Origin of the sequence: Pseudomonas sp. R5(2019) (assembly GCF_009905435.1) — a bacterium.
Taxonomy (GTDB): domain Bacteria; phylum Pseudomonadota; class Gammaproteobacteria; order Pseudomonadales; family Pseudomonadaceae; genus Aquipseudomonas.
Genome location: NZ_JAAAMT010000023.1, coordinates 1 through 55,546 on the forward strand (window position 1 = coordinate 1; position 55,546 = coordinate 55,546).

At 60.4% G+C, this 55,546-nt stretch carries 54 protein-coding genes, 5 tRNA genes and 2 pseudogenes (1 of these 61 cut by a window edge); 23 read left to right on the plus strand and 38 right to left on the minus strand.

The features are described 5' to 3' along the window. The first annotated feature begins 494 nt into the window (after nt 1-494). From GUY40_RS15950 to GUY40_RS15960, 3 genes and pseudogenes are all read left to right on the plus strand, one after another. Entirely contained in the window at nt 495-1,793 is a 1,299-nt protein-coding gene (locus GUY40_RS15950; RefSeq protein WP_166569881.1) for an MFS transporter, read from the plus strand. 45 nt (nt 1,794-1,838) lie between these two features. Next, a pseudogene (locus GUY40_RS15955) lies at nt 1,839-1,979 on the plus strand (IS1595 family transposase); the annotation flags it as partial. Nucleotides 1,980-2,085: 106 nt separating this feature from the next. Further along, nucleotides 2,086-3,300 carry an OprD family porin gene (locus GUY40_RS15960; protein WP_371924831.1) on the plus strand — a complete coding sequence of 405 codons (1,215 nt, stop codon included), beginning with the start codon at nt 2,086-2,088 and terminating at the stop codon, nt 3,298-3,300. A gap of 201 nt (nt 3,301-3,501) precedes the next feature. On the opposite strand, the gene GUY40_RS15965 is transcribed toward GUY40_RS15960, so the two are convergent. The 3 genes from GUY40_RS15965 to GUY40_RS15975 form a co-directional block, all read right to left on the minus strand. Further along, nucleotides 3,502-3,577, minus strand: a tRNA-Thr gene (locus tag GUY40_RS15965). Between the two features lie 76 nt (nt 3,578-3,653). After that, nucleotides 3,654-4,067, minus strand: coding sequence for a pilin (locus GUY40_RS15970; RefSeq protein ID WP_166569947.1), 414 nt, complete (start codon nt 4,065-4,067; stop codon nt 3,654-3,656). Nucleotides 4,068-4,193: 126 nt separating this feature from the next. Beyond that, nucleotides 4,194-4,601, minus strand: a complete 408-nt coding sequence (locus tag GUY40_RS15975) for a pilin (protein ID WP_166569883.1) — start codon at nt 4,599-4,601, stop codon at nt 4,194-4,196. Nucleotides 4,602-4,824: 223 nt separating this feature from the next. Here GUY40_RS15975 and GUY40_RS15980 point away from each other — a divergent pair, with 223 nt between their 5' ends. Genes GUY40_RS15980 through yacG form a run of 5 tightly spaced genes read left to right on the plus strand, consistent with a single transcriptional unit; the run spans nt 4,825 to nt 9,249 of the window. Then, entirely contained in the window at nt 4,825-6,333 is a 1,509-nt protein-coding gene (locus GUY40_RS15980; protein ID WP_166569884.1) for an ATPase, T2SS/T4P/T4SS family, read from the plus strand. A gap of 3 nt (nt 6,334-6,336) precedes the next feature. Next, nucleotides 6,337-7,554, plus strand: a complete 1,218-nt coding sequence (locus tag GUY40_RS15985) for a type II secretion system F family protein (protein ID WP_166569885.1) — start codon at nt 6,337-6,339, stop codon at nt 7,552-7,554. A 2-nt stretch (nt 7,555-7,556) separates the two neighbouring features. Next, a complete protein-coding gene (locus GUY40_RS15990) occupies nt 7,557-8,429 on the plus strand; it encodes an A24 family peptidase (protein WP_166569886.1) in 873 nt (290 codons plus the stop codon). After that, nucleotides 8,426-9,049, plus strand: a complete 624-nt coding sequence (gene coaE, locus GUY40_RS15995; protein WP_166569887.1) for a dephospho-CoA kinase — start codon at nt 8,426-8,428, stop codon at nt 9,047-9,049. The genes GUY40_RS15990 and coaE overlap by 4 nt, the downstream gene beginning before the upstream one ends. Further along, nucleotides 9,046-9,249, plus strand: coding sequence for a DNA gyrase inhibitor YacG (gene yacG, locus GUY40_RS16000; RefSeq protein ID WP_166569888.1), 204 nt, complete (start codon nt 9,046-9,048; stop codon nt 9,247-9,249). Before coaE ends, yacG begins: the two co-directional genes overlap by 4 nt. Before the next feature lie 6 nt (nt 9,250-9,255). Here yacG and GUY40_RS16005 read toward each other — a convergent pair whose 3' ends face one another. From GUY40_RS16005 to GUY40_RS16015, 3 genes are all read right to left on the minus strand, one after another. Further along, nucleotides 9,256-9,954 carry an energy-coupling factor ABC transporter permease gene (locus GUY40_RS16005; protein WP_166569889.1) on the minus strand — a complete coding sequence of 233 codons (699 nt, stop codon included), beginning with the start codon at nt 9,952-9,954 and terminating at the stop codon, nt 9,256-9,258. A gap of 225 nt (nt 9,955-10,179) precedes the next feature. Then, the gene (proS, locus tag GUY40_RS16010; RefSeq protein ID WP_256675777.1) at nt 10,180-11,718 is read right to left on the minus strand and encodes a proline--tRNA ligase; all 1,539 of its coding nucleotides are present in this window, start codon (nt 11,716-11,718) and stop codon (nt 10,180-10,182) included. A 178-nt stretch (nt 11,719-11,896) separates the two neighbouring features. Next, nucleotides 11,897-12,193 (minus strand): hypothetical protein, encoded by a 297-nt coding sequence (locus tag GUY40_RS16015; protein ID WP_178117844.1) that lies wholly within the window; start codon nt 12,191-12,193, stop codon nt 11,897-11,899. A gap of 197 nt (nt 12,194-12,390) precedes the next feature. On the opposite strand from GUY40_RS16015, the gene GUY40_RS16020 reads away from it, so the two are divergent. From GUY40_RS16020 to GUY40_RS16030, 3 genes are all read left to right on the plus strand, one after another. Continuing rightward, nucleotides 12,391-13,020 (plus strand): DUF1780 domain-containing protein, encoded by a 630-nt coding sequence (locus GUY40_RS16020; RefSeq protein WP_166569890.1) that lies wholly within the window; start codon nt 12,391-12,393, stop codon nt 13,018-13,020. A 162-nt stretch (nt 13,021-13,182) separates the two neighbouring features. Continuing rightward, the gene (locus tag GUY40_RS16025; RefSeq protein WP_166569891.1) at nt 13,183-13,356 is read left to right on the plus strand and encodes a DUF3094 family protein; all 174 of its coding nucleotides are present in this window, start codon (nt 13,183-13,185) and stop codon (nt 13,354-13,356) included. Between the two features lie 84 nt (nt 13,357-13,440). Beyond that, a complete protein-coding gene (locus tag GUY40_RS16030) occupies nt 13,441-14,736 on the plus strand; it encodes an NAD(P)/FAD-dependent oxidoreductase (protein ID WP_166569892.1) in 1,296 nt (431 codons plus the stop codon). A 197-nt stretch (nt 14,737-14,933) separates the two neighbouring features. On the opposite strand, the gene GUY40_RS16035 is transcribed toward GUY40_RS16030, so the two are convergent. From GUY40_RS16035 to rluD, 7 genes are all read right to left on the minus strand, one after another. Continuing rightward, nucleotides 14,934-15,010: transfer RNA gene (locus tag GUY40_RS16035), tRNA-Pro, on the minus strand. Between the two features lie 96 nt (nt 15,011-15,106). After that, nucleotides 15,107-15,182: transfer RNA gene (locus GUY40_RS16040), tRNA-Lys, on the minus strand. A gap of 5 nt (nt 15,183-15,187) precedes the next feature. Beyond that, nucleotides 15,188-15,264 (minus strand) — tRNA-Pro (locus GUY40_RS16045). Nucleotides 15,265-15,274: 10 nt separating this feature from the next. After that, nucleotides 15,275-15,350, minus strand: a tRNA-Asn gene (locus tag GUY40_RS16050). Nucleotides 15,351-15,750: 400 nt separating this feature from the next. Beyond that, nucleotides 15,751-18,315 carry an ATP-dependent chaperone ClpB gene (clpB, locus tag GUY40_RS16055; RefSeq protein WP_166569893.1) on the minus strand — a complete coding sequence of 855 codons (2,565 nt, stop codon included), beginning with the start codon at nt 18,313-18,315 and terminating at the stop codon, nt 15,751-15,753. 130 nt (nt 18,316-18,445) lie between these two features. Then, nucleotides 18,446-19,186 (minus strand): peptidoglycan editing factor PgeF, encoded by a 741-nt coding sequence (gene pgeF / locus GUY40_RS16060; protein ID WP_166569894.1) that lies wholly within the window; start codon nt 19,184-19,186, stop codon nt 18,446-18,448. Beyond that, entirely contained in the window at nt 19,183-20,145 is a 963-nt protein-coding gene (gene rluD / locus GUY40_RS16065; RefSeq protein ID WP_166569895.1) for a 23S rRNA pseudouridine(1911/1915/1917) synthase RluD, read from the minus strand. Before rluD ends, pgeF begins: the two co-directional genes overlap by 4 nt. A 149-nt stretch (nt 20,146-20,294) precedes the next feature. Here rluD and GUY40_RS16070 point away from each other — a divergent pair, with 149 nt between their 5' ends. The 3 genes and pseudogenes from GUY40_RS16070 to GUY40_RS16085 form a co-directional block, all read left to right on the plus strand. Beyond that, on the plus strand, nt 20,295-21,320 hold the full coding sequence (locus tag GUY40_RS16070) for an outer membrane protein assembly factor BamD (RefSeq protein ID WP_166569896.1): 1,026 nt from the start codon (nt 20,295-20,297) through the stop codon (nt 21,318-21,320). Between the two features lie 293 nt (nt 21,321-21,613). Next, nucleotides 21,614-21,841, plus strand: coding sequence for a PP0621 family protein (locus tag GUY40_RS16075; protein ID WP_166569897.1), 228 nt, complete (start codon nt 21,614-21,616; stop codon nt 21,839-21,841). Nucleotides 21,842-22,343: 502 nt separating this feature from the next. Further along, nucleotides 22,344-22,676 (plus strand): annotated as a pseudogene (locus tag GUY40_RS16085) (helix-turn-helix domain-containing protein); the annotation flags it as partial. Here GUY40_RS16085 and thiO read toward each other — a convergent pair. The 7 genes from thiO to GUY40_RS16120 are packed head-to-tail and all read right to left on the minus strand — an operon-like array spanning nt 22,662 to nt 29,458. Further along, the gene (gene thiO / locus GUY40_RS16090) at nt 22,662-23,771 is read right to left on the minus strand and encodes a glycine oxidase ThiO (RefSeq protein WP_166569898.1); all 1,110 of its coding nucleotides are present in this window, start codon (nt 23,769-23,771) and stop codon (nt 22,662-22,664) included. The pseudogene GUY40_RS16085 and the gene thiO sit on opposite strands and share 15 nt — an antisense overlap. Before the next feature lie 24 nt (nt 23,772-23,795). Next, entirely contained in the window at nt 23,796-24,209 is a 414-nt protein-coding gene (locus GUY40_RS16095; RefSeq protein WP_166569899.1) for a type IV pilin protein, read from the minus strand. Nucleotides 24,210-24,220: 11 nt separating this feature from the next. Next, nucleotides 24,221-27,352, minus strand: coding sequence for a pilus assembly protein (locus GUY40_RS16100; protein ID WP_166569900.1), 3,132 nt, complete (start codon nt 27,350-27,352; stop codon nt 24,221-24,223). After that, nucleotides 27,339-27,824, minus strand: coding sequence for a PilX N-terminal domain-containing pilus assembly protein (locus GUY40_RS16105; RefSeq protein WP_166569901.1), 486 nt, complete (start codon nt 27,822-27,824; stop codon nt 27,339-27,341). Before GUY40_RS16105 ends, GUY40_RS16100 begins: the two co-directional genes overlap by 14 nt. Nucleotides 27,825-27,834: 10 nt before the next feature. Beyond that, entirely contained in the window at nt 27,835-28,551 is a 717-nt protein-coding gene (locus GUY40_RS16110; protein ID WP_166569902.1) for a PilW family protein, read from the minus strand. Further along, entirely contained in the window at nt 28,548-28,994 is a 447-nt protein-coding gene (gene pilV, locus GUY40_RS16115; RefSeq protein WP_178117845.1) for a type IV pilus modification protein PilV, read from the minus strand. Before pilV ends, GUY40_RS16110 begins: the two co-directional genes overlap by 4 nt. Then, on the minus strand, nt 28,994-29,458 hold the full coding sequence (locus GUY40_RS16120; protein WP_166569951.1) for a GspH/FimT family pseudopilin: 465 nt from the start codon (nt 29,456-29,458) through the stop codon (nt 28,994-28,996). Before GUY40_RS16120 ends, pilV begins: the two co-directional genes overlap by 1 nt. 79 nt (nt 29,459-29,537) lie before the next feature. Between GUY40_RS16120 and GUY40_RS16125 the strand changes: the two genes are divergently transcribed. Then, nucleotides 29,538-30,080 (plus strand): GspH/FimT family pseudopilin, encoded by a 543-nt coding sequence (locus tag GUY40_RS16125; RefSeq protein ID WP_166569903.1) that lies wholly within the window; start codon nt 29,538-29,540, stop codon nt 30,078-30,080. On the opposite strand, the gene ispH is transcribed toward GUY40_RS16125, so the two are convergent. The 6 genes from ispH to murJ all read right to left on the minus strand — a co-directional run bounded on the left by ispH (nt 30,057) and on the right by murJ (nt 37,394). Then, entirely contained in the window at nt 30,057-31,004 is a 948-nt protein-coding gene (gene ispH / locus GUY40_RS16130; RefSeq protein ID WP_166569904.1) for a 4-hydroxy-3-methylbut-2-enyl diphosphate reductase, read from the minus strand. The two genes, GUY40_RS16125 and ispH, sit on opposite strands and share 24 nt — an antisense overlap. A 14-nt stretch (nt 31,005-31,018) precedes the next feature. Next, nucleotides 31,019-31,456 (minus strand): peptidylprolyl isomerase, encoded by a 438-nt coding sequence (locus GUY40_RS16135; RefSeq protein WP_166569905.1) that lies wholly within the window; start codon nt 31,454-31,456, stop codon nt 31,019-31,021. Then, nucleotides 31,449-31,964 carry a signal peptidase II gene (gene lspA, locus GUY40_RS16140; RefSeq protein ID WP_166569906.1) on the minus strand — a complete coding sequence of 172 codons (516 nt, stop codon included), beginning with the start codon at nt 31,962-31,964 and terminating at the stop codon, nt 31,449-31,451. The genes GUY40_RS16135 and lspA overlap by 8 nt, the downstream gene beginning before the upstream one ends. After that, nucleotides 31,957-34,788: an isoleucine--tRNA ligase gene (gene ileS, locus GUY40_RS16145; protein ID WP_166569907.1), complete on the minus strand. Its 2,832-nt coding sequence runs from the start codon at nt 34,786-34,788 to the stop codon at nt 31,957-31,959. The genes lspA and ileS overlap by 8 nt, the downstream gene beginning before the upstream one ends. Beyond that, nucleotides 34,785-35,735, minus strand: a complete 951-nt coding sequence (gene ribF, locus GUY40_RS16150) for a bifunctional riboflavin kinase/FAD synthetase (RefSeq protein WP_166569952.1) — start codon at nt 35,733-35,735, stop codon at nt 34,785-34,787. Before ribF ends, ileS begins: the two co-directional genes overlap by 4 nt. Before the next feature lie 120 nt (nt 35,736-35,855). Then, the gene (murJ, locus tag GUY40_RS16155) at nt 35,856-37,394 is read right to left on the minus strand and encodes a murein biosynthesis integral membrane protein MurJ (protein ID WP_166569908.1); all 1,539 of its coding nucleotides are present in this window, start codon (nt 37,392-37,394) and stop codon (nt 35,856-35,858) included. A 249-nt stretch (nt 37,395-37,643) separates the two neighbouring features. Between murJ and rpsT the strand changes: the two genes are divergently transcribed. Beyond that, the gene (gene rpsT, locus GUY40_RS16160; protein ID WP_166569909.1) at nt 37,644-37,916 is read left to right on the plus strand and encodes a 30S ribosomal protein S20; all 273 of its coding nucleotides are present in this window, start codon (nt 37,644-37,646) and stop codon (nt 37,914-37,916) included. 332 nt (nt 37,917-38,248) lie between these two features. On the opposite strand, the gene GUY40_RS16165 is transcribed toward rpsT, so the two are convergent. The 5 genes from GUY40_RS16165 to rplU all read right to left on the minus strand — a co-directional run bounded on the left by GUY40_RS16165 (nt 38,249) and on the right by rplU (nt 41,971). Then, nucleotides 38,249-38,707, minus strand: a complete 459-nt coding sequence (locus GUY40_RS16165) for a CreA family protein (RefSeq protein ID WP_166569910.1) — start codon at nt 38,705-38,707, stop codon at nt 38,249-38,251. An 11-nt stretch (nt 38,708-38,718) separates the two neighbouring features. After that, nucleotides 38,719-39,837 (minus strand): glutamate 5-kinase, encoded by a 1,119-nt coding sequence (proB, locus tag GUY40_RS16170; protein WP_166569911.1) that lies wholly within the window; start codon nt 39,835-39,837, stop codon nt 38,719-38,721. A gap of 111 nt (nt 39,838-39,948) precedes the next feature. Then, complete coding sequence (gene cgtA / locus GUY40_RS16175) at nt 39,949-41,169, minus strand: Obg family GTPase CgtA (protein ID WP_166569912.1); 1,221 nt, start codon at nt 41,167-41,169, stop codon at nt 39,949-39,951. A gap of 194 nt (nt 41,170-41,363) precedes the next feature. After that, nucleotides 41,364-41,621 carry a 50S ribosomal protein L27 gene (gene rpmA, locus GUY40_RS16180; protein WP_003228360.1) on the minus strand — a complete coding sequence of 86 codons (258 nt, stop codon included), beginning with the start codon at nt 41,619-41,621 and terminating at the stop codon, nt 41,364-41,366. Between the two features lie 35 nt (nt 41,622-41,656). Then, a complete protein-coding gene (gene rplU / locus GUY40_RS16185; RefSeq protein WP_166569913.1) occupies nt 41,657-41,971 on the minus strand; it encodes a 50S ribosomal protein L21 in 315 nt (104 codons plus the stop codon). A 251-nt stretch (nt 41,972-42,222) separates the two neighbouring features. Here rplU and GUY40_RS16190 point away from each other — a divergent pair, with 251 nt between their 5' ends. The 3 genes from GUY40_RS16190 to GUY40_RS16200 all read left to right on the plus strand — a co-directional run bounded on the left by GUY40_RS16190 (nt 42,223) and on the right by GUY40_RS16200 (nt 43,989). Beyond that, nucleotides 42,223-43,191 carry a polyprenyl synthetase family protein gene (locus tag GUY40_RS16190; protein WP_166569914.1) on the plus strand — a complete coding sequence of 323 codons (969 nt, stop codon included), beginning with the start codon at nt 42,223-42,225 and terminating at the stop codon, nt 43,189-43,191. 93 nt (nt 43,192-43,284) lie between these two features. Beyond that, nucleotides 43,285-43,623 (plus strand): zinc ribbon domain-containing protein YjdM, encoded by a 339-nt coding sequence (locus GUY40_RS16195; protein ID WP_166569915.1) that lies wholly within the window; start codon nt 43,285-43,287, stop codon nt 43,621-43,623. A 120-nt stretch (nt 43,624-43,743) separates the two neighbouring features. Next, nucleotides 43,744-43,989 carry a hypothetical protein gene (locus tag GUY40_RS16200; RefSeq protein WP_166569916.1) on the plus strand — a complete coding sequence of 82 codons (246 nt, stop codon included), beginning with the start codon at nt 43,744-43,746 and terminating at the stop codon, nt 43,987-43,989. Nucleotides 43,990-44,080: 91 nt separating this feature from the next. On the opposite strand, the gene GUY40_RS16205 is transcribed toward GUY40_RS16200, so the two are convergent. The 5 genes from GUY40_RS16205 to GUY40_RS16225 form a co-directional block, all read right to left on the minus strand. Next, the gene (locus GUY40_RS16205; protein ID WP_166569917.1) at nt 44,081-44,698 is read right to left on the minus strand and encodes an FKBP-type peptidyl-prolyl cis-trans isomerase; all 618 of its coding nucleotides are present in this window, start codon (nt 44,696-44,698) and stop codon (nt 44,081-44,083) included. Nucleotides 44,699-44,793: 95 nt separating this feature from the next. Further along, on the minus strand, nt 44,794-45,090 hold the full coding sequence (locus GUY40_RS16210) for a DUF6482 family protein (RefSeq protein WP_166569918.1): 297 nt from the start codon (nt 45,088-45,090) through the stop codon (nt 44,794-44,796). 138 nt (nt 45,091-45,228) lie between these two features. Continuing rightward, nucleotides 45,229-45,717, minus strand: a complete 489-nt coding sequence (locus GUY40_RS16215) for a TIGR00645 family protein (protein ID WP_166569919.1) — start codon at nt 45,715-45,717, stop codon at nt 45,229-45,231. Between the two features lie 99 nt (nt 45,718-45,816). Next, nucleotides 45,817-46,158, minus strand: coding sequence for a hypothetical protein (locus tag GUY40_RS16220; protein WP_166569920.1), 342 nt, complete (start codon nt 46,156-46,158; stop codon nt 45,817-45,819). 281 nt (nt 46,159-46,439) lie between these two features. Next, nucleotides 46,440-48,878: a Lon protease family protein gene (locus GUY40_RS16225; protein WP_166569921.1), complete on the minus strand. Its 2,439-nt coding sequence runs from the start codon at nt 48,876-48,878 to the stop codon at nt 46,440-46,442. A gap of 269 nt (nt 48,879-49,147) precedes the next feature. Between GUY40_RS16225 and GUY40_RS16230 the strand changes: the two genes are divergently transcribed. From GUY40_RS16230 to GUY40_RS16245, 4 genes are all read left to right on the plus strand, one after another. Then, the gene (locus GUY40_RS16230) at nt 49,148-49,636 is read left to right on the plus strand and encodes a DUF3015 domain-containing protein (protein WP_166569922.1); all 489 of its coding nucleotides are present in this window, start codon (nt 49,148-49,150) and stop codon (nt 49,634-49,636) included. A gap of 82 nt (nt 49,637-49,718) precedes the next feature. Next, the gene (locus GUY40_RS16235) at nt 49,719-51,572 is read left to right on the plus strand and encodes a DUF4105 domain-containing protein (protein WP_166569923.1); all 1,854 of its coding nucleotides are present in this window, start codon (nt 49,719-49,721) and stop codon (nt 51,570-51,572) included. A 91-nt stretch (nt 51,573-51,663) separates the two neighbouring features. Beyond that, a complete protein-coding gene (locus GUY40_RS16240) occupies nt 51,664-51,864 on the plus strand; it encodes a hypothetical protein (RefSeq protein WP_166569924.1) in 201 nt (66 codons plus the stop codon). Between the two features lie 72 nt (nt 51,865-51,936). Next, nucleotides 51,937-52,434 (plus strand): GreA/GreB family elongation factor, encoded by a 498-nt coding sequence (locus GUY40_RS16245; RefSeq protein ID WP_166569925.1) that lies wholly within the window; start codon nt 51,937-51,939, stop codon nt 52,432-52,434. Between the two features lie 141 nt (nt 52,435-52,575). Here the strand turns inward: GUY40_RS16245 and gdhA are convergent, their stop codons facing one another. Next, nucleotides 52,576-53,913: an NADP-specific glutamate dehydrogenase gene (gene gdhA / locus GUY40_RS16250; RefSeq protein WP_166569926.1), complete on the minus strand. Its 1,338-nt coding sequence runs from the start codon at nt 53,911-53,913 to the stop codon at nt 52,576-52,578. Nucleotides 53,914-54,146: 233 nt separating this feature from the next. Then, nucleotides 54,147-55,546: the 3' portion of an energy-dependent translational throttle protein EttA gene (ettA, locus tag GUY40_RS16255; RefSeq protein ID WP_166569927.1), read on the minus strand. The gene runs 268 nt beyond the window's last position; 1,400 of the gene's 1,668 nt are visible here — the last part of the coding sequence; its start codon lies off the right edge, out of view — the gene reads right to left on this strand; it ends in the stop codon at nt 54,147-54,149.

Here is a 55,546-nt window from a genome sequence, read left to right on the forward strand (position 1 = left end):
TCGCGCCACCAGCAACACGCCCGCTTATACAGAGAAGTATTACCCGCGAATGCTAAAAGGCCACCCGAAGGTGGCCTGTAGTTGTTTTACCTGCTTTTCGCCATTCCCATGGCGGCATTACTTTAGCAGTTGACGGTTGATCGGCAGAGTACACCCTTAGGTGCCTTGACCAACCCTTGCACGGTTTCCACCCCGTAGTCTGCGTTGGACGCTGGGGTCTGTGTCCAAACCAGTCATCTAAGTTGAGGATTTTGACCATTGCGTCTTTTTTGGCTTGAGCCCCAGTATTTCCCAGTTCTCACGCGGTTCCCAATAATAATATTAAAGAGAAGGAATGCTGACTCGGCACAACTCTTTGGTCGCAAGCTCCCCTTTAATGCCTGACCAGGCGTTGAGAATGTGCTTTTTCGAACAAAGCTATCGTGCCGAACCTGTCAGGCCACAGCCAGCGCTGTTGCGGATTCCGGATCTGACTAATAAGAGAAGCCCTTGCCATGACCACAGTGCATTCAAGCATCGTGCAGCCCGTACAATCGGCACGTCCGTTGACCCACAATGATTACAAGACCCTGTCGCTGTCTGCCCTGGGCGGTGCGCTGGAGTTTTACGATTTCATTATCTTTGTGTTTTTCGCCGCAGTGGTCGGCAAGTTGTTTTTCCCGCCCGACATGCCGGAATGGCTGCGCCTGATGCAAACCTTCGGCATCTTTGCCGCAGGTTATCTGGCGCGGCCGTTGGGCGGCATCGTCATGGCGCACTTCGGCGACCTTTTGGGCCGCAAGAAGATGTTTACCTTGAGCATCTTCATGATGGCCGTGCCGACACTGATCATGGGGTTGCTGCCGACCTACGCACAGATTGGCATGTGGGCGCCAATTCTGTTGCTGCTGATGCGGGTGATTCAGGGCGCGGCGATTGGTGGTGAAGTGCCGGGGGCCTGGGTATTCGTTTCCGAACACGTGCCGCAACGCCACATGGGTTACGCCTGCGGCACGCTGACCAGCGGTCTGACCGCCGGGATCCTGCTCGGCTCGCTGGTCGCTACGGTAATCAACAGCATCTATACCCCGACTGAGGTCTCCGATTACGCCTGGCGGGTCCCGTTCCTGCTTGGCGGTGTGTTCGGTCTGTTCTCGGTCTATCTGCGCCGCTGGCTGCATGAAACCCCAGTGTTCGCCGAGCTGCAGCTGCGCAAGGCCTTGGCCGAAGAAGTGCCGTTGCGTGCGGTGCTGCGTGACCATCGCGGGGCGATTGCGATCTCGATGCTGCTGACCTGGTTGCTCTCGGCCGGGATTATCGTGGTCATTTTGATGACCCCGACCGTGCTGCAAACCATCTACCACTTCTCGCCGACCACTGCGTTGCAAGCCAATAGTCTGGCGATCGTATTTCTCAGCCTCGGTTGCGTGGCCTCCGGCGCGCTGGCGGACCGCTTCGGCGCTGGCCGGGTATTCGTATTCGGCAGCGCCGCGCTGCTGGTCACCTCCTGGACCTTCTACCACAGCCTGTTCGACCACCCCGACTGGTTGTTCCCGCTGTACGCACTGACCGGCCTGTTCGTCGGCACCATCGGTGCGGTGCCGTTCGTGATGGTCAAAGCCTTCCCGGCGGTGGTCCGTTTCAGCGGTCTGTCGTTCTCCTACAACCTGGCCTACGCGATCTTCGGTGGTCTGACCCCGATGGCTGTCACCCTACTGCTCAAGGAAAGCCCGATGGGCGCGGCCTACTATGTGGCGATCATTTGCAGCATAGGCATCCTGGTGGGTGGCTATCTCTGGAAGAAAGGCCGCTGATGTGAGGGCAGGCAAGCGCCCTCGCCACCGGTTCTGAGCCCGACCCCGCGCTATCTGGCCGAGTTCACATATCGCTTCAATCGCCGCTTCGATCTCGGCTCGATGATAGAGCGTTTCAGCCATGTCGCCCTGCGGACACCACCCAAGCCTTACCGACTGCTCAGGCTGGCTGAGGTTTATGAGTGATCAGAAAAATAAGAAAAAAATAAGAAAAATAATAATAGCAAGAGGAAGACTTTCCATGCAGTACGACTTGAAAACCATCATTCATGTGCTCTGCACGGGTTCTGCCATGGGCATTGCCGGATCGGCCAGTGCCGCTTTTGTGGGCGACAGCAAGGCCAGTCTCGATATGCGCAATTTCTACATGAACCGCGACTTCCGGCAGGACGGTGCGGCGCAGAGCAAAGCAGAGGAGTGGGCTCAGGGATTCACTTTGCGATTTGAGTCCGGCTTTACAGAGGGCCCCATCGGCTTGGGCATCGATGCCAGCGGTCTGCTCGGTATCAAACTGGACTCCAGCCCTGATCGGGTCGGAACCGGTCTGCTCAAGACCAATAGCGAGGCGCCAAAGCGCGCCAAGGACGAATACGGTGAGGCTGGCCTCACGGCCAAAGTACGCGTCTCCAAAAGCACCCTCAAGCTCGGCACCCTTCAGCCAGTGCTGCCGCCATTGATGCGCAACGACTCCCGTTTGTTGCCGCAAACCTTTCGGGGTGCCTGGGTGAACAGCAACGAGATCGATGGCCTGAGCCTCGACCTTGGCCGTATTGATCGCGTCAACCAGCGTGACTCCTCGAACAACGAGGTATTGACGGTATTCAATGCCGGCAAGCGAAACATCGTGCTGGGTCAGGCCAAGACCAGCAATGAGTTCCTGTTTGGCGGTGGTCGCTACCAATGGAATCCGGAGTTGGCCACCAGTTACTACTACGGCGGCCTGGACGGCATCTACAAGCAACACTTGGTAAACCTGGTGCACCAGCTGCCGTTGGGGGAAGGTCAGAGCCTCAAGTCCGACCTGCGTTTTGTCCACTCCAGCGGCGACGGTGGCAGTAACGTGGATAACAATGCCTTCGGCGCGCTGTTCACCTACAAGCTCGGCGGCCACGGTTTTAGCGCCGGTTACCAGCATCTGAGCGGCACCACCGGCTTCGCCAACGTAAACGGTGCCGACAATGCGCTGCTCAACCAGGTGCAGATCAACGATTTTGGTAACCAGGACGAGCACTCCTGGCAGGTGCGTTATGACTACGACTTTGCAGCGCTGGGTGTGCCCGGACTGAATCTGATGACCCGTTACCTGTCAGGTGACAACGTCGATCGCGGCCCAGGCCTGAGCGACGGTAAAACCTGGGAGCGGAACACCGACCTGGGCTATGTCATTCAAAGCGGGCCGCTGAAGAATCTTGGGTTGAAGCTGCGTAACGTCACCACGCGCAGCAACTTCCTCAGCGACATTGACGAGAACCGCTTGATCATCAGCTACAGCTTGGCGCTTTGGTAAACCCGTGTGCTTGCGGCCAGAGGACGTTTAATCATGCTCTGGCCGCGAGCTTTACGTCACGTGAGAAGCGACGCTTCAGTTTGGCGAGATTGGCACATAAAATGTCAATGTTGCCAATGTCATGACGCAGAGAGGTAACCCCGGCGTAACCCCAGTTCAGAAACAAAAAAGGCCCGCATCGCTGCGATGCCTTTACTTTACTGGTGCCGGAGACAGGAATCGAACCTGCGACCTTCGCGTTACGAGTGCGCTGCTCTACCGACTGAGCTACACCGGCGTGGCGATAACGCTACCACCGCCGTGGGCGTTACGCAAATCACTGTTTAATAACGGCTTTGAAAACCTCGCAGGCGTCACGAACGGGTGCAGCCCTTGGGCGCGAAGGCGGCGCCGCTGTTGGTGGTGCAGACCCAGCCGTTGGCGTTGGAACGGGTCAGGGTGATGGTTTTGCCTTGCACTTGGGAGGGGGCGTTGGTGAGGGTGCAGACGATGCTGCCGGCGCCGGTGGCGGCGGTGCCTGTGGAGACGATGGTGCAGTGGGTGGTGCTGGCCTGGCCGCCGAGTGCGGCGGTGTCGAAAATGTCGACACCTTCGTCGAGGCTGATCTGAAAAGGCGAGCGTAAGGCATTGATCTCAGCCAAGCCTGCTGCCACTTTGGCGCGAGCCTGCCAGTTGCTATAACTCGGGACAGCAATCATAGCCAAAACTCCGATGATTGCTACGACGATCATGACCTCAATCAGCGTGAAGCCGCTTTGATCTTTCATCGCCACATCTCGTGTGTTTTCGGAGATTAGGGCAGCCGCATAAATGAAATCCCCGCCGAAAAGCGGGGATTCCTCCATTATGCTGCCAGCGATTCCTCTACAGCTCGCTATGCAGTCAGGATCGAATCACGAGCAGCCCTTAGGCTTGTAATCGGCGGGGATACTTGCGTTAGTGGCGCATGTCCAAGTGCCCGCAGCACCCCGGGTCAAAGTAATCTCGCCACCAGCGACAATAGTCGGAGCGTTAAGCAACGTGCACTTCAAAGTCGCTGCAGTACCATCCGCTGCCAACGTACAGTTCCCTGTTGTGGCGTTCGCCGCACCCACTGCAGTAAGCGAGATTGCAGTGCCCGTCATAAGTGCATCTTCATAACCAGTCTTCAGCGCCGATACTTCGGCCAGACCAGCCGCCACCTTCGCCCTCGCCTGATACTTCGAATACGCCGGAATCGCGATTGCCGCGAGAATACCGATGATCGCCACGACGATCATCAGCTCGATAAGGGTGAAACCTTTCTGATTCTGACCTTTCATAGAACGTCTCCCTGAAGTGAACTCTGTTGACCTGCAAAGGGTAGAGCAAGTGCCATGCCATGGCTTTTTTTTCAACGACTTGCGACAGAAAGCGTGTTTACCTCGCTTCACCAGCTGACTCACCGGGAGTAAAACTGACACTTTTTGTCACCCACCAACCCGCAAGTTGGCACCCACGCTCGTCTAGGCTATAAACCACTGACCGCAGGAGCCTGGTATTCAAATGAATGATGTCGCTCTCACAGGTCTGGCCAGGCAGTTGGTCGAAGCCGAACTGCTGACCGAGAAGTCCGCGCAACAAGCCGCACAGCAGGCCCATCGCAATCGCGTCCCGCTGGTTCATTTTCTGGTGCAGGCCCGGCTGTTACACAGCCGCGAAGTCGCCGAGATTGCCACCGAGCATTACGGCGTTGCCTTTCTGGACCTCAACTGCCTCGATCAAGAAAGCCAACCCAAGGGCCTGGTCAGCGAGAAGCTGGTACGCCAGCACCACGCCCTGCCTTTGTGGCGGCGTGGCAACAAGCTGTTTGTCGGCCTCTCGGACCCGACCAATGACCAGGCCATTACCGATATCCAGTTCAGCACCGGGCTGACCACCGAAGCGATCCTCGTCGAGGAAGACAAGCTCGCCGAGGCCATCGAGCGGATGTTCGACAGCGGTCAAACAGGCCTGGAAGACATGGCCGATGTGGACCTGGATGGCGTCGACGTCGAGGCCGTGGACGAGAATGAACACGACCCCCACGCCGTTCAGGATGCCAAAGACGCACCGGTGGTGCGCTTCGTCAACAAGATGCTGCTGGACGCAATCAAGGGCGGCGCCTCCGACCTGCACTTCGAGCCCTACGAAAAAACCTACCGGGTGCGGATGCGCACCGACGGCATCCTGCGCGAGGTCGCCAAACCGCCCACACAGATGGGCATCGACGCCCTCGGCTACGAGCCCGAACAGAAAGAGCTGTACCTCAATGCGCTGCGCCAGCCGCAGGGCATGATTCTGGTCACCGGCCCTACCGGCTCGGGTAAAACCGTGTCGCTGTACACCGGCCTGAATATCCTCAACACCGTCGACATCAACATCTCCACCGCCGAAGACCCGGTCGAGATCAACATGGAAGGCGTCAACCAGGTCAACGTCAACCCCAAGCAAGGCCTGAACTTTGCCCAGGCGCTGCGCTCGTTCCTGCGTCAGGACCCGGACGTGATCATGGTTGGCGAGATCCGTGACCTGGAAACCGCCGAAATCGCCATCAAGGCCGCCCAGACCGGCCACCTGGTGCTTTCGACCCTGCACACCAACAGCGCCGCCGAAACCCTCACGCGCCTGCAGAACATGGGCGTGGCCGGTTTCAATATCGCAACCTCGGTCAACCTGATCATCGCCCAGCGCCTGGCGCGCAAACTGTGCCCACACTGCAAGCGGCCGATCGACATTCCCCGCGAAGCGCTGATCAAGGAAGGCTTCGAGGCTGAACGCATCGGCACCTTCACGGTCTACGAACCCGCAGGGTGTGAGCACTGCAACAACGGCTACAAGGGCCGTGTCGGCATCTACGAAGTGGTCAAGAACACCCCGGCCATGCAACGGCTGATCATGGCCGAAGGCAACGCACTGGACATCGCCCGGCAGATGCGCGAGGACGGCTTCAACGACCTGCGCAAGTCCGGGCTGCTCAAAGTCATGCAAGGCGTCACCAGCCTTGAGGAAGTCAACCGCGTCACCAAGGACTAAACGATGGCGGCGAAAGCGGCGAAAGTCAGCACGTATGCCTGGGAAGGCGTCGACAAGAGAGGCGCCAAAATCTCCGGTGAGCTCAGCGGCCAGAGCCCTGCCCTGGTCAAGGCGCAGTTGCGCAAGCAAGGGATCAACCCAGGCAAGGTGCGCAAGAAAGGTTTGGCGCTTTTCAGCACCGGCACGCGCATCAAGCCGCTCGACATCGCCCTGTTCACCCGGCAGATGGCGACCATGATGAAGGCCGGCGTGCCGCTGCTGCAGTCGTTCGACATCATCGGCGAAGGCTTCGACAATCCGAACATGCGCAAGCTGATCGATGAGGTCAAACAGGAGGTGGCGGCCGGCAACAGCTTCGCCACCTCGCTGCGTAAAAAGCCGCAGTATTTCGATGAGCTGTACTGCAACCTGGTGGACGCCGGTGAGCAGGCCGGTGCGCTGGACACCCTCCTTGAGCGGGTAGCGACCTACAAAGAAAAGACCGAAGCCCTCAAGGCCAAGATTCGCAAGGCCATGGCCTATCCGATCATGGTGCTGCTGGTGGCCGTGGTGGTCACCGGCATCCTGCTGGTCAAGGTGGTGCCGCAGTTCCAATCGTTGTTCGCAGGCTTTGGCGCCGAACTGCCGTGGTTTACCCAGCAAGTCGTCAGCTTGTCCAATTTCGTCCAGCAAACCTGGTGGGCGATTCTTATCGGCCTGGTCGCGGCCTGGTTCGGCTTCCGTGAGGCGCACCGAAAAAACCAGCGCTTTCGCGACTTTATCGACCGCGCCCTGCTTAAGTTCCCGGTCATTGGCGGGCTGATCTACAAGTCCTCCGTGGCCCGTTATGCACGCACGCTGTCGACCACTTTCGCCGCTGGCGTGCCGCTGGTCGAGGCGCTGGATTCGGTGGCCGGCGCCACAGGCAACGTGGTCTTTCGCAACGCGGTCAAACGCATCCGCCAGGATGTGTCGACCGGCATGCAACTCAACTTTTCCATGCGCAGCACCACCGTGTTCCCCACCCTTGCCGTGCAGATGACCGCCATCGGTGAAGAGTCCGGCGCACTGGACGACATGCTCGACAAGGTCGCCAGCTATTACGAAGCCGAGGTCGACAACATGGTCGACAGCCTCACCAGCCTGATGGAACCGCTTATCATGGTGGTTCTCGGCACACTGGTCGGCGGCCTGGTGGTTGCCATGTACCTGCCGATCTTCCAACTGGGCGACGTTATCTAAGCATGACTTTCTTCGATCTACTGGCGCAGTATCCGCCGGCCTTTGTCGCCAGCGCGTTTATCCTCGGGCTTATTGTCGGCAGTTTCCTCAACGTGCTGATCCACCGGCTTCCCACGATGCTTGAGCGCGACTGGCAAGCCGAGGCCCGCCAGATCTTGAGCCTGCCGGCAGCGCCCGAACAGCCGCGTTACAACCTGATGTTCCCACCCTCGGAGTGCCCGCACTGCGCCCATCGCATCCGCGCCTGGGAAAACCTGCCGCTGATCAGCTACCTGTTTCTGCGCGGACGCTGCTCCAGTTGCAAGTCGACCATCAGCCCGCGCTATCCGCTGATTGAATTGGCCAGCGCCGGCTTGACCGCCTTTATCGCCTGGCATTTCGGTTTCGGCTGGGCGGCCTTGAGTGTCATGCTGCTCAGTTGGGGGCTGCTGGCGATGAGCCTGATCGACGCCGACCACCAATTGCTGCCGGACGTCCTCGTGCTGCCCCTGCTGTGGCTGGGACTGATCGTCAATGCGTTCGGGTTGTTCGTGCCGCTGCAGGAGGCGATCTGGGGCGCGGTGGCCGGCTACCTCTGCCTCTGGTCAGTGTCGTGGGTGTACAAATTGATCACCGGCAGGGATGGCATGGGCCAGGGTGATTTCAAGTTACTGGCGATGCTGGGCGCCTGGGGCGGCTGGCAGATTCTGCCGCTGACCGTGCTGATGTCATCGCTGGTGGGCGCTGTGCTGGGCCTGTTGTTGTTGCGCTTGAGCAACCGCGATACCAGCACCCAGATTCCCTTCGGGCCCTATCTGGCCATTGCGGGCTGGATCGCATTGCTCTGGGGTGGTCAAATAACCACTTCTTATCTGCAATTGTCTGGCCTGCGATGACAACACCCGCTTTTACTCCCTGGATTCTCGGCCTCACCGGTGGCATTGGCAGTGGCAAGAGTGCCGCCGCCGAACGCTTCGTCGAGCTGGGCGTACACTTGGTGGATGCCGATCAGGCCGCCCGCTGGGTGGTTGAACCTGGGCGGCCGGCGCTGGCAAGCATCGCCGAACGCTTCGGCCCGGGCGTGTTGCAAGTCGACGGCCAACTGGACCGCGCGGCCCTGCGCAAGCTGATCTTCGAAAACCCGGAGCAACGCCGCTGGCTTGAAGCCCTGCTGCACCCGCTGATCGGCCAGGAAATATTCAGCTACCTGGCCAAGGCAGAATCACCATATGCCGTGCTGGTCTCGCCGCTGATGATCGAATCAGGGCAAGTGCGCAATACCCAACGCCTGCTGGTGATCGATGCGCCAGAGGCCTTGCAGATACAACGCACGCTCAGGCGCGATGCGACCACCCCCGAGCAGGTGGCGGCCATCCTCAAGGCCCAGACCAGCCGCGAGGAACGCCTGCGCCATGCCCACGATGTGGTGGTCAACGACCGCGACCTGGCCTGGTTGCATTCACAAATCGACCGCCTGCATCACTTTTACCTGACTTTACGTGGAGGCCAGCCATGAGCCAGCCCTTGACCGTTGAATGCCCGACCTGCGGCGCCCCGGTGGAATGGACCACCGCCAACAAAAACCGTCCTTTCTGCTCCGACCGCTGCAAGCTGATTGACCTGGGCGCCTGGGCGTCCGAGGAGCACAAGATTCCGGTGGCACCGGACGCCGAAGACGATCTGTTTTCTGAAGAGCTCACGCCTCGCGGGCACTGAATACCCTCACGAACCGCCACGCGGCGGTTCGTCATCTTTCCAGGGCGCTTGCAGGTAACGGGTGCGGTTGAACGTCTCGAGCCATTCGGGGCTGAACACCACCAGCGCACTGACGATCATGCCGTTGATAAACGCCTCGGGGAAAATGATCAGCCACAGGTAGCCGATAAAGTCCGTTATCCACTCGGGCATGGCAAAGCGACCATCCACCCACAGCAAACCCAGCCCCGCCAGCAAGCAGCACAAGGCCGACAGCGCCGCCGCCAGAAACCCCGAACAGAAGATATACACAAAGGGATTTTTCGGCTGTTTGTGCTCCACCAGCATCGCGCAGGCTTCGGTGACCAGCACCGGCAGGACGATCAGCAATATTCCGTTCACGCCCACCGCTATCAGATCCTGACGCCCCAGCGCGACCAATCCCATCTGCGCAACCAGCCCGCCGAGGATTGCCAGCGGCCAGTCAAGCACCAGGGTCACTACGGTCATGCCGATCAAGTGGTACGACACACCGGTATCGAAATCCCGGCGCACCAACCAGAGTATGAACAGCGCAAACACCGTACCGAACAGCAGGTGCTGGCGGCGGCTGTCGCTGAACAGCTCGACCCACGGCGCCTTGGCAATCGCCCAGGCCAGTAACGGCACATAGGCCAGCCAGCCGAAGGTCAGGCTCTGGTCGGACAGCACCTGGGCGGAAATCATGCGACGGGTTCCTTCGCGGACGGTGTAAGACAAAGTCTACACCGCCTGCCCAAGCCCGGAATGCTTCAGTAGCTGGCGCGCAAAGACAGCGTCAGATTGCGTGGGTCGCCATAGAAGTTGATGCCCCAGGCGGCATCGACCCGGCGCTCATGGCGGGGCCTTAGAGTTCGCCGAATCCGACGTATGTCGGAGCAGCGCCGACACCAGTGGTGTGGCGGTCGGGACTCAATATGATTTTGCGTACAGAGCCCAAGTGCGTGTGGGTTGGCCGGTAAATGGGCAAATAGCCTCTTCCTGGGAGTGGTGCAGTGGAATGCAGCGTACGGTTACTCCTAATTCGGCAATGGCTTTTTCGACCCTTTCGTCATCAATGAAGGGAGCCATGACGAACGTGCCAAGTTTATCCTTGCGCTCGAATTCCTGCTTGAAGCTTTCAACGGTAGTTACTGTCTTGATATTTCCCGACAACTTTGACCTAGCACTCTCCAACATACTTAATTGAATATTAATAAGTATCTTAGATATATCTCTCACAAAGCAATCCGTAGCGACTTTCATCATAGTCGAGCTATTATTTCGACACGAATAGGAAACCACGCTCTCGTGCAGCTCCTTCGCCCCAATCTCCACCCGAATGGGAACTCCGCGCTTAATGTGATACCACTTCTTTTCACCGCCATTCATCTCCCGCTTATCAATACTGACCCGTATGTTCTGCCCTTTGAGTTTTTTACGGAAAATCTGCTTCTGCAACTGTTCGCAGTAGGCATGGATGGCTTCAGCACCCTCTTCGTTGCGCAGGATAGGGACAATGATCACTTGTGTCGGAGCGACTAAAGGCGGAATCTGCACTCCATCATCGTCGCCATGGGTCATGATCATGGCACCGATCATGCGTGTTGAAACTCCCCATGAGGTGGTCCAGGCCAGTTCCTTGACCCCCTCCTTGTTGACGAAGCGGATATCGGACGCCTGCGCGAAGTTCTGGCCCAGAAAATGGGAGGTACCGGCCTGCAAAGCTTTGCCATCCTGCATCATCGCCTCGATGGTGTAAGTGCTGACTGCACCTGGAAAGCGCTCCCATGAGCATTTGATGCCTTTTATCACGGGGATTGCCAAGTAATCGGTGGTGAAATCTGCATAGATATCGAGCATCTTCAGCGTTTCCTCGAGGGCTTCTTCACGGCTGGCATGAACGGTGTGCCCTTCCTGCCAGAGGAACTCCGAGGTGCGCAGAAAGATTCTCGGGCGCATTTCCCAGCGCAGGACGTTCGCCCACTGATTAATGAGTAGGGGAAGGTCGCGATAGCTCTGGACCCAGCGGGAGAAAGAAGCGCCAATTACGGTCTCACTGGTGGGCCTGATGATCAGCGGCTCCTCCAACTTTCCCGCTGCAATCAGCTTGCCTTCGCAGGTCTGTTCCAGACGATGATGAGTGACCACCGCGCACTCTTTGGCGAAGCCGTCGACGTGGTCAGCTTCCTTTTGAAGAAAGGACAATGGAATCAGTAGCGGAAAGTACGCATTTACATGCCCTGTCTCCTTGAACTTGCGATCAAGTTCGCGTTGTATATTCTCCCAGATGCCATAGCCCCAGGGACGTATGACCATACAGCCTCTTATGGGAGAGTTTTCTGCCAACTCAGCCTGAATGATGACTTCTTGATACCACTCGGAAAAATTTTGACTTCGCGTAGGACTTATTGCGTTCCTCATAAAATCTCGCTGCGCAGAAAGTGGATGGGAAGAGTTCATATCAGACATGTAGCCCCAGGTCTTTGGATTGCGAGCCTGAGTGTATGCAGGACGTGCCCATGATTCTCACCCAAAACCACGCAAATGTGTGTAGGGGTATTTTCCGAAGTATTTGTGGGAAATTTCTTTTTGGAAGCGCTCAACATTGCAGGGGTGTCTTCTGCCAGCGCTGAAATCGCATCGTGCATCAACGCCGCTTCCTGTTGCGCCACCAATTCATCCACCGCCGTCGGGCGGGTGCAGGCCGCATCGGCACTGGAATCGACGTCTTCAAGGCGCTCGCGACGAATCGTCTGGCGCTGATGATCGCGCACCAGATACTGCCGATGGTGAACAAAAAGGCAGGAAGATTCTCGATCTTGTCGCCTTTGGGCAGCCGGGCCAGACGCAGGAAAAATTCCTGGGTCTGGTCTGCCGCCACTTGGGCACTGCCGGTATGGCGCGCGACAAAAGCTTCCCGTGCTTTTTTCTGCTCGGCGAACAAGCGGGGCGATATGCGTATTCCAAGACGGCACAGCGCTACCTTCCCTGGGGACCACAGGGGGAAGGCGCGCAACTTGGCGCTAATGCGATTGACTCGCAATAATGTTTGATTTCGAGGCTGCTGCTCGAAGCCGAATTTCTTGCAGCCTGACCGCTTTTAATCATTTTCCTCAACAATTGGGCGCTAAGCTGTCTTTCATGGATGACTCAGATTACTTGCGCCTGCTCACGATTCAGGCCGAACAAGCCAATGCGTTCCTCTCCAATGCTCGTAAATGGGAACGAGAGCGTTGGGTCTGCCAGCGCCTGCTGCAAGGCTTGAATATTCCCTACCGCGGCGAGGACTTCACGGCCGCTGGCCAGGAACCGCCAGACGTGTTGTTTCGAGATGCCAGTTTCGAGGTGTTTTTCGTGCTCGATGAGGGCCGGCGCCTCAACGACGAATGGCGCGAAGAACTGCAACGTCGGCGCAGCGCCTTCTCGCTCAGTCAATTGGTGCGCCGCGAAGCCAAGCCCCGTCGCATCAGCGCCCAGGAGCTGTTGGAGCGGCTGGCACCGACATTGCGCAAAAAATCGCACAACTACCGCGAACGCGGACTGGACTTGAGCGAGTTGGACATCATTGCCTTCGCCAGCCTCAAGCGCGAGGTGCTGGACCTCAATAGCCATTTTCCGCCCCCCACCGAATACCTGCGCCAGGGCTGGCGTTCGTTGTCGCTGGTTGGGCCAACCTTTGCCCGAGTGCTGTTCGCCCACCCGGATGCACCCGACTTCTTGCGCGGCAATCTGGGCCGCAGCATCGTGTTCGACGTCGGGATAAGCCTGTAATTCCACTCACGCGGCATAGCGAAAACCCTTGGCGAATGATACAAAGCGCAATCATTTCGCCTCGTCTGCGCCGGTGCGCAGCCCCTTCTGATGATGGCAGCCCGACTACAGTGAACGGTGTAGCTTTCCCACAGTCTGATGCGTCTACTGACGAGGCCCCCAATGACCAGTCGCCTGAATCCCGACGACCAGCAACGTGTCGATCAATACCTGCAAGCCCCACAGCATCAAGTCGAGCGCAAGCCTTTCCGGCCGTGGCTGCTCCTTTGCCTGGTGGTGCTGGCCACTATTGGCCTGGGCCTGTTGAGCCGTCTTCTGAGTCAACTGGTGCTATGAGCTGCCTTGCGCTCGCCCAGTCCGGCCCCCTGTCGCGGCCGCGTACTCATTACCCGAATTCCGTAAACCTTATGAGATATCCCCATGACTCACCGTATTGTCATTGTCGGCGGCGGCGCCGGCGGCCTGGAACTGGCGACCCGCCTGGGTAAAACCCTGGGCAAGCGTGGCAAGGCCAGCATCACCTTGGTCGACAGCAACCTGACCCACATCTGGAAACCCCTGCTGCATGAAGTCGCCGCAGGCTCGCTGAACACGTCCGAAGACGAGCTGAACTACGTGGCCCAGGCCAAGTGGAATCACTTCGAATTCCAGCTCGGGCGCATGAGCGCGCTTGACCGTGACTCACAGCAAATCCAGCTGGCCGCGACCCTCGATGAAAACGGTGTCGAGTTGGTGCCTGCGCGCACGCTGGGTTATGACAGCCTGGTGATTTCGGTCGGCAGTACCACCAATGATTTCGGTACCCGTGGCGCCGCCGATCACTGCCTGTTCCTCGACACCCGCAAACAGGCCGAACGTTTTCACCAGCGCTTGCTCAATCACTACCTGCGGGCTCATGCGGGTACGGATAGCAGCTCGCAAATCAGCGTGGCGATTGTCGGCGCCGGTGCGACCGGCGTTGAACTGGCGGCTGAATTGCACCATGCCGCCCATGAGCTGGCCGCTTACGGGCTGGACCGGATCAAACCGGAAAACATGCGCATCACCCTGATCGAAGCCGGGCCTCGGGTGCTGCCAGCCTTGCCCGAGCGCATCAGCGTTCCGGTGCACAAGACCCTGGAAAAACTCGGGGTGACGGTCCTCACCAGCGCCTCGGTCAGTGAAGTGACTGTCGAGCATCTGGTTACCGCAGACGGTCAGATCATTCCCGCCAGCCTGAAGGTCTGGGCAGCGGGTATTCGTGCACCAGGCTTTTTGAAAGACATCGATGGCCTGGAAACCAACCGCATCAATCAGCTGGTGGTACGCCCGACGCTACAAACCACCCGCGACGATAATATTTTTGCCTTTGGTGACTGCGCGGCCTGCCCGCAGCCGGGCACCGACCGCAACGTACCGCCACGCGCACAAGCCGCGCACCAGCAGGCTTCGCTGTTGGCAAAATCGTTGAAATTGCGGATCGAAGGCCAAGCCCTGCCGGAATACCGCTACCAGGACTACGGCTCGCTGATTTCCCTGTCGCGCTTCTCGGCGGTGGGTAACTTGATGGGCAACCTGACCGGCAGTGTGATGCTCGAAGGCTGGCTGGCGCGGATGTTCTATGTGTCGCTGTACCGGATGCACCAGATGGCGCTCTACGGCACCTTCCGCACCCTGATGCTGATGCTCGGCAGCCGAATCGGCCGCGGCACCGAACCCCGCCTGAAGCTGCATTGATTCAACCGCGGTAGCCCCCTCCCCACAAATCCGTCCCCTCTCCCCCACGGGGAGAGGGCCAGGGTGAGGGGAAAACGCCCAACCACATAAACATCAGACGAAAAAAAAAGGCGCCCCGAAGGACGCCTTTCTTTCTGAAACCAAAGCCATTGTCTTCGGTTTCCAATTTTCTACCCATGGTACAGCCTGGGCGAAAATGGTCGGGGTAAGGGGATTCGAACTCCTGACATCCTGCTCCCAAAGCAGGCGCGCTACCGGACTGCGCTATACCCCGGTAAAAAAAAGGCACCCATCGAGGCGCCTTTTCATGGCAAGACGCAAATGGCGCCTTACCTATTAAGATTCGACTTCAGCGTACCGAAGTCAAAAATGGTGGGTCGTGTAGGATTCGAACCTACGACCAATTGGTTAAAAGCCAACTGCTCTACCAACTGAGCTAACGACCCAAAAATGGTCGGGGTAAGGGGATTCGAACTCCTGACATCCTGCTCCCAAAGCAGGCGCGCTACCGGACTGCGCTATACCCCGGCTTGAAATTTGGCTCCGTGACCAGGACTCGAACCTGGGACCCAATGATTAACAGTCATTTGCTCTACCGACTGAGCTATCACGGAACTATCAATTTCATTTACTGCAACATCTACTGCCATTTCAACGACTGTATCGCTACCGCGTTGACTCTTCGACGTTTCCGCATCTCTGCGTTAGTGCCTCTGAGGCGCGCTATTCTACAATCTTCAAAACCCTTGTCAACCCCTAATTTTCTTTCAACACACTGATTTACAACTTTTTTTCAGTGCCCCGAACGAATCGGAAATTAGCTTGGTGACGTGCAGCGGGGCGCATTCTAAGAGCACTCGCGGAAAAATGCAAAGAAAAAAATCCACGAAATCGGGGGGTTACGGAAAAGGTGCGTAAATCGGGGTTTTGCGCTGTCCGTAAGCGCTTCGCGGGCAAGCCCTGCTCCTACCGATTGTGGGAGCAGGGCTTGCCCGCGACAGGGTCACCGCAAAATCAACTGAACTCGATGCCCTCGCCCACCACCTTGGCAGTAATGCCGGTGCCAGGCAGGAACCGACCCGAAAGGATCAACTGCGCCAGCGGGTTTTCGATCCAGCGCTGGATGGCACGCTTCAAGGGCCTTGCGCCATAAACCGGGTCGTAACCCACCGCAATCAGCTTGTCCAACGCCTCGGGGCTCAGCTCAAGGCTCAGTTCCCGTTCAGCCAGACGGCTGCGCAGGCGGCCGAGTTGAATCTGGGTGATACCGGCGATCTGTTCGCGGCCCAGCGGCTCGAACACCACCACTTCGTCGATCCGGTTGACGAACTCCGGACGGAAGTGCGAGCTCACCGCATCCATGACGGCTGCACGTTGCGCCTCGCGATCACCGACCAGGTCCTGGATCTGGGCAGAACCCAGGTTGGAGGTCATCACGATCACCGTATTGCGAAAATCCACCGTACGGCCATGGCTGTCGGTCAGGCGCCCGTCTTCCAGCACTTGCAGCAAGATGTTGAACACATCCGGGTGAGCCTTCTCGACCTCGTCCAGCAGCACCACCGAATAAGGTTTACGCCGCACGGCTTCGGTCAGGTAACCGCCCTCTTCATAGCCGACATACCCTGGAGGCGCACCGATCAGACGAGCCACGGAGTGTTTCTCCATGAACTCGGACATATCAATGCGCACCATCGCCTCTTCGGTATCGAACAGGAATTCCGCCAACGCCTTGCACAGCTCGGTTTTACCGACGCCGGTCGGGCCCAGAAACAGGAACGAGCCGCTTGGCCGGTTCGGGTCGGACAACCCGGCCCGCGAACGCCTCACGGCGTTGGAGACGGCCACCACCGCTTCCTCCTGGCCAATCACCCGCTGATGCAGCAGGTTTTCCATCTTCAACAGTTTTTCCCGCTCACCTTCGAGCATCTTCGAGACGGGAATGCCGGTCCACTTGGAGACGACTTCAGCAATTTCCTCTTCAGTGACCTTGCTGCGCAACAGCTGGTTATCGCTCTTGCCATGCTGGTCGACCATTTGCAGGCTGCGCTCCAGGTCCGGAATCACGCCATATTGCAGCTCGGCCATGCGGCTCAGGTCGCCACGACGGCGAGCGGCTTCCAGCTCCTGGCGCGACTGCTCGATTTTCTGCTGGATCTGGGCCGAACCCTGGACTTCGGCCTTTTCCGAGTTCCAGATTTCTTCCAGGTCCGAATATTCGCGCTCCAGCCGAGCGATTTCCTCGGTCAGTTTTTCCAGGCGCTTGATTGCCGCTTCATCGTCTTCTTTCTTGAGCGCCTGGGATTCAACCTTCAGTTGAATCAGGCGCCGCTCAAGACGGTCGAGCACCTCCGGCTTGGAGTCGATCTCCATGCGAATGCGGCTGGCTGCTTCGTCGATCAGGTCGATGGCCTTGTCCGGCAGCTGGCGGTCGGTGATGTAGCGATGGCTGAGCTTGGCTGCGGCAATGATTGCGCCGTCGGTGATCGCGACCTTGTGGTGCACCTCATAACGCTCCTTGAGGCCGCGCAGGATAGCGATGGTGTCTTCTTCACTCGGCTCATCCACCAGCACTTTCTGGAAGCGGCGCTCCAGCGCCGCGTCTTTCTCGATGTACAGGCGGTACTCATTCAAGGTGGTGGCGCCGACACAGTGCAGCTCGCCACGGGCCAGGGCCGGCTTGAGCATATTGCCCGCATCCATGGAACCTTCGGCTTTACCGGCACCGACCATGGTATGCAGCTCATCGATAAACAGAATGATCTGGCCTTCCTGCTTGGTCAGCTCATTGAGCAGGGCTTTTAGCCGCTCTTCAAACTCACCACGGAACTTGGCACCGGCGATCAGCGCGCCCATGTCCAGCGACAGCAGACGCTTGCCTTTAAGACCGTCGGGCACTTCGCCGTTAATGATGCGCTGGGCCAGGCCTTCGGCGATGGCGGTTTTACCCACGCCAGGCTCACCGATCAGCACCGGGTTGTTTTTGGTTCGCCGCTGCAGAACCTGAATGGTGCGACGAATCTCATCGTCTCGGCCGATGACCGGGTCCAGCTTGCCGTCTTCGGCGCGCTTGGTGAGGTCAATGGTGTATTTGTCCAGCGCCTGACGCGCCTCCTCGGCATTCGGATCATTGACCGCGGCACCGCCGCGCAGGTTGCCAATGGCGTTTTCCAGGGCCTTCTTGCTGACGCCCTGGCCCAGCAACATCTTGCCAAGTTTGCTGTTCTCATCGGCGGCGGCAAGCAGCACCAGCTCGCTTGAGATGAACTGGTCACCTTTTTGCTGGGCCAGCCGGTCAGCCTGATTGAGCAGGCGCGCCAGATCCTGGGACATGTTGACGTCGCCGGTCGGGTTCTGGATTTTTGGCAGATGGTCGAGCTCTTTGCTCAATGCCTTGCGCAGGCTGTTGATATCGAAGCCCACTTGCATCAGCAGGGGCTTGATCGACCCGCCCTGCTGTTCAAGCAGTGCCTGCATCAAGTGCACAGGTTCAATGGCGGGATGGTCCATGCCGACGGCCAGGGATTGTGCATCGGACAAGGCTAATTGCAGTTTGCTGGTAAGACGGTCTATTCGCATGTGTCACCTTCCTTATGGGCAGGCCGGCGCGGTCAACAGCGCCTACTGACGAAAACCTGCCAGAGATACCACTGTAGATGCGGACGATTGTGGAAGATTCAAGCGTAGCGGGACTGACGCAGGTCAACCGTCAAGAACGGTCCAGCCAGACCAGAGAGGCGAAGCGGCCCGTGCAGGCGGCGCGTCGATAGGAGAAAAAGCGCGGATCGGTCACGGTGCAATAGCCGCCACCATAAACCGCTGTCACCCCTATGGCGGCCAGACGCAGCCGGGCAAGCTCATAGATGTCGGCCATGAAACGCCCGGCATTGACACTGGGCACAAAGGCATGCTCGGTTTGCGGATGCGGACCGATGAACGCCTCGCGCACTTCCGGCCCCACTTCAAAGGCCATCGGGCCAATGGCTGGCCCCAGCCAGACCATGACTTGGTCCGGCGCCACACCCAGGCGCTCCACCGTGGCTTCCAGCACGCCCGCGGCCAACCCGCGCCAGCCGGCGTGGGCAGCGCCAACCCGGCTGCCGGTCTTGTCGCAGAACAGCGCCGGCAGGCAGTCGGCGGTCATGACGGTGCAGGCAATGCCCGGGGTCGCCGTCCAACTGGCGTCGGCCTCGGCGATTACACCGGGGTCGGCATCGGCCACCACGACGCCGTGGACTTGCTTGAGCCAGGCAGGCGATATAGCGAAGGTATCGGTCAGGCGCCGCCGGTTGTGGGCCACCGCTGCTGGCTCGTCGCCGACATGGTCGCCCAGGTTGAAGCTGTCGAACGGTGCCAGGCTGACGCCGCCGGCACGGGTGCTCACGCAGGCCTTGACGCCCACTGGCGCAGGCCAGTCCGGAATCAGCAGGTCAGGCGTGAGCGGGTTCATCCGACGAAGGCCTCGCGGTCTTGCTTGAGCAGCGACAGCAGCCAGACGAAATCATCCGGCAGCGGCGATTCCCAGCTCATGCGCTGACCGGTCGTCGGATGGTTCAACTCCAGGAAGCGAGCATGCAAGGCCTGGCGCGGGAACGTCTTGAGCGCTTCGACCATGGTCAGGCTGGCGGCCGGCGGAATACGGAAACGACCACCGTACGTCGGGTCGCCGACCAGCGGGAAGCCCACGTGGGACATGTGCACACGGATCTGGTGAGTCCGGCCGGTTTCCAGCTTGACCCGCACATGAGTGTGCGAGCGGAAGCGCTCCAGCACGCGGTAGTGGCTGACGGCAGGCTTGCCGCCTTCCATCACGGCCATGCGCTGGCGCTGGGAGCCATGACGGCCGATCGGGGCGTTGATCTTGCCCCCGGCTGTCACCACCCCGATCACGATGCATTCATAGATGCGGCTGACCGACCGGGCTTGCAACTGCGCCACCAGATTGGTCTGGGCCTGAATGGTCTTGGCCACCACCATCAGCCCTGTGGTGTCCTTGTCCAGGCGGTGCACGATGCCGGCACGCGGGACGTTGATGATGTCCGGCACGTGGTGCAGCAAGGCATTGAGCAGCGTGCCGTCGGCGTGCCCGGCAGCCGGGTGGACGACCAGGCCGGCGGGCTTGTTGATGACCATCAGCTGGTCGTCTTCATAGACGATATCCAGCTCGATGTCCTGGGCCACCCACTCGCCTTGCGCTTCCTGCTCGGCATTGAGCGCAAGCACGGAACCGCCATGGACGGTGTCACGCGGACGCAGGACGGCGCCATCCACAGTCAGCAGCCCCTCCTTGATCCAGGCGGAAAGGCGCGAGCGTGAATGCTCAGCGAACAATTGGGCGGCGACTTGATCGAGGCGTTGCCCGCCCAGTTCGGACGGCACCTCAGCGCTAAGTTGTATGATCTCGGACATGCTCGGACTAGGCGGCGGCACAGCCTTTGGTTTCAGCTGCACGCTTGTGGTTAAATACGGCGTCTTTTGCCCCGAGGGTTCCACGGGGCGCTCATCATAACAGGACGGCCACGCCCAAGACAGCTGCCGTCATAGGGACGCAAGCCGCCATGCAAGTGAAACACCTGCTGCTGATCGCCATCCTCGGACTCACCGCTGCCTGTTCCTCGAAGGAAGTCGTCGACGAAAACCTGAGCGAGTCCGAGCTGTACCAGCAGGCGCAGGCCGACCTGGACAACAACAGCTACACCAGCGCCACGAGCAAGCTCAAGGCTCTGGAGTCGCGCTATCCGTTCGGGCGCTACGCCGACCAGGCCCAGCTCGAGCTGATCTACGCGAACTACAAGAACGCCGAGCCCGAAGCCGCCAAGTCGGCCGCCGAACGGTTTATCCGTTTGCACCCCCAGCACCCGAACGTCGACTACGCCTACTACCTCAAGGGCCTGACCTCGTTCGACCAGGACCGCGGCCTGCTGGCGCGCTTTCTGCCACTGGACATGACCAAGCGTGACCCGGGCGCTGCCCGCGACTCCTACAACGAGTTCGCCCAGCTGACCAGTCGCTTCCCCAACAGCCGCTACGCGCCAGACGCCAAGCAGCGCATGATTTACCTGCGTAACCTGCTGGCGTCCTACGAAATCCACGTGGCCGACTACTACCTGACCCGTCAGGCCTACGTTGCTGCCGCCAACCGTGGTCGCTACGTGGTGGAAAACTTCCAGGAAACCCCATCGGTCGGCGACGGCCTGGCGGTAATGACCGAGGCTTACCAACGCCTGCATCTGGATGACCTGGCCGCAACCAGCCTGGACACCCTGAAGCTCAACTATCCGAACCACCCGAGCCTGGTCGATGGCCAGTTCGTGCCACAGCAGGACGAAGCGGACAACCGCTCGTGGATATCCAAGGCCACCCTGGGCCTGATCGAGACCGACGTGCCGCTGCCGCCGGGCGAAACCCGCGCCAACCAGGACGTGATCAAGCAGTACGAAGATGCCAAGGAAGCGATCCCAAGCGAGCTGTTGCCTAAAGAAGGCGATGCGAGCGACGCGGTCGAAGAGGAAAACCACGAAGCCGAAGGCAACAACACTGATCGGTCGTGGTTCAGCCGCATGACGTTCGGGATCTTCGACTGATTCAAAATCGGTACAAACCTTATCGCGGGCAAGCCCCAATGCCGGTCAGTTAAGGAATGGAGCGCCGAAAACCTGTGGGAGCGGATTTACCGGATCGCCGGACCGCCGCGAATCCAGACACCGCGGTTTTTCTGGCATTGCGCGGTGCCTTCATTCGCGGATAAATCCGCTCCCACATGGATCTCGCCTTAACTGACTGGCATTGGGGCTTGCCCGCGATGCTTTATAGCCCCTACACAACCGCCCGTCATCTTGGCTAAACTGCTCTATCTCTCCTGACGACGCTGGACACCATGGTTCGCCTACTGTTTTGGATCGCTGTGATCGCCGCTGCCATCTGGCTCTGGCGCAAGTTCAAGTCGGCACCGGTTGCCAAGCCGGACAAATCGCTCGATAGCCCATTGAAAATGGTCCGCTGCGCCCATTGCGGGCTGCATGTACCGGATACCCAGGCCATCCGCACCGGTAGTCTGTGGTATTGCAGCCAGAAGCACCTGGAACAGGGCCCTCGTGAGCGCTGAGCCGCTCACACCCCCTCCGTTGGTGGCCCAACGTGTGTTGCGCCTGTATCACCTCTATCGATTGACCGTCGGCATTACCCTGGCGCTGCTGATCTCCAGCAATCTGGACGACACATTGCTGGAGCCGACCGACGGTGAGCTGTTCTACGCCGGCGGCGGTATTCCCAGCGGCATCGGCAACCTGATGATCGCCTCGGTCGCCATCGGCAATCTGCTGCTGAGCCGACGCATCGGCCTGTTGATGGCCGCACTCGCCGCGATTGGGCAAGCGCGACATCATTGGCCAGCCGCTGGTCGACGCCGCCGAACAGTTGCTCGACCGCCTGCACCGCTGGCGTGCCAACCCGACCTTGCGGCCGATGGCCGTGAAACTGACGGCAACCGGGCCACAGGTGCAGCCCAGTTTTATTGCCCTCGGCCAAGGCTCGGCACCGCAGACCATGCGCAAGTGGCGGCCGAACGCTTTCGCCAGGACCTCTACTACGGTGTTCCCGTCACCACGTTGTCACCCCAGGCCTTGGCGGCGCTCAAGGCTTATCACTTTCCTGGCAACGTACGCGAACTGGAAAACATCCTGGAACGTGCGTGTACTCTCTGCGATAACGCGCAAATCGAGGCCAGTGACCTGCGGCTTTCCGAAAGCAGCCTGCTGCCCGTCGGCGAACCGGACCTGACCCGGATCGACGATCTGGAAGCCTATCTGGAAAGCATCGAGCGCAAGCTGATCCTCCAGGCCCTGGAAGAGACACGCTGGAACCGCACAGCCGCGGCCCAGCGCTTGAGCCTGTCGTTTCGCTCGATGCGCTACCGGCTGAAAAAACTAGGCCTGGACTGAAGCCAGGCGCCCTGCCGGTGCATAAGGGGTGGGGTCGATGATCGGCGCGCGCTCCAGCAGCAAGTCGGCAAACAGCTGGCAGGAGGCTGGGGCCAGCACCAGCCCGTTGCGGTAATGACCGCAGTTCAGCCACAGGCCGTCATGCCCAGGCACCTGGCCAATGTAGGGGATGCCTTCCGGTGAACCCGGGCGCAAGCCGGCCCAATGGCCGACTGGCGTCGCGTCTGCCAATGCCGGCAACAGCTCGATGGCCGAGGCCTTGAGGCTTTCAAGCGCAACATCGGTGGGGGTTTTGTCGTAGCCGGCGTGCTCCAGGGTACTGCCGATCAGGATATGCCCATCGCGACGCGGGATCGCATAGCGCCCCTTGGCCAGCACCATGCTCGGCAAGAAGTCCTCCGCGCATTTGTAGAGAATCATCTGGCCCTTGACCGGCTCGACTGGCAAGTCCAGCGCCAGCGTGCGCAGCAAATCGCCACTCCAGGCGCCAGCGGTCAATACCACCTGATCTGCCAGCAGGTCGCCCCCGGCGGTCCGCACACCCCGGATTCGGGTGCCATCCTGAATAAAGCCCTGCACTTCGCAGTGCTCACTCAAGGTAACGTTGGGCAAGGCTTGAAGCGCGGCCTTGAGCGACTTGACCAGGCGCGGGTTGCGCACGTTGGCCACATCCGCCATGTAAATCGCCCGCTCGAAGCCCGGGCCCAGCACCGGCACGGCATCGTATACAGCCGACATGTCGACCGGGCGCAGCGGGCGTTGCTCCCGTACGGCCCAGTCAAGCGCCTGCTGCTCGTCATCCAGGTCCAGCCAGTACAGGCCGGTGACATGCACTTGCGGGTCAAGCCCGGTGCTGGCGAACAAGCGTGCGCCGAGTTCCGGATAGAAATCCTGCGACCAATGCGCCAATGCCGTCACGGCCGGGCTGTAGCGCCAGGGATAGAGCGGCGACACGATCCCGCCGCCTGCCCAGGAAGACTCCTGGCCCACCGCGTTGCGGTCCAGCACCGTCACGTGCTCGACATGTGCCGCCAGGTTGAACGCAGTCAGCAGGCCAATAACCCCGCCGCCGACAATCACTACTTGCTTAGCCATCTGTTGATCCAACTGCTGGCGCGGTCAGCGCCCCCAACAGGTTTTGCTGGTGACGCCTCTGGCGCTATTGGGGTTAGTGCGTGCACCGGTCTGGGTGAGCACGAAATCGCCGCACTTGTCACCGGCCATCAGGGTGCCAGTCTTGCGGGTTGCCGTCAGGGTGAAATCCTGGGCATTGCGCGTGGCGACCAACGTGTAATAGTCGGTGCCGGCCGAAACCGCCGTGATAATCGTCGAAGTGTCCGAATATTGCCCGGTACGGGAATAATGCCGTTCAAGGTTTTGCGCGGTTTCGGACAACAGTCCGGCCACTTCCGTACGCCGGGCTTTCTTGATGTATTCGGTGTAACTGGGATAAGCGATGGACGCCAGAATGCCGATAACCGCCACGACGATCAACAGTTCGATCAAGGTGAAGCCTTTATTCGTTCTTCGCATGGGTTTCCTGCCTACATTATCTGTCGCCACATGATCCGCCGAGAGGCTGCGGCTTCGCTGGCGCCCTTCTCTCGCACCCGCACCACCGTGCCGTTGGACAGGGTGATGGTCTTGTAGTCAACGTAAGGGCTCGTGGTAGTGGTGGAACTCGAACTGGCGGAGTGGCTGAGAATGCCCGCCAGGTTCGGCACACCTTCACCGAAGTTGATCCCACTGGCCCGGGTGTCGCCGGTGTTGATGAACCCATCGCCGTTGGTATCGAGCACCGCGTAACTGAGCATCTTGCCCTTTTCCGGGTCGAGCTCGACCAGCTTCCCGGTGCCCGAGCTTTCGCAAGGGTCAGAGGTATCCACTGCTGCCGTGGTAAAGACGATACGCCCACGGGTGGTCTGCGCCGGGTAGATTACCCGCTCACCCTTGAGCAGGCTGTTGTAAACGAGCGGCAGGTACCAGCCTTTCTTGCTGGCCCAGCCCACGTCGTTTTCGCTGGTGGTGATGAACTCGCCGCTGGAGCCGGTGAACACGCCGGTGATCGACTGCGCCTGCAACTGGCTCTCGGTGTAGTTGCCAGCGCCGTTGTCGGCGTCCCAGATCGCATAGAACGCCTGGCGAGCGGTCGACAGTTTGTCGACCGCCTCGTTGAATTTGCCGGTACCGAAGTACACCAGCTTGCCATTGGTGGGATGGTCGAGCAGCAGCGGCTGGGCACTGATCGGCTGATTGACGCCGCCAGAGGCCGTGAACAACGGCTTGCCGGAGAACGCCAGGCCCCAACTGGTGGTCGATGTCGAGCTCAAGTCGAACTTCCACATCCGCCCCTTGAGATCACCGCCGTAGGCCGCCTGCACCACGTTCTGGGCATTGACCTTGAGTTTGACCGAGGACAGCCCGTTGTCCTTCTCGGTGGCGTCGATGACGATTTTCTTGATCAGCGAGCCATCGCGGATGTCGACCACATACAGCGCCGCCACACCGGTGTTGCTGCCATAGCCGTTGCCGATAAAGGCGGCCCAGGTACCGTCGGCCAGTCGGGCCACGGCCGGGCGCGAGTAGGCATAACCCAGATCGTTGAAGGCGTTGGCGGCGCTGGCTACATCCGGCGCGCGAATTTCCCACAGCGCCTGGGCAGTGTTCCCCGCCGTAGCGTCATATAACTGCACCGCATAATAGGCCTTGCCGGCCCCGCCCACCCCGCCCAGCGCCACGGTTTTCCAGGCCGTGTTGGTGCTGCCGAACTGGGCGTCGAACACGGCCACCTGGCCGTCGACGGTGAATTTGTGCGACTGGCCGTCTTTGTAATCAACGTCGGAAATCAGGTACAGCGAAGGCAATACCGTGGAGGGCATGTAGGCGTAGCGGCGGGCACCGTTACTGGCGTTGAGTACTTGCATGAAGCCGTCGTTGGCATTGACCACCAGGCTGCTGGTCATGCCGTTCTGCTTGGTGGTCAGGTAGCTACTGTAGCTGGTGTCACCCACCAGGTCGCTGGCGGTCTTGTCGCTGGGCAGGGCCGCCACCAGCGGCGAGTTGATGACATCCCCCAGCAGCACGCTGCGCACCTTCAGGCCGGCCTTGTGGGTGCCCTTGGTCCACTCCACCAGATCAGTGGCGCTGATGCCGGTCGGCAGGTTCTGGCCAAGCACGGTTTTCTGCGCGTCGGAAAAGTTGGCGAACGCCAGGGTGATGGGTTTGTTGGTGTCGGTGCGCCAGGACTGGAAGGTGGTCGAGGTGCTGCCCGGAACCATGGTGGTGTCGGTGGTCCAGACAGGCGTGCTGGAAGTGGCATTGACGCTGCCGGTGCTGTCGATGGTCAGCGCCTTGATCGTCCCGCGCCAGTCCTTGGGGTCGTACAGGGTCAGGTAGAAGCGCGTATCGGACTGCAGCGTCGCCGAGCTGGTCGCCCCGCCACCGCCGGAGCCCGCCTTGGCGTTGATGTCGCCGATGGCCGAGGCCAGTGCCGCGCTCAACGCCGCACTGTCATTGGCCTGGTAATACTGGCCATTGCCGTAGTGGGCGGCATCGGACAGCATGTCGTTGGACACCGCAAAACCGACGGTGTAGGTGTTCAGGTTCTGCTTCTCGAAGCCGACCCCGTTCCAACTCTTGCCGGCCGCATCGTTGCCGGTCTTGCGCATATCGATATCGAAGCCGAACTTGGCGATGTCGTCCAGGTACAGGGTATCGCCCTCACTGTCACCGCTCGGGTCGGCACCGTCGTTGCTGACTCCATCCCAGTTCGGCAGCTTGCCGGCCCCGTCCGGGTCATTGCTGGGAAAAGTGCGGTCATAGGTCAGCAAACCGTCGGTAATCACCACCCCGTAGTTTTTCTGGCACCGGTACTGGATCGGGCTGGTGTAGGTGGAAGGTGTCGAGTTGTAGTACGGAGCCAGCCCTCGGAAATAACGGCTGACGTCGTAGTAGGTTTCGGCCAGCGGCGTGTTGGCCTCGGCGTCCAGCCCGTTGATGGCGGTGATAAGGGCGTTGTAGTTGGCGTCCGCCTGCGCCTGAGTGACGCTGTTGGGCACCACGGACAGGTCGGTGATCGGCTTCTGGATGTTGCCCCCCGGGCCCCGGTCGCCGGTCCTGGGCGGGTTGACACTGGCAAGACCCATGCGCAAGCTGCGGTTGTTGTTGATCAGGGTTTTGGACACCTCACGGGCGACGTTGATCCGGTAGTCGTTGGGGATGGAGCCTGTGGTGTAATCCCGGTTGACGCCGCCCGACAGCGTTACCAGATAGGACAGATAATCAGCGGTATAGCGGGTAGCACCGCTTCCGACAGGGTCGGGCAATTTCAGGCAGACGCGGGACAACAGCCCCCGATAGAACCCTACCCAACCACTCGAGCAACCACCACGGTTCAGGCTCGACAGCGAAATGTTGCCACCCTCCAGCGAGTCGCCAGACAAACAGCTTGTGCTGGAACTGCAGTTGGACACCGACACGCGACTGACATCCGGATCAAATCCGGTAGCCCAAACGATGTTGTACATACTCCCGGAGTTATCCACCAACAACATCACATTGGGCGCTACCGCCGCCGCACTCAGCAGCGGCGATTCGGAAGGTGTGAAGGCATAGACCGGTGCGCTCAGGTAGAGCCCCAGCCCGATACCGGCGAGCAGTCCCTTAATACTTCGCATACACACTCTCCAGCACCGAGCGCGAATTGCCTTGCAGCCCCACCGCCGTGACCCGGTACAAGGTCGCCGCCGAGCCTGTGGGTACATGCACCGCCGTAGCGGTCGTTCCAATGTTCTGAATCATGTAGAAGCCACTATTGGCGGCGACCCAGGCCACCCCCGAGCTTTGCCCGGTGCCGCTGTAGACACCGGCTGCGGTGACCTTCACCGACTCCGGCGGCGGCAGGCAATAGCTGCACAGCGCGAGCGTGAAGGTACCGGCCTGAACCGCGGTCTCTCCTGCCCGCAGGGCCGCTTCGGCGATCTGGAAGGATTCATTGCGCTGCTTGACGCTGCCGGCCATTTTTTCCTGCAGGGTGGCGCTCTGCATCGACGAAAGACCGATCAAGGTGAGCAACAACAAAAAGATCAGGCTGACTACCAGGGCCATGCCCTGTTGGTGCTTCTGCCCGCGCCAGTGACTGCTGTTCATGGGCAAGCCTCTACTTGAGCCGGTTGCGAAGGGATGCAACGACGTTATAGGTCTGGTCCGCCACACGAGCATTCGGATCTCTGAGGGTCAGGCTCAACCGTACGCTGCGAATGGTCGCCGCGTTGCTCGGCGTGGTGGAGTAGCTGGACACCGCATTGTCGGTGGCGGTACTGGCAATGCCGAACGAGATCGCCATCGACGCAACGTTGTCCACCAGCACCTGCTTATTGGTATCAGCGCCGAGTTTCAGCTGGTTGTTTTCCACGGTGTAGACCACCTTGCGCAGCGGCAGGGCAATTTGCCCTGCCCCGGGTGTCTGTGCCTCCCGGTAGGCACGAGCAAAGGTCACGCAGTCAGTGACCACCGTATAGCTCGGCGTGCTGCCGCTGCTGCCAACGTCGGCGGTAATGAACGTCAGCGTCTGGGTGCTGCCATCGGATGCGCGGGCGAAGGTGATCGGGTTGCTGAATTCGGTCGCGATCGATGCATCGGCGTAGGTCATGGAACTGGTGGTCAGGCAGCCAAACATCCCGACCATGCGCAGTTCCTGAATCATCTTGCTAAAGGCAAACCGAGCATCTTCCTGCAAGCGTGCCGAGGCGTTCTGGGCCAGGTAAGTGTTCTTGGCGGCAATGAAAATCTGGGTGATGCCGAGCACCACGATCAGCCCCAGCAGCATCGCCACCATCACTTCCACCAGGCCGAAACCGCGTGAGCGTCGTTTCATGGCGTCACCGCCACCGGGTCGACCGCTACCCGGCTGGCCAGCGTGAAGGTCTGGGTGCCTCCGCCCGCGCGGCTGTCATCCCAGGTGATGGTGATGGTCACCAACCGGTTGACCACCGTGATCCGCCCGGTTGCCGTTGTGCCGGCAAAATGGTTGATGTTGGTCTTGAAGTCATAGAAGTCCTGCTGGCGCGCATCGCTGCCGGTGGCGCTTGAAGGCGCGGCGGAAAGACCGGTGAGGCTGTAGTCGACATCAGGGTTGGCACGGATACGGTCCATCATGTCGTAGGCAATGAACGTGGCCTGACTGCTCATCAATGAGCTGTCGGTGTATTTCAGGGCATTGAGCTGAATGGCGGCCGCACCCAGCAGGCCGATCGCGAGGATGAACATCGCCACCAGCACTTCGATCAGTGTCCCCCCCCGCTGCCTTGCTCCCTGCATCAGCAACTGCCTCCCTGCACGATGCGGCCATTCAAGCAGATAGTCAGGGTTCGGGTCACGGTGCCCAAGGTATACGTAAGTGTCAAAGCGCTCGACGGCGCGGCCAAACCGCCGAAATTATTGAAGTCGATCGCTGTGATGCTACCCGCGTTGAGCGTCGCCCCGCTGGTCATGGCCGGCACCACGCGCAAGGTGGTGGCGGTGTCGGCCACGGTGACGGCTTTCAGTTCAGTGTTCCAGGCCGCCCCGGAGGTCGCGGGGGCGATGCGCAGGCTGGTACCACGATCGATGGCCTCAAGCCGCGCGTAATGGAGCGCACGGGTAAGTTCACTCAGTTCCGCATCGGCGCGGTTGCGCTGGATCAGGCCGCTATAGGCGGGGATGACCATGGTTGCCAGGATCGTGATGAAGATCACGACCAGCAACAATTCAACCAGGGAAAAGCCCCGGCAATCCTTGCGCATCACACATCTCTCGCTGGAAAACTGAACTATAAACAGCGGCGCAGCTGGTTTTTCGGGCACCTTCCAGGGAGGAAAGTTCATGAGACAGAATGGCATTACTTTGATCGAATTGCTCAGCGCCTTGGCCTTGATTGCTATCTTGGTCCATCTAAGTGCGCCAGCGTTCCGTAAGCTGGTCGAATCTGCGCAACGTCAGGAGATGGCAAAGCAGCTGGCCAGTGGCTTGCGCATGGCGCGCAGCGAGGCGATGGTACGCCATGAGCGGGTGATCGTGCAGGCGATCGGGGAGGACTGGAGCAACGGCTGGAGAATCATCGTCGATGCCAGCGGAAAGGGGCATGAGGATGTGGATAACCCGGTTCTGCTGGAGTATGGAACCCGCAGCCGTGTGCCGGTGATCGGCAATCATCACCTGAAGGTCAACGTTCAATTCAGCAGTTTGGGTGAACCGTTGGGGAGTAAGGGATACCAGCTTGGCACCCTGCATATCTGCGCCAAACGCGAGCCGGTCAGCCACTACCAAGTGGTACTGGCCAAGACCGGCCGCATCAGCCTGCGCTCGAACACGGACGAGCAGCCCCTGTGCGAGCGCCGAGGGTCAAAGCAGGGAGCGAACGCGTAGTTCCTTGGGCATGGAGAACGTGATGTTCTCCTCGCGGCCGGCCAATTCATCGGCACCGGTCGCACCCCAGGCTTGCAACTGCTGGATCACGCCACGCACCAGCACCTCAGGCGCCGAAGCCCCTGCGGTGATGCCGATGCGCTCGACACCGTCGAACCAGCTGCGCTGCATGTCTTCGGCACCGTCGATCAGGTAGGCCGGGGTGGCCATGCGTTCGGCCAGCTCACGCAGGCGGTTGGAGTTGGAGCTGTTGGGGCTGCCGACCACCAGAACCACATCGCACTCGTTGGCCAGTTGCTTGACCGCGTCCTGGCGGTTCTGGGTGGCGTAGCAGATGTCGTCCTTGCGCGGCCCACCGATGCTTGGGAAGCGCGAACGCAGTGCGTCGATCACGCGGCTGGTGTCGTCCATCGACAAGGTGGTCTGGGTCACGAAGGCCAGGGCTTCCGGGTTTTTGACCTGCAGGTTGGCAACATCTTCCTCATCTTCGACCAGGTAGATGGCGCCGCCATTGCTGGCGTCGTACTGGCCCATGGTGCCTTCGACTTCCGGGTGCCCGGCATGGCCGATCAGGATGCATTCGCGGCCATCGCGGCTATAGCGGGCGACCTCGATATGCACCTTGGTCACCAATGGGCAGGTCGCATCGAACACCTTCAAGCCACGCCCGGCCGCTTCCTGGCGAACGGCCTGGGACACACCGTGGGCACTGAAAATGACGATGACATCGTCCGGCACCTGTTCCAGTTCCTCGACGAAGATCGCCCCGCGCGCGCGCAGGTCTTCGACCACGAACTTGTTGTGAACCACTTCGTGGCGCACATAGATCGGCGGGCCGAAGACTTCCAGCGCGCGGTTGACGATTTCGATCGCCCGGTCCACGCCTGCACAGAAGCCACGAGGGTTGGCGAGTTTGATTTGCATGCGGGACTCCTGGCTCAAAGCGCCTTTACGTCGATGATGTCGACTTCAAACGTCAAGGTCTTGCCGGCCAGCGGATGGTTGAAGTCGATGGTCACTTGCGCGTCATCGAACGCCTTGACCACACCCGGAAGCTCGGTGTTGGCTGCATCGTTGAAAATCACCAGCAAGCCTTCGGACAAGTCCATGCCGTCGAACTGCGAACGCGGCATGATCTGCACGTTCTGCGGGTTTGGCTGGCCGAAGGCGTTTTCTGGCGGCACGGTGACGCTGCGTTTATCGCCAGCCTTGAAGCCGAAGATCGCTGCTTCAAAACCTGGCAACAGGTTGCCATCGCCCACTTTGAACACCGCCGGCGCCTTCTCGAAGGTGCTGTCGACGGTGTCGCCGTTTTCCAGATGCAAGGCGAAGTGCAGGGTCACTTCGGTGTTCTGGCCGATACGCGGCTCAGTCATGGACGGGTTCTCCGGACTTCTTACTCTTGAACATATCCAGTGCCAGCATCACGGCGCCAACGCTGATTGCGCTGTCGGCCAGGTTGAACGCCGGGAAATACCAGCGGTTCTGCCAGTGCACCAGAATGAAATCGATCACGTGGCCAAGCACGATACGGTCGTACAGGTTGCCCAGCGCGCCGCCCAGCACCAGGGCCAGGGCGACGGCCAGCCAGGTCTCGTTGCGCCCCAGGCGCTTGAGCCAGACGACCAGCACCGCACTGACCACCAAGGCGATCAGGGCGAACAGCCAGCGCTGCCAGCCGGAGCTGTCAGCCAGGAAGCTGAACGCCGCACCGGTGTTGTAGGCCAGCGTCCAGCTGAAGTAGTCGGGGATGACCACAATCTGCTGGTACAGGCTTAGCGTGCCTTCAAAGTAGAACTTGCTGGCCTGGTCGAGGACCAGGACCAGCAAGCTCAGCCAGAGCCAGCTCAGGCGCCCGAAGCGCCCGGCAGCAGGGTTAGGCATAGTGACGCACCTCGCCATCACCGCTGATGTTGTCTACGCAGCGACCGCAGATTTCCGGATGTTCCGGGTTGACCCCGACGTCTTCGCGGCAGTGCCAGCAACGGGCGCACTTGGCGTGACCGGACTTGACCACCTTGAGCTTCAGGCCAGCCACTTCGGTCACCACGGCTTCGGCCGGGGCCTGGGCGAAGGGTGCGACGCTGGCGGTCGAGGTGATCAGCACGAAGCGCAGTTCGTTGCTCAGCTTGCTCAGGTCGGCGCTCAGGGACTCGTCGGCGAACAGGGTCACTTCAGCTTGCAGGTTGCCACCGATGGCCTTGGCCGCGCGCTGGTTTTCCATTTCCTTGTTGACCGCGGTCTTGACCGCCATGATCCGCTCCCAGTAGGCGCGGTCCAGCTCGAAGCCTTCCGGCAACTCGCTCAGGCCCTGGTACCAGGTGTTGAGCATGACCGACTCGTTACGCTCGCCCGGCAGGTACTGCCACAGCTCGTCGGCGGTGAAGGCCAGGATCGGCGCGATCCAGCGCACCAGCGCTTCAGAGATGTGGTACAGCGCGGTCTGGCAGGAACGCCGCGCGGTGCTGTTGGCACCGGTGGTGTACTGACGGTCCTTGATGATGTCCAGGTAGAAACCGCCCAGCTCCTGCACGCAGAAGTTGTGGATTTTGGAGTAGACGTTCCAGAAGCGGTATTCGCCATAGTGCTCTTCAAGCTCACGCTGCAGCAGCAGGGTGCGATCGACGGCCCAGCGGTCCAGCGCCAGCATGTCTTCGGCCGGCAGCAGGTCGGTGGCCGGATTGAAACCGGTCAGGTTCGAGAGCAGGAAGCGTGCAGTGTTGCGGATACGCCGGTAGGCATCGGCGCTGCGCTGCAGGATCTGCTCGGAAACGGCCATCTCGCCAGAGTAGTCGGTGGCCGAAACCCACAGGCGCATGATGTCGGCGCCCAGGGTGTCGTTGACCTTTTGCGGCGCGATCACGTTGCCCAGCGACTTGGACATCTTGCGACCGTTCTCGTCCACGGTGAAACCGTGGGTCAGCAGCTCGCGGTATGGTGCGTGGTCATCGATGGCACAGCCGGTCAGCAACGAGGAATGGAACCAGCCGCGGTGCTGGTCGGAACCTTCCAGGTACAGGTCGGCACGCGGGCCGCTGGCGTGGCCCATCGAGTGCGAATCGCGCAGGACGTGCCAGTGAGTGGTGCCCGAATCGAACCAGACGTCGAGGGTGTCGGCGATCTTGTCGTACTGGGCAGCCTCGTCACCCAGCAGGGTGGTGGCGTCCAGGTTGAACCAGGCGTCGATGCCTTGCTGCTCGACCAGCTTGGCGACTTCTTCCATCAGCTCAACGGTGCGCGGGTGCAGCTCGCCGGTCTGCTTGTGCAGGAAAAACGGGATCGGCACACCCCAGTTGCGTTGACGGGAGATGCACCAGTCAGGACGGTTGGCAATCATCGAATGCAGGCGCGCCTGACCCCAGGTCGGCACGAACCTGGTGTCTTCGATGGCTTTGACCGCGCGCTTGCGCAGGGTTTCGCCGCTGTTCGGCTGCTTGTCCATGCCCACGAACCACTGCGCGGTGGCGCGGTAGATCAGCGGGGTCTTGTGGCGCCAGCAATGCATGTAGCTGTGGCTGATGGTTTCGGTGTGCAGCAGCGAACCGACTTCGGCCAGCTTGTCGACGATGTTCGGGTTGGCCTTCCAGATGAACTGGCCACCGAAGAACTCCAGCGCCTCGACGTACACGCCGTTGCTCTGCACCGGGGTCAGGATGTCGTCGTTGACCATGCCGTAGCGCTTGCAGGTCACGAAGTCGTCTTCGCCGTAGGCCGGGGCCGAGTGAACCACACCGGTACCGGCGCCCAGTTCGACGTAGTCGGCCAGGTACACCGGCGACAGGCGGTCGTAGAACGGATGACGGAAGTTGACCAATTCCAGTGCCGAGCCCGGTGCGGTGGCCAGCACCGAACCTTCAAGCTTGTATCGGCTCAGGCACGACTCGACCAGTTCTTCAGCCAGTACCAGCAGGCGGTCACCGACGTCGACCAGGGCGTAGTTGAACTCTGGGTGAACGTTCAGGGCCTGGTTGGCCGGGATGGTCCACGGGGTGGTGGTCCAGATCACGATCGCGGCCGGCTTGGCCAGCGAGCCCAGACCGAAAGCGGCAGCCAGCTTGGCTTCATCGGCAATCGGGAAGGCCACGTCGATGGTGGAGGATTTCTTGTCGGCGTATTCGACTTCTGCTTCGGCCAGGGCCGAACCGCAATCGAAGCACCAGTTCACAGGCTTGAGGCCCTTGAACACGAAGCCGTTCTTGACCATTTCCGCCAGGGCGCGAATTTCGCCGGCTTCGTTGGAGAAGTTCATGGTCTTGTACGGGTTGGACCAGTCACCCAGCACGCCCAGACGGATGAATTCGGACTTCTGCCCTTCGATCTGCTCCGCCGCGTAGGCACGGCACAGCTCGCGGGTTTTTTCGGCGGTCAGGTGCTTGCCGTGGGTCACTTCGACCTTGTGTTCGATCGGCAGGCCATGGCAGTCCCAGCCCGGCACGTACGGCGCGTCAAAACCGGCGAGGGTCTTGGAGCGGATGATCATGTCCTTGAGAATCTTGTTGACCGCATGACCGATGTGAATGCTGCCGTTGGCGTACGGAGGGCCGTCGTGCAGGACGAACTTTGGACGATCCTTGCCAATTTCGCGAAGCTTCTGGTACAGGCCAATGCTGTCCCAGCGCTGCAAGGTTTGCGGCTCGCGCTGGGGCAGGCCGGCCTTCATCGGGAAGGCGGTGTCCGGAAGGTTTAGCGTGGCTTTGTAGTCGGTCATTTCAGGCTCTTTGTTAGCGGTTGGCTGTGCCAGTGGGCACGAGCGGCGGCGACATCCGCATCGATCGCCGACTTCAGCGCCTCCAGGGAGGCGAAACGCTGCTCATCACGCAGCTTTTGGTGGAAGGCCACCGTCAAACGCCGGCTATAAAGATCGCCGGCAAAGTCCAGGAGGTGTATTTCCAGGTGGGCACTGCCGTCTCCGGAAACGGTCGGGCGCACGCCGATGTTGGCGACCCCCGGCCACGGTGTGCCGTCGATCTCGGCGCTGACCAGGTAAACCCCGGCCAAGGGCACGCGACGGCGCTTGAGCTGGATGTTGGCGGTCGGCCAACCCAGCTGCCGTGCCAGCTTCTGGCCATGCAGCACCCGCCCGGCAATCCGGTACGGACGCCCCAGCAGTTGCTCGGCCAGGGCAAAATCGGCATTGGCCAGCGCCTTGCGCACCTGGGTGCTGCTGACGCGCACATCGGCCAGCTCGACGGTCTGCGCCGCCTCCACGGTAAAACCCTGCACGCAGCCTGCCTGCAGGAGAAAATCGAAATCGCCCAGCCGGTCGCAGCCGAAGCGGAAGTCGTCACCGACCTCCAGATGGCGAACTCCCAGGCCGTCGACCAGGATGGTATCGACGAACTCGGAGGCGCTGAGCTTGCTCAGGCGCTGGTTGAAGGCCAGGCACAGGACCCGGTCCACGCCCTCCTCGGCCAGCAGCGCGATCTTGTCGCGCAGCCGGGCCAGACGCGCCGGAGCGGTCTGGGGGGCAAAGTATTCACGCGGCTGCGGCTCGAAAATCACCACGCAGCTGGGCACGCCCAACTCCGCCGCTCGCTCGCGCAGTCGCGCCAGGATAGCCTGGTGACCACGGTGAACACCGTCAAAGTTGCCAATAGTGGCGACACAGCCCCGATGCTGGGGCCGCAGGTTGTGAAGGCCTCGAACCAGCTGCATAACGCGCTTCTTGCTCATAAAGTGGTCGATTATAACCACACACGACGGTTGACGACAGGCGACACCATCACCCAAAGCGGCCGAAAGCACAAAACCGACGTTCGGCCCGACCGCCTCCCCTTAATGCAACGCCTTGCGGGCGAAATCTTTCAAGCGAAAACCGAGTACCAGCAGCGTGCCGAAATACGCCAGCACCCCGGCAAGGACCAGGCCGCCAAGGCGCAGGAAGCGCTCAAGCATCTGCCCCTGCTCCCACGCTGGCATCAACTGCATCAAACCGAACAGCACAGCGGCCATGACCACCACCGCCACCACCAGCTTGAGCAGAAACCTTGTCCACCCCGGCTGCGGCTGGAACAGCTGCTGCTGGCGCAACTTCCAGTACAGCAGCCCGGCATTGAGCATGGCGCCGACGCTGATCGCCAGTGCCAGGCCTGCATGTTGCAGGTGGCCGATAAACGCCAGGTTGAGTAGCTGGGTGCTGATCAGGGTGAAAATGGCGATCTTCACCGGCGTGCGAATGTTCTGCTGCGCGTAGAAGCCGGGCGCCAGGACCTTGATCAGAATAATTCCCATCAACCCGACCGCATAGGCGATCAAGGCACGCTGGGTCATGGCCGCGTCAAAGGCACTGAACTTGCCGTACTGGAACAGCGACACCGTCAGCGGCTCGGCCAGCAGCGCCAGGGCTACCGAGCAGGGCAGCACCAGCACAAAGCACAGGCGCAGGCCCCAGTCGAGAATCCGCGAATATTCATGGCGATCGCGGTTGGCGTAAGTCTTGGCCAGCGTTGGCAGCAGGATGGTGCCCAGCGCCACGCCCAGCACGCCGGACGGCAGCTCCATCAGGCGATCAGCGTAGTACATCCAGGACACAGAGCCTGCGACCAGGAACGAAGCGAAAATGGTGTTGATGATCAGCGAAATCTGGCTGACCGACACACCCAGGATGGCTGGCAGCATTTGCTTGAGCACTCGCCAGACCCCAGCGTCACGCAGGTTCAGGCGCGGCAGCACAAGCATGCCGATCTTTTTCAGGTGGGGCAGCTGATACAGCAGTTGCATCAGACCGCCGGCCAGCACCGCCCAGCCCAGCGCCATGATCGGCGGGTTGAAATACGGGGTCAGGAACAGCGCAAAAAAGATCATCGCCACGTTCAGCAGCGTCGGCACGAAGGCCGGCACCGAGAAGCGGTTCCAGGTATTGAGAACCGCTCCCGCCAGCGAAGACAGCGAGATCAGCAATATATAGGGGAAGGTCACCCGCAGCAGATCGGTGGTGAGCTCGAACTTTTCCGGGCTGGCGACAAAGCCCGGCGCTGTCACCCAGATCACCCAGGGCGCCGCCAGAATCCCCAGCGCCGTCACCAATGCCAGCGCCAGCGTCAGCAAACCGGAAATATAAGCAATGAAGGTGCGGGTCGCCTCCTCACCCTGCTGGCTCTTGTACTCGGCCAGAATCGGCACGAACGCTTGGGAAAACGCGCCTTCGGCGAAGATCCGCCGCAACAGGTTGGGCAGCTTGAAGGCAATAAAGAATGCGTCCGTCGCGGTGCCTGCGCCAAAGATGCGCGCAAGGATGGTATCGCGCACAAAACCCAATACACGCGAAACCATCGTGATAGAGCTGACCGCGGCCAGAGATTTGAGAAGATTCATCGAAAGATTTTCGCGCCTGAAGATAAAGAGCGGGCCTGAAGGCATCCGGTTGTGCGATACTCCGCGCCGCAACGCAGACAGAGCCAAAAAATCGCGAGTTTACAGGTCGTGCGCCAGAAGGGAATCACCCTCTCTGAAGAATGACCACTCAGCGGAACGTCTCAAGCGCCCTTGACAAGACTTCAACTCATCGGCATGATTCGCGGCCTATTTTGTTTGCTATTCCCAAGTCTTTCGAGGAGCTCGACGGTGGCCAACTCACCTTCCGCCAAAAAACGTGCAAAACAGGCTGAGAAGCGTCGCAGCCACAACGCCAGCCTGCGTTCCATGGTTCGCACCTACATCAAGAACGTAGTCAAAGCCATCGACGCAAAAGACGCCGAAAAAGCGCAAGCTGCTTACACTCTGGCTGTTCCAGTTATCGACCGTATGGCCGATAAAGGCATCATCCACAAGAACAAAGCTGCTCGCCATAAAAGCCGTCTGAATGGCCACGTTAAGGCACTGAAAGAAGCTGCCTAAGCGACACGCTTTGTGAAAAACCGACCTCAGGGTCGGTTTTTTATTGCCTGAAATTTGAACCAGACGGGCATGACACAGGCAAAAACCGCTAGTTCAAGCCGATCAGTTCGAAGAAGGGGCACGTATCTTCCCACGATGGGGAGCGCTGGCGGCGCATATCAGAAGCCATGCATAAAATTGCAGGCCTACTGTAGGAGCGGACCCGGCCGCGATGGGGCGCGAAGCGGCCCCGGCATTCTCGGCGACGGACCGGAGAACGTGGGGCTGCTGCGCAGCCCATCGCGGCCGGGTCCGCTCCTACAACGTATCGCGTCGCCCTTGGAATTTGAAGGTTACTGCGCCCAGGGCAGGATGGGGATGGCGGTCACGGCGTTTTGCGGGCTGCCTTCGATCAGGCGATCGCTGTAGACCAGGTACACCAGCGTGTTGCGCTTTTTATCGAGAAAGCGCACCACCTGCATGGTCTTGAACACCAGCGAGGTGCGCTCCTTGAAGACCTCTTCGCCATCCTTCAACTCTTGCGAGATACGGATCGGCCCGACCTGCCGACAGGCGATGGACGCCTCGGCACGATCTTCAGCCAACCCCAGGCCACCCTTCACGCCGCCAGTCTTGGCGCGCGACAGGTAGCAGGTCACACCCTCGACCTTCGGATCATCAAACGCTTCGACTACGATCCGGTCGTTCGGCCCGACGAATTTGAACACCGTCGAGACCTGGCCGATTTCCTCGGCCGAAGCCAGCAGCGGCAATGCCACCAGCAGGCCCAGCACACCCTTGAGCATTCGCACTGTGCGCTCCCTTAAACCAGAATCAGATTGTCGCGATGAACCAGCTCGGGCTCTGCAATGTAGCCCAGCAAGCCCTCGATAGCCTCAGACGATTGACCGATGATCTTCTGCGCTTCCAACGCGCTGTAGTTGGCCAAGCCACGCGCCACTTCCATGCCATCCGGCGCCACACAGACCACCATTTCGCCACGACGAAAGCTGCCCTGAACAACTTTGACACCCACCGGCAGCAAGCTCTTGCCACCCGAGCGCAAGGCCTGGACAGCGCCCGCATCCAGCACCAGGGTGCCACGGGTCTGCAGATGCCCGGCCAGCCATTGCTTGCGCGCTGCCAGCATGCCGCGCTCTGGCGACAGCAATGTACCGAGGCGCTCGCCTGCCTTGAGCCGATCCAGTACGCGCTCGATACGCCCACCCACGATGATCGTGTGAGCACCCGAGCGCGCCGCCAGGCGCGCGGCACGCAACTTGGTCTGCATGCCACCGCGACCCAGCGCACCGCCCGTGCCGCCCGCCACCGCATCCAGCGACGGATCATCGGCGCGCGCTTCGTAAATCAGCTGGGCATCGGGGTTGTTGCGCGGGTCGGCGTCGAACATGCCGTCGCGGTCGGTCAGGATCACCAGCAGGTCAGCCTCGACCAGATTGGCCACCAGCGCCGCCAGGGTATCGTTGTCGCCGAAGCGGATTTCGTCGGTGACGACGGTGTCGTTTTCGTTGATGACCGGTATCACACCCAGCTCGACCAGGGTGCGCAAGGTGCTGCGCGCATTCAGATAGCGCTTGCGGTCAGACAGGTCGTCATGGGTCAGCAGAATCTGTGCCGTGTGCCGGCCATGCTCGGCAAAGCTCGACTCCCAGGCCTGCACCAGACCCATCTGGCCAATCGAGGCCGCCGCCTGCAACTCGTTCATGGCACTCGGTCGCTTGACCCAGCCCAAACGGCTCATACCGGCCGCCACCGCCCCGGAGGACACCAGCACCAGCTCGACGCCCGCCTCATGCAGCGCCACCATTTGCTCGACCCAGACGCCCATTGCGGCGCGATCCAGACCCTTGCCATCAGCCGTCAGCAGGGCACTGCCGATTTTCACGACCCAGCGCTGCGCACCCGTCACCTTGTCCCGCATCGTCTTCCAACCTATGCCTGCGAGTGACGCGAGCCGGCGCCACCCGTGAAATTGATTCGTAGATACCAAAACGCCGCTTTAAAAAAGCGGCGTTTAGTGTACTGCAATGAATCAGTCGCGCACGTAAATGATTTCCGGACCGTCTTCAGCGTCCTCTTCATCCCAATCGTCATCGTCACCGATGTCGTGCACGCTCTTGACGCCGCTGCGGCGCAGGGCACGCTGGTCATCCAAGGCCTGCAGCTGGGCACGCGCTTCATCTTCGATACGCTGATCCAGGTCGGCCAGCTCTTCGGCGTAGGCCGGGTCATTGGCCAGACGGTCGGCGCGGTCTTCCAGGTAGCGCATGATGTCGCGGCTCAGGCGCTCAGTCCCTTCCTTGGCGATGGCCGAGATCACGTAGACCGGGCCTTCCCACTCAAGGCGATCCACCACTTCCTTGACGCGCGCTTCGTGCTCTTCTTCAAGCAGGGTGTCGCACTTGTTCAGCACCAGCCAGCGATCACGCTCGGCCAGCGACGGGCTGAACTTGACCAGCTCATTGACGATCACCTCGGCGGCGTCGGCAGCACTGCTTTCGTCGATGGGCGCCATGTCCACGAGGTGCAGCAGCAGACGCGTACGCGCCAGGTGCTTGAGGAAGCGAATCCCCAGGCCAGCGCCGTCCGAAGCCCCTTCGATCAGGCCCGGAATGTCGGCAACGACGAAGCTTTTCCAGCGATCGACACTGACCACGCCCAGGTTCGGCACCAGCGTGGTGAACGGGTAGTCGGCGACTTTCGGCTTGGCCGCCGAAACCGAACGAATAAAGGTACTTTTACCGGCGTTCGGCAAGCCCAGCAGACCGACATCCGCCAGCACTTTCATTTCCAGCTTCAGGTCGCGCTGCTCGCCCGGCTTGCCCGGCGTGGTCTGGCGCGGCGCACGGTTGGTACTGGACTTGAATCGGGTGTTGCCCAGACCGTGCCAGCCACCCTGCACCACCATCAGTTTCTGCCCCGGCTTGACCAGGTCTCCGATGATTTCCTGAGTGCTGGCGTCGATCACCGTGGTACCGACCGGAACGCGCAGGAACAGATCCTCACCCTTGGCGCCGGTGCAATCGGTACTGCCACCGTTGGAGCCGCGCTGAGCATCGAAATGCCGGGTGTAACGGTAGTCGACCAGGGTGTTCAGGTTCTCGTCGGCGACCATGTAGATCGAGCCGCCATCACCACCGTCACCACCATTGGGACCACCATTTTCAATGAATTTTTCCCGCCGAAAGCTCATGCAGCCATTGCCGCCATCACCGGCTTTCACCCGGATCGAAACTTCATCTACAAACTTCATAAAAAACGCCTCTCGCCACACGGACGAGCCGAAAAACACAAAGACATAAGGCTCTTGCAAAAATGAGCGCCGCAGCCCCAATCAACGACCGTAACAACCAGCGCCGGCAGCTCTGACAAACAGCTTTGCAAGAGACTCACCCCACAAACGAAAAAGCCCCGTCGTGAGACAGGGCTTCTCCAGCGATCGCGCGATTAAGCCGCGACAACGCTCACGTAACGACGACCGAAGGCGCCTTTTACTTCAAACTTGATCACGCCTTCGATTTTAGCGAAGAGAGTGTGATCTTTACCCATGCCAACGCCGTAGCCAGCGTGGAATTGGGTGCCGCGCTGACGCACGATGATGTTGCCGGCCTTGATGACCTGGCCGCCATACATCTTCACGCCAAGGCGTTTGGCTTCTGAGTCGCGACCGTTACGGGTACTACCACCAGCTTTTTTGTGTGCCATGAGTTCAATTCTCCTAGTGAGGAATTAGGCTGAAATTAAGCCTGAATACCGGTGATTTTGATCTCGGTGTACCACTGGCGGTGGCCCATACGCTTCATGTGGTGCTTACGACGACGGAACTTGATGATGCGGACTTTATCGTGACGACCCTGGGAGATCACTTCAGCCACAACGGTAGCGCCAGCAACAACTGGAGCGCCGATATTCACGTCGTCACCGTTGGCGACCAACAGAACGCGATCAAAGGTAATGGATTCGCCGGTAGCGACTTCCAGTTTTTCGATCTTCAGGTATTCACCTGGGGCGACCTTGTATTGCTTGCCGCCAGTAACGATTACTGCATAAGACATGGTATTTCTCCGATAATCCTGCTCACCCAGCTCTTTATAAGTAGAGTAGTCGGCTGGCATGGCTGCACAGGGCTGGAAAGGCCCGCATGCAATTGCGTAAGGCAGGTGCTGCCCAGGAAGTTAGGGTGCGCGATTGTACGCAAGCGCCTGGCAGCTTGCAAGTGCAGGCCCAATGCCGCAGGCGCTCGCCTTGACAGGCTCTGGCCTGAGACCTAGCATGCCGCGCAACCTATCTGGAGCAACTGTCGCTGATGCAACCCCAAGCTTTCTACCGCGCGGTGGCGGACGATTTTAGCGCCGTTGACGAGATCATCAAGAAGCAACTGACGTCGCGCGTACCGTTGGTGTCGAAAATCGGCGATTACATCACCTCGGCCGGCGGCAAGCGCCTGCGCCCGTTGCTGGTGCTGTTGTGCGGCAAGGCCCTGGGGCGCGAAGGCGACCAGCTGCGCCTGCTCGCCGCCACCATCGAGTTCCTGCACACCGCTACCCTGCTGCATGACGACGTGGTCGACATGTCCGGCATGCGCCGTGGCCGCGCCACTTCCAATGCCCTGTGGGGCAACGCGCCGAGCGTGCTGGTGGGCGATTTCCTGTATTCGCGCTCGTTCGAGATGATGGTTGAACTGGGCTCCATGCCGGTGATGCAGATCCTCTCCAAGGCCACCCGCGTGATCGCCGAAGGTGAAGTGCTGCAGCTGTCGAAGATTCGCGACGCCAGCACCACGGAAGAGGTCTACATGGACGTCATTCGCGGCAAGACCGCGATGCTGTTCGAAGCCTCGACCCACAGTGCCGCCGCCCTGGCCGAGGCCACGCCCGAACAGATCGAAGCGCTGCGCACCTTTGGCGACCACCTGGGCGTGGCCTTCCAGCTGGTCGACGACCTGCTGGACTACAAGGGCGATGCCGAAACCCTGGGCAAGAACGTCGGTGACGACCTGGCCGAAGGCAAGCCGACCCTGCCGTTGATCTACACCATGCGTGAAGGTACGCCGGAGCAGGCTGCGCTGGTTCGCCAGGCCATCCAGAAAGGCGGCATCGAAGACCTCGAGAGCATCCGCGCCGCCGTCGAAGCCGCCGGCGCGCTGGAGTACACCGCCCAGTTGGCCCGTGAGTATGTCGCCCGCGCCATTGCCTGCCTGGAAGTGCTGCCTGCCAACGAGTACCGGGATGCGCTGGTCGAGTTGAGCGAGTTCGCGGTCGCCCGCACGCACTGATACCCCCGGCCCATCGCTCGATGGGCCCTACCCTGCGACGTGCAAAACCCTATACAATGTGGGCTTTATTTCTGCACGTCCCGAGGAACCTTAGTGAGCACTTTGCCTCCCTGCCCTGAATGCAATTCCGAATTCACCTACGAAGACGGCAGCCAGCTGATCTGCCCGGAATGCGCCCACGAGTGGTCGGCCACGGCTGAAGCCGAGACCGAGACCGACGCGGTGAAGAAGGATTCGGTGGGCAATGTCCTGCAGGATGGCGATACCGTCACCGTGATCAAGGACCTCAAGGTCAAAGGCTCCTCACTGGTGGTCAAGGTCGGCACCAAGGTCAAGAACATCCGCCTGTGCGATGGCGACCACGACATCGATTGCAAGATCGACGGCATCGGCGCGATGAAGCTCAAGTCCGAGTTTGTCCGCAAGGTGTAAGCCTTCCGAGGTGGCCTTCGCGCAACCTCACCTCCCCGCTTTACACGAAACTTTCAAATCGTCTCTTGCTATTCAGATAATAAGAATTATTCTCATTAAGTGTTTTCAAGGAGACTAATCATGACTTATCTGATCGACGCCTGGCTGGACCGGCCACACCCTTACCTTCGTATTCTGCATCGCGAGACCGGCGAGGTCTGTGCCGTGCTGGAAGAGGAAGCGCTTGACGAACTGCGGGATCAGGGTGACCTGGATATCGATGGGCTGAACTCCAGCGAGCCGGTGGTGCTCAAGGAGTTGGTGCGCAATCTGTTTCTGTTCTGCTATGCCCGGGCGTTGCGCCCGACCAGCGAGTTGCGGTGTTGAACAGGTAAAAGCATCGCAGCGGTGCGGCGATCCGACAAGCCTTGCTCCTACGTAGGAGCAAGGCTTGCCTGCGATGGGTCACACACGAATCTTACAGAACGTCGAGCAGCTCAACGTCGAATACCAGCGTGCTGTGCGGCGGGATGCTGCCAACGCCCTGAGCGCCGTAAGCCAGCTCGCTCGGAACGTACAGGCGCCATTTGCTGCCGGCGTTCATCAGTTGCAGGGCTTCGGTCCAGCCAGCGATCACGCCGCCGACCGGGAATTCTGCAGGCTGACCGCGCTCGTAGGAGCTGTCGAAGACAGTCCCGTCGATCAGGGTGCCATGGTAGTGGGTGCGAACGCTGTCTTCAGCGGTCGGCTTGGCGCCTTCACCTGCGGTCAGTACTTCGAACTGCAGGCCGGACGCCAGGGTGGTGATGCCTTCGCGCTTGGCGTTTTCAGCCAGGAACTCACGACCGGCGCCAGCAGCGACTTCAGCCTTGGCTGCAGCTTCTGCCTGCATGATCTCACGAATGACTTTGAAGCTGGCCGACAGCGCTTCTTCGCTGACGCGGCTGGCCTGGCCATTGAACGCGTCGGTCAGGCCGGCCAGGATGGCTTCCAGGCTGACACCCGGTGGCGGGTTGTCGCGCAGCTGGCCGCCCAGTTGGCGACCGATGCCGTAGCTGACGCGGGTTTCGTCGGTAGACAGGTTGATTTCGGACATTGTCTCGCTCCGCTGCAGGGCGCACGTGAACCGCGCCCTTTATGAAAAGGGCGAGCAGCCTAGCACACTGCGGCAAAGCAGATCAGCACCCGGGGCTAACGGCGGGAAATCGGCAGCTTCAGGTCTTCCTCATTGGCGCTGCTCATTCCGCACATCTCATCCTGTATCGACCAGTGCACAAGATTGAGCGGTAAATCCGGAACCCGCTGCAACCAGGCGCGCGCCTCGATGACCGAATGCACACGCACACGCTGACCCTTGGCATCCGACAGCGGATGAGCACGGCCATGGACGCGCGCTTCAATCAGGTAGTCTCCGCCTTCAATGGCGATCAGGTTGAGCTCCTCGACATGGCCAGCCTTGGCCTGTGTGTTCAGATCGTGCAGGTTCATTGCAACACCTCACTACTGGGACATTCGAGTGGTCTGTTTATTTTTCGTACAGCCCCGTGCAAAGCACAAGGCAAAAACGCAACCGCCCGTCCGTTTTGCAATGGACGGGCGGCGGGTGTAGCGCCAGAGCAACAGTGATCAGTGCTTGGTCAGCTTGTCCAGGTAACCCATGGCGAAGGCCGAGATCACGAAGGTCATGTGAATGATCACGTACCACATCAAATATTGAGTCTCGATGTTGCGAGCATCCATGAACACCCGCAGCAGGTGGATCGAGGAAATAGCCACGATGGACGCAGCCACTTTCATCTTCAGGGATGAAGAGTCCATCTTGCCGAGCCAGCTCAGCTTTTCCGAACCTTCGTCGATGTCCAGTTGCGAAACGAAGTTCTCGTAACCGGAGATCATCACCATCACCAGCAGGCCACCGACCAGCGCCATGTCGATCAGCGACAGCAGCACCAGGATCAAGTCGGCCTCGCCCAGAGCGAAGACGTTAGGCAAGACATGGAAGACTTCCTGGAAGAATTTCAGAGCCAGCGCCAGCAATCCCAGGGACAAACCGAAGTAGATAGGCGCGAGTAACCAGCGCGAGGCATACATCGCATTTTCAATAAAGCGTTCCATTGGATCTCACTGATGGCCGGAAAAAACGTGCGCGAGTATACCAGCCACCCATGACAGAAAAAGCCTTGAGCGTGCGTCAAACGGTCCACCCGGTGGCGGTCAGCTTTCCGGATGAAACTGGAAATCACCCAAATGCCGCGAGCGTTCGCCGTTGATACGGCGCAGTTGCGCTTGCAGGTGCAGGCACCAGATCTGTGGCCCTTCGCTGACCTGATATCCGTGCAGGGTCAGACTGTCGACGATGGCGGCGAGCACCGACTCGGCGACGAAGGGGCCGTGAAAGGGGCCTTGGGCTTTGATGGCGGATGGCTGCTCACCGGCCATGCCGGCCGCGAACAGCAGGGTCCACAGACCGTTATCGCCCGACAACGGGCGAATGGTGCATTCGATGCGGGTGACCAGACCCAGGCATTGGCGTGTAAGGCTGAGGGTGCGCGGCATGGCGACGATCCTCGGTGAAACGATTGTTCAGCCTTGCGGTGAAGGCTGTTTCGATCCTGTGACCTGTGGCTGTCCCTGACCTGAGGATAGAAGAAATCCAGCGATCGCAACGTTTTTGCGAAGCGAAGGGCGCCGAGCGGTCATGCCACCGTCGTCCTCCTGAACCAATGCTGGCCTTGTAACCCTGTGGGAGCGGATTTATCCGCGAATAGTTGTCACCGTTAGTGTCAGGCACACCGCGATGACCTATTCGCGGATAAATCCGCTCCCACAGGTAAACATCAGGTTGGCTTGATCTCGGCCAGGGCCCGTTCGGCGTGCTCGCGCTCAGCCTCCTTGAGGTCCTCCTCGCTGATCATTTCGGCGATCACCCGCAGGCGTTCCACCACCCGCGCGTTGACGCTGCCTTCCGGGAACTGCCCCTGCTCATCCGGCGCACCGGCAGGTTCGCCCACCAGCAAGCTCAGGGCCTCGTCGGCCTGGCGCACTGCGTACACATGGAACTGACCGTTACGTACCGCCTGCAACACACGCTCATCGAGCATCAGCGTGGCCACGTTGGCGTGCGGGATGATCGCGCCCTGCTCACCGGTCAGGCCGCGGGCTTCGCACAAGCGGAAAAAGCCTTCGATCTTCTCGTTGACCCCGCCCACCGCCTGCACTTCACCGAACTGGTTGATGGAGCCGGTGATGGCAAAGCACTGCTTGAGCGGTGTTTTCGACAGGGCCGAGATCAAGGTGCAAACCTCGCCCAGCGACGCGCTGTCACCGTCCACGTAACCGTAGGATTGCTCCAGAGCGATGCTCGCGGAAATCGCCAGCGGGAATTCCTGGGCATAGCGACTGCCCAGGTAACCGGTCAGGATCATCACGCCCTTGGAGTGAATCGGCTGGCCGAGGTTGACCTCACGCTCGATGTCGACGATACCGCTGCCGCCCGGGTAGACCGTGGCGGAAATCCGCGCCGGTATACCGAACGCCGAATCGCCCACCTCCAGCACGGTCAGGCCGTTGCACTTGCCTACCGCCGCGCCTTCCGTGTCGATCAGGATGATGCCGGCGAGCATGTCATCGAGAATCCGCGCCGAGACTCGCCCGGTGCGGGTGGCCTTGGCCTTGAGGGCGCGCTCGATGTGACCGGCGTCCGTCATCTCATCGTTGGCCAGGTGACGAATGAAATCCGCTTCACTGACCAGCTGGAACAGATCACCGATTCGCGCCGACAGGCGCCCCTGGTGCTCTGCCAGACGTGCGCTGTAGGTCGCCAGGCGGGCCACCGCATCCACGGTCAGCGGCGCCATGCCTTCCTCGCAGGTGCGGGTCTTGAGCAGCTGGGCGAACTGCTCCAGGCTCTCGTCGACCATCGGGATGTCTTCGTCGAAGTCCACCAGCACCCGGAACATCTCCTGGAAGTCCGGATCATGGTCCTGCAAGGCGTAGTACAGCTGCCGCGCACCGATGATCACCAGCTTGATCTGCAGCGGAATCATCTGCGGGTTGAGGGTCACGGTCGCCAGGCGGCCGAATTCGCCCAGCGGCGATTCCATTTTCAGCTTGCGCGATTGCAGGGCGCGCTTGAGCGCATCCCAGACAAACGGCTCGCTGAGCATTTTCTCGGCTTCCAGTATCAGGAAGCCACCGTTGGCCCGGTGCAACGCACCCGGGCGCAGTTGCCGGTATGTGGTGTACAGCGCACCCTGGTCGGTGCTGTATTCGATCCGACCGAACAGGTTGTCGTAGGTCGGGTGCGGCTCGAACACCACCGGGGCACCGCCGCTGACGTGATGACCGACCACCAGGCTCGGTGCGTACTGCTCTTCGAACAGTTTGCGGGCCTGGGCATCGGTCTTGCTGTCATCGACGACCTGCTCGACCACCGTGCGCAGCAGGTACACCTGCATGGCTTGCAGGTAGGCGCAGACAGCAGCGTTTTCGGCGTACTTTTCCGACAGCGGTGCGAGCAACGGCTGCAATGCCAGGGTGATGGTTTCTTCGTTGAGATGGCGCAGCTGGTTGTTCGACTCGCGCTTCCACTGCGGCAGGCTGGCCAGCTCCTCGTTGAGGCGCTCCTCCAGGGCCGAAATATCGTCGTGGAAACGGTCCCGGTCGGCTTCCGGCAATTGCGCGAACTCGGCCTCGTCCAGCGCCTTGCCGTCCATCATCGGGGTGAAGGCGACGTTGCTGCTGTCGCGGTAAAGAGCGACGTCCTTTTCCAGCGACAAACGCTCGATCACATCCAGCGCGCGGTCGTAGCGCTGATTGAAGGCACGGTCGATCGCGCTCTTTTTCTGCTGGTAGGAGGGGTGCTCGAACACTGCCGGGAAGGTCGCCAGCAGGTTGTCGATCAAGCCGTTGATGTCGTTGGTGAGTGCGCCGGCGCTGCCCGGTGGCAGCTCCAGGGCGCGGGGCTCGCGGGGCTCGTCGAAATTGTTGACGTAGACCCAGTCAGAAGGGGTTTTCAGGCGTTTGCCTTCGGCCTTCAGATAGCGTTTGACGAACGAGAAACGGCCAGTGCCAGGCTCTCCCATGACGAACACGTTGTAGCCGGGACGAGGCATGGCGACGCCGAATTGCAAGGCTTCGACAGCACGCTCCTGGCCGAGGACACCGCGAAAAGGCTCCAGATCATTGGTGGTGGTAAAAGCGAACTGTTCAGCGGAAAACGGACGGGTCAGCGCTTCAGGCGCAAGACGCAGGCTCGCAGCGACAGGATCGGGCATCGGGCATCCTTACTTCAGGCGGGACAGATGAAGGCATTCTGGCGCCGCACGCGAGCGGCTGGCAAGGCACTTGCGCTCCCCAGCGCTGCATATTCCGCATAAGCCGCGACTTTCAGACAATGTTTCGCAATTAATCACGCAGCCGCCAGATCGTGCCTAAACTCCAGGCTGTGCGGCCGGGCGCATAACCGGCCCGCCTGGCGCCTGCAGCCGCTGAGGCACCAGGTAACCCTGAACCTTGGTTTGCAAATCCAATAGAGAACAAAGCTATGAAACGGATTCTTCTGGGTACTCTGTTCACCGCGGTCTCGATAAACGCCATGGCCCAGGCGCCCGGCGGCCCGGACTGCGGTTGGGGCAACATGCTGTTTGAAGGCCAGCGTGGCACCCCGGCTCACTTCCTTGCATCCACCACCAACGGCACCTCCGGTAACGCCACATTTGGCATGACTTCGGGCACCAACGGTTGCTCGACCACTACGGCGCTGACCTACGGCGGTAAATCCTGGATTGCCATGAATGGCATGATGAATGAACTGTCCGAAGATATGGCCAAGGGCCAGGGCGAAGCGCTGACCACCTATGCCGTGATACTGGGTGTGGCGCCGGAAGACCGCGCGCATTTTGCCGCCGTCACCCACCAGCACTTCCAGGAAATTTTCAGCAGCGCCCAGGTGACTGCCGACGATGTCCACACCAATACCCTCGCCGTACTCAAAAGCGATCCACGTCTGGCCAAATACGCAACCCAGGCTTAAGCTCGGCCCACCCGCCCCTGCCGGGGCGGGTATTTTCAAGTGCCGACCGTGACGGATCACCCATCGACTTAGTTGCCTTTGTATGCTCAAACGCCTTGCCTACCTGGCGCTGATTGCCTGCGCCCCGCTGCATGCTGCTCCCCTTGTCGACAACGCGCGTTTACAGCAACTGGCCGACGATCCGTTCTGGATCGCCCTGGGTCATTACGAGACCGCCAGGCTCGGTGGCTGGCGCAGCCACGTGGATGATCCCAAGTTCTTCCTGTCTGCCGATGGCGGCCATCACCCCGGGGAAGAATTGGCCGCGACCCTCAAGGCCCTGTACGCCCCCGCCAGCCTGAAAGACAAACATGCCCAGTGCGTCTTTCCAGCCCGCACCCGCTGGTTGCGCGAGCAGATGCAGCTCAGTGATCTGCCCACCGTCGAGTGCCAGGAATATCAACAGTGGTTCAAGGATGTGGCCCCGCACAGCGCGGTGCTGATCTTTCCGGCAGCCTATCTGAACAGCCCGTCGTCGATGTTCGGGCACACGCTGTTGCGTATCGATCAGGCCGACGTGCAAAGCAACCAGACCGCCCTGCTCAGCTACGCGGTCAACTTCGGTGCCTACATCGAAGGTAACGACAACAGCATTCTCTACGCCTGGAAGGGCCTGATGGGAGGCTACCCCGGCCTGTTCGCCTTCGTGCCGTACCAGGAAAAACTCTCTGAATACCGCAGCCTGGAAAACCGCGACCTGTGGGAGTACCGGCTGAACCTTTCGCCGGAAGAAACCGGGCTCATGGTTGAACATATCTGGGAGTTGCGGCAGATCCGCTTCGACTACTACTTCTTCGATGAAAACTGCTCCTACCGCCTGCTCGAACTGCTGCAGGTCGCCCGCCCCGGGCTCGACCTGACTTCGCAGTTTCCCCTGACAGCCATCCCCACCGACACGGTCAAGGCGGTCAAACAGGCCGGGCTGGTCGAGCAGGTGCAGTACCGCCCCTCCCGCGAGCGTGAGCTACTGGCCCGTGCCGAACCGCTGAGCTTTGATGAACAGCAATGGGTACACCGCGTAGCTGCCGATACCACACAATTGCAGGCCAGTGCGTTCAACGCGCTGCCTACCGAACGCCGCGCGCTGATCCAGGACGCCGCTTATCGCCTTGAACGTTACCGCGCCAACGGCCAGGCGCGCGATGAGGCACGCAGCCAGCGCAGTTTCGAGTTGCTGCGCGCCATCAACCGCAACCCGCCGCCCCCGCTCGACATCGAAAAACCGGGCTTTCCCGAAGACGGCCATCAATCGCGCACCGGGCAGCTGGGCGTCGGTACCCGCGAAGACAAGGCCTTTGCCGAGTACGGCCTGCGCATGGCCTATCACGACCTCAACGACAACGTGTACGGCTTCCCGCTGGGCGCGCAGATCGAAATCCTCCAGCTCAAACTGCGCCAGTACGAGGACAACCGCTGGCAAGTGCAGCGCCTGGACCTGGCGACCATCCGCTCGCTGACCCCGCGCAATGAACTGCTTCAACCCTTGTCATGGCAGGTCACAGGCGGTCTTGAGCGTGTGCTGGGCAAGCATGAAGACGAGAATCTGGTCAGCCATGTCAATGGTGGCGCCGGTGGCACCTGGAAGCTCGGAGATGAAATGCTGGGTTTTGCCCTCGGCACCGTACGTATCGAGCACAACAACGATTTCGCCGAGTTCGTCGCCCCCGCCGCCGGCTTCAACACAGGTGTGCTGTGGCGCAACGGCCTGGGTAATTTAAGCGTCGAAGCCAAGGGCGACTATTTCACCAATGGCGAGATTCGTCGAAGCCTGAGCCTGAACCAGCAATGGGAGCTGTCTTCCAACCTGGGGCTGCGCCTGAGCGCGCAACGGGCCTTCAGCCAGCTCTCGTCGCCACAGAACGAAGTGATGCTGGAACTGAAGTGGTACCACTACTGAACACTTTCATCACACCGTATTGACGATTCACTGACCAATACCGGCCTAGACTTCAGAGAGAGCGCCGGCTGTTCGGCGCGGGAGTCGAGCGATGTGGCAGTACGGGGCAGCGATAGCGTTTGTGGCGATTCTCACGGGCTGCCAGCCGGGTCATGCGCCCTTGCATGAAGAGGGCTACAACCAGGACTGGCAGAATTACTACGATCGTGTGCGCGACAAACGCAAAGAACGCGACGACCGGTGGCAGCGCGAAGTGGACCGCGATCGCGCTCGCATCTACCGCTCACGGTAGGTCGCTCTCAGACATTCGGTGCAACTTGATACCTGTCAGCATGGCCAAAAACTCCATGACTGGAGATATGCCATGAGCCGTGCATTCGTCAATGAAGATCAAGCCGCCGACCAGGTCATCCCGCCTGTTGAACGGCGCGTCAGCGAGCAGCCCAACTACGTCACGCCAGCAGGCCTGAGCCAGTTACAGGACAAGGTCGCCCTGCTGCAGGCGCAGCGCCGCGAGCAGCTCGATCAAGGCGAGGCGGGCGACAAACAGCGGGTGGCAGAACTGGAGCGTGATTTGCGCTACTTCAACGCCCGGCTGCAAAGCGCGCAGCTGGTGCCGATGGCAACGTCCAGTGAGAAAATCCAGATCGGCAGTGTGGTGACCTACGCCGACGAACACGGCGAAGAGCAGCGTGTTCAGCTTGTAGGAGAAGATCAGGCCGATGCCAGCAAGGGCCTGATCAACTGGGGCTCACCCCTGGGCCGCGCGCTGTTGGGCGCCCGGCCGGGTGATGAGGTGCAGTGGCGACGACCGGCGGGCGATCAGTTGATCGAAGTCATCGCCATCGAACCTCAAATCTAAAGGCTGGAGCCTACTGTAGGAGCCGGCTTTAGCCGCGATGGGTCGCGCAGCGGCCCCAATCGATGGGCCTGCTGCGCAGGCCTTCGCAGCTAAAGCCTGCTCCTGCAGGATTTGTTTCAGTCGACCTGAATGCGGAATGCCTCAGACCACGCCTTGAGCCAGCATGGCGTCCGCCACTTTGACGAAGCCTGCGATGTTGGCGCCTTTCACGTAGTTGATACGACCGTTCTCTTGGCCGTAGTGCACGCACGCGTGGTGGATCGACTGCATGATGTTGTGCAGCTTGCTGTCCACCTCTCCGGCCGTCCACAGCAGACGCATGGCGTTCTGCGACATCTCAAGCCCGCTCACTGCCACGCCGCCGGCGTTGGAGGCCTTGCCCGGCGCGAAGAGAATGCCGGCTTCGATAAAGATATCCACCGCCGTGAGCGTGGTCGGCATGTTGGCGCCTTCTGCCACGCACACGCAGCCATTGGCCAACAGCGCACGGGCATCGTCGGCATCCAGCTCGTTCTGAGTGGCGCACGGCAGGGCGATGTCGCAGGCCAGGCTCCACGGGCGCTGGCCTTCACGGAATTCCAGGCCAAACTGCCCGGCCAGGTCACGAATACGACCGCGCTTGACGTTCTTGAGCTCCATCACCGCCGACCATTGTTCTTCCGTCAGCCCGGCTTCGCAGAACAGCGTGCCTTCGGAGTCAGACAGGGAGATGACCTTGCCGCCCAGATCCATCACCTTGCGCGCCGCATATTGCGCCACGTTGCCGGAGCCGGAGATCGCCACGCGCTTGCCTTCAACCCGCTCGCCTTGGCGCTTGAGCATTTCTTCAGCGAAGTAGACGCAGCCAAAGCCGGTGGCTTCAGGGCGAATCAGGCTGCCGCCGTAGGTCATGCCTTTGCCGGTCAGCACGGAAGTGAACTGGTTGGCCAGGCGCTTGTACTGCCCGAACATAAAACCGATTTCGCGAGCGCCCACGCCGATGTCACCGGCCGGCACGTCGACGTCAGCACCGATGTGGCGGTACAGCTCGCTCATGAAGGCCTGGCAGAAACGCATGACTTCCGCGTCGCTCTTGCCCTTCGGATCGAAGTCCGAGCCACCTTTGCCGCCGCCCATGGGCAGCGAGGTGAGGGAGTTCTTGAAGACTTGCTCGAAGGCCAGGAACTTGAGCACGCCCAGGTTGACCGACGGGTGGAAGCGCAGGCCGCCCTTGTAAGGGCCAATGGCGCTGTTCATCTGGATGCGGAAAGCACGGTTGACCTGGACCTTGCCCTGATCGTCGACCCACGAGACACGGAACACCACCGCACGCTCGGGTTCGACCATGCGCTCGAGAATGCCCGATTGCAGGTAGTGCGGGTTGGCTTCCAGGAAGGGCCACAGGCTGCGCAGCACCTCTTCGACCGCCTGGTGGAATTCAGGCTGGTCCGGGTCGCGTTTTTTCAGGCGCGCCAGGAAATCTTCGACGGATTCGATCATGGAAAGGTCTCGGCAAATTGTTGTCGTTAGGGAAAATTTGCGCGGACTTTAACAATTCATTGAGCCCCACAACAGGGCGATATGTCGTATTTATGAAATTATTTGGTGCAAATCTATAAATACAGACCCCGGAAACAGGAAAGCCCACCCCCACAAAACCCTTCAGGGCCTTGCGGGAGCGGGCTTTCCCGAGAAGCTTTCAGCGCACCCGGAAAGTGCGCTGCAATGCCCTATTACTGAGCCAGCTTCTTGTAGCGAACACGGTGCGGTTGGGCAGCAGCATCGCCCAGACGCTTCTTGCGGTCCGCTTCGTACTCGGTGTAGTTGCCTTCGAAGAACACCGCTTGCGAGTCGTCCTCGTACGCCAGGATGTGGGTAGCCACACGGTCCAGGAACCAGCGATCGTGAGAGATCACAATGGCGGCGCCCGGGAAGTCCAGCAGCGCTTCCTCCAGCGAACGCAAGGTTTCAACGTCCAGGTCGTTGGACGGTTCGTCGAGCAGCAGGACGTTGGCGCCTTCCTTCAGGGTCAGGGCCAGGTGCAGACGGCCACGCTCACCACCGGAGAGGTCCTTGACGAACTTCTGTTGGTCGCCGCCCTTGAAGTTGAAACGGCCCACATAGGTGCGCGACGGGATCTCATAGTTGCCAATGCGAATCTGGTCGGAACCATCGGAAATCATCTGGAACACGGTCTTGTTGCCTTCCAGGTCGTCACGGCTCTGGTCGACGCAGGCCAGCTGCACGGTTTCACCGATCTCGATGGAGCCGGAATCCGGGGTTTCCTTGCCCATCAGCATGCGGAACAGGGTCGATTTACCAGCACCGTTACCACCGATAACTCCGACGATCGCGCCTTTTGGCATGGCGAACGACAGGTTGTCGATCAGCACGCGATCGCCATAACCTTTGTTGACGTTCTTGAACTCGATGACCTTGTCACCCAGGCGCGGCCCGGCCGGAATGTAGATCTCGTTGGTTTCGCTGCGCTTCTGGAATTCCTGCGATTGCATTTCTTCGAAGCGTTGCAGACGGGCCTTGGATTTGGACTGACGAGCCTTGGCGCCTTTACGCACCCACTCCAGTTCTTCCTTCATGGCTTTTTCGTGAGCCGACTGCTGCTTGGATTCCTGCGCCAAGCGCTCGGACTTGGCTTCCAGCCAGCCCGAGTAGTTGCCTTCGTACGGGATACCCGCGCCGCGGTCGAGTTCCAGGATCCAGCCGGCGACGTTGTCGAGGAAGTAACGGTCGTGGGTAATCGCAACCACGGTGCCTGGGAAGTCATGCAGGAAGTGCTCAAGCCAGGCCACCGAATCGGCGTCCAGGTGGTTGGTCGGTTCGTCCAGCAGCAGCATGTCAGGGGCCGACAGCAACAGGCGGCACAGGGCCACACGACGCTTCTCACCACCGGACAAGTGTTCAACCTTGGCATCCCAGGCTGGCAAGCGCAGCGCATCGGCGGCGACTTCCAGCTGGCGCTCCAGGTTGTGACCATCGCTGGCCTGCAGAATGGCTTCCAGCTTGGCCTGTTCGGCTGCCAGCTTGTCGAAGTCGGCATCCGGCTCGGCATAGGCTGCGTAAACTTCGTCCAGACGCGCCTGGGCATCCTTGATGACGCTGACCGCTTCTTCGA

Bases quoted from the DNA above. Each gene is read 5' to 3' on its own strand.
- GUY40_RS15960 (WP_371924831.1), top strand. From the start codon at position 2,086: ATGGGCATTGCCGGATCGGCCAGTGCCGCTTTTGTGGGCGACAGCAAG.
- GUY40_RS16220 (WP_166569920.1), bottom strand. From the start codon at position 46,158: ATGCCGCGCACCCTCAGCCTTACACGCCAATGCCTGGGTCTGGTCACC.
- GUY40_RS16005 (WP_166569889.1), bottom strand. From the start codon at position 9,954: ATGATTTCCGCCCAGGTGCTGTCCGACCAGAGCCTGACCTTCGGCTGG.
- GUY40_RS16240 (WP_166569924.1), top strand. From the start codon at position 51,664: ATGTGGCAGTACGGGGCAGCGATAGCGTTTGTGGCGATTCTCACGGGC.
- GUY40_RS16025 (WP_166569891.1), top strand. From the start codon at position 13,183: ATGACCAGTCGCCTGAATCCCGACGACCAGCAACGTGTCGATCAATAC.
- pilV (WP_178117845.1), bottom strand. From the start codon at position 28,994: ATGCAGGGAGCAAGGCAGCGGGGGGGGACACTGATCGAAGTGCTGGTG.
- thiO (WP_166569898.1), bottom strand. From the start codon at position 23,771: ATGGCTAAGCAAGTAGTGATTGTCGGCGGCGGGGTTATTGGCCTGCTG.
- cgtA (WP_166569912.1), bottom strand. From the start codon at position 41,169: ATGAAGTTTGTAGATGAAGTTTCGATCCGGGTGAAAGCCGGTGATGGC.
- murJ (WP_166569908.1), bottom strand. From the start codon at position 37,394: ATGAATCTTCTCAAATCTCTGGCCGCGGTCAGCTCTATCACGATGGTT.
- yacG (WP_166569888.1), top strand. From the start codon at position 9,046: ATGAGCCAGCCCTTGACCGTTGAATGCCCGACCTGCGGCGCCCCGGTG.
- GUY40_RS16095 (WP_166569899.1), bottom strand. From the start codon at position 24,209: ATGCGAAGAACGAATAAAGGCTTCACCTTGATCGAACTGTTGATCGTC.
- GUY40_RS16235 (WP_166569923.1), top strand. From the start codon at position 49,719: ATGCTCAAACGCCTTGCCTACCTGGCGCTGATTGCCTGCGCCCCGCTG.
- rpmA (WP_003228360.1), bottom strand. From the start codon at position 41,621: ATGGCACACAAAAAAGCTGGTGGTAGTACCCGTAACGGTCGCGACTCA.
- GUY40_RS16215 (WP_166569919.1), bottom strand. From the start codon at position 45,717: ATGGAACGCTTTATTGAAAATGCGATGTATGCCTCGCGCTGGTTACTC.
- GUY40_RS15950 (WP_166569881.1), top strand. From the start codon at position 495: ATGACCACAGTGCATTCAAGCATCGTGCAGCCCGTACAATCGGCACGT.
- rluD (WP_166569895.1), bottom strand. From the start codon at position 20,145: ATGTCCGAGATCATACAACTTAGCGCTGAGGTGCCGTCCGAACTGGGC.
- lspA (WP_166569906.1), bottom strand. From the start codon at position 31,964: ATGCCTAACCCTGCTGCCGGGCGCTTCGGGCGCCTGAGCTGGCTCTGG.
- GUY40_RS15975 (WP_166569883.1), bottom strand. From the start codon at position 4,601: ATGAAAGGTCAGAATCAGAAAGGTTTCACCCTTATCGAGCTGATGATC.
- GUY40_RS15985 (WP_166569885.1), top strand. From the start codon at position 6,337: ATGGCGGCGAAAGCGGCGAAAGTCAGCACGTATGCCTGGGAAGGCGTC.
- GUY40_RS16105 (WP_166569901.1), bottom strand. From the start codon at position 27,824: ATGAACAGCAGTCACTGGCGCGGGCAGAAGCACCAACAGGGCATGGCC.
- GUY40_RS16205 (WP_166569917.1), bottom strand. From the start codon at position 44,698: ATGTCCGAAATCAACCTGTCTACCGACGAAACCCGCGTCAGCTACGGC.
- GUY40_RS15980 (WP_166569884.1), top strand. From the start codon at position 4,825: ATGAATGATGTCGCTCTCACAGGTCTGGCCAGGCAGTTGGTCGAAGCC.
- GUY40_RS16120 (WP_166569951.1), bottom strand. From the start codon at position 29,458: ATGCGCAAGGATTGCCGGGGCTTTTCCCTGGTTGAATTGTTGCTGGTC.
- proB (WP_166569911.1), bottom strand. From the start codon at position 39,837: ATGCGGGACAAGGTGACGGGTGCGCAGCGCTGGGTCGTGAAAATCGGC.
- proS (WP_256675777.1), bottom strand. From the start codon at position 11,718: ATGTCTGATATGAACTCTTCCCATCCACTTTCTGCGCAGCGAGATTTT.
- GUY40_RS16230 (WP_166569922.1), top strand. From the start codon at position 49,148: ATGAAACGGATTCTTCTGGGTACTCTGTTCACCGCGGTCTCGATAAAC.
- GUY40_RS16070 (WP_166569896.1), top strand. From the start codon at position 20,295: ATGCAAGTGAAACACCTGCTGCTGATCGCCATCCTCGGACTCACCGCT.
- pgeF (WP_166569894.1), bottom strand. From the start codon at position 19,186: ATGAACCCGCTCACGCCTGACCTGCTGATTCCGGACTGGCCTGCGCCA.
- GUY40_RS16225 (WP_166569921.1), bottom strand. From the start codon at position 48,878: ATGCCCGATCCTGTCGCTGCGAGCCTGCGTCTTGCGCCTGAAGCGCTG.
- ispH (WP_166569904.1), bottom strand. From the start codon at position 31,004: ATGCAAATCAAACTCGCCAACCCTCGTGGCTTCTGTGCAGGCGTGGAC.
- GUY40_RS16190 (WP_166569914.1), top strand. From the start codon at position 42,223: ATGCAACCCCAAGCTTTCTACCGCGCGGTGGCGGACGATTTTAGCGCC.
- GUY40_RS16110 (WP_166569902.1), bottom strand. From the start codon at position 28,551: ATGAAACGACGCTCACGCGGTTTCGGCCTGGTGGAAGTGATGGTGGCG.
- ribF (WP_166569952.1), bottom strand. From the start codon at position 35,735: ATGCAGCTGGTTCGAGGCCTTCACAACCTGCGGCCCCAGCATCGGGGC.
- clpB (WP_166569893.1), bottom strand. From the start codon at position 18,315: ATGCGAATAGACCGTCTTACCAGCAAACTGCAATTAGCCTTGTCCGAT.
- GUY40_RS16075 (WP_166569897.1), top strand. From the start codon at position 21,614: ATGGTTCGCCTACTGTTTTGGATCGCTGTGATCGCCGCTGCCATCTGG.
- gdhA (WP_166569926.1), bottom strand. From the start codon at position 53,913: ATGATCGAATCCGTCGAAGATTTCCTGGCGCGCCTGAAAAAACGCGAC.
- ileS (WP_166569907.1), bottom strand. From the start codon at position 34,788: ATGACCGACTACAAAGCCACGCTAAACCTTCCGGACACCGCCTTCCCG.
- rplU (WP_166569913.1), bottom strand. From the start codon at position 41,971: ATGTCTTATGCAGTAATCGTTACTGGCGGCAAGCAATACAAGGTCGCC.
- coaE (WP_166569887.1), top strand. From the start codon at position 8,426: ATGACAACACCCGCTTTTACTCCCTGGATTCTCGGCCTCACCGGTGGC.
- GUY40_RS16210 (WP_166569918.1), bottom strand. From the start codon at position 45,090: ATGAACCTGCACGATCTGAACACACAGGCCAAGGCTGGCCATGTCGAG.
- GUY40_RS16100 (WP_166569900.1), bottom strand. From the start codon at position 27,352: ATGCGAAGTATTAAGGGACTGCTCGCCGGTATCGGGCTGGGGCTCTAC.
- GUY40_RS16135 (WP_166569905.1), bottom strand. From the start codon at position 31,456: ATGACTGAGCCGCGTATCGGCCAGAACACCGAAGTGACCCTGCACTTC.
- GUY40_RS16030 (WP_166569892.1), top strand. From the start codon at position 13,441: ATGACTCACCGTATTGTCATTGTCGGCGGCGGCGCCGGCGGCCTGGAA.
- GUY40_RS16200 (WP_166569916.1), top strand. From the start codon at position 43,744: ATGACTTATCTGATCGACGCCTGGCTGGACCGGCCACACCCTTACCTT.
- GUY40_RS16125 (WP_166569903.1), top strand. From the start codon at position 29,538: ATGAGACAGAATGGCATTACTTTGATCGAATTGCTCAGCGCCTTGGCC.
- GUY40_RS15990 (WP_166569886.1), top strand. From the start codon at position 7,557: ATGACTTTCTTCGATCTACTGGCGCAGTATCCGCCGGCCTTTGTCGCC.
- GUY40_RS16020 (WP_166569890.1), top strand. From the start codon at position 12,391: ATGGATGACTCAGATTACTTGCGCCTGCTCACGATTCAGGCCGAACAA.
- GUY40_RS15970 (WP_166569947.1), bottom strand. From the start codon at position 4,067: ATGAAAGATCAAAGCGGCTTCACGCTGATTGAGGTCATGATCGTCGTA.
- GUY40_RS16245 (WP_166569925.1), top strand. From the start codon at position 51,937: ATGAGCCGTGCATTCGTCAATGAAGATCAAGCCGCCGACCAGGTCATC.